Raw genomic sequence first — 57244 nt, 5'->3', positions numbered from 1 at the left:
CCATGAGTCGTAGCCCGCGCCGTCCGTGCCCGCATTGCGCCCGCTCGATCGCCGTCGTCGGTGGCGTGCTCGCCCGCCACGACCCTCCGTCCACGCTCCGGCACGGACTCACTTCGTGCCCGGGGAGCCTGAAGGCACCGGTCGCGCCTCCGCTGCCGGGACAGACGGTCCTCGACGTGGGTGGCGGGGGCGCGTCCCGGACGGCGGGGCAGTTGGGGCTCTTCGACTGCGACCAGGGGTAGCGGGTCCTCGGCGAGCGCCGACCCGTAGCGCGGTGCTCGCGCTCAGCCCCGTTCCGGAAATCCCCGCGTCGTCACCGTGCGATCTCCTTCAGCCTGCGCATTTCTCCTATCTGGAGATCACAGGAGGTGGCTAGTCTCCCGTCGCTTGACATGAGCACGTCGCGGAATCTCCTCCACGCGTGTCCATCGACTTCGAAGGAGACCAGTGCGCGCTACCAGGCCTCGTACCTTGGCTGCCTCGTTCGCCGTGGCGGCAACAGTCCTCATGGCGGGACTCGTCGGCGCTCCCGCAGCGGCGGCGGCCACCGTGAGTCCCGCCGCTGTCCGCTGCACCCTTGAAGACTTCATCGGGTACTACTGTGGCTACCACCTTCAGAACACCTACGCCGACCGCGGGGACACAGGCAACAAGGTGAGGGAGATCCAGGCCCTGCTGATCTTCTCCGGATACTCCGTCGGTTCCTCCGGCGTGGACGGCCAGTTCGGGTCCGGCACGGAGTCGGCGGTCGAGCGCTTCCAGAGGGCGAACAGGCTCCCCGCGGACGGCATCGTCGGCCCCAATACGTGGCGGGCACTGCGCACCCCTTAGGTGCACACCGCCCTGCGGCAGGGCATGGGATGGCGCTCCTCGGTTCTCGGGGCGCCATCCGTCCGTCCCAGGTGGACGCCGTCGGCGCCGCCGCAGGTGCAGGCTTCAAGGCCCCCGGTGAGCCCGCCAACTGTCCCGGTCAGCCCGCCGATTCGCCCGCATGCGGGCTCAGTACACCCATCCCCACCAGCACGAACAGCAGGATGCCGAGGGCGACGCGGTAGTAGACGAAGGGCATGAAGGACTTGGTCGTGATGAACTTCATGAACCATGCGATAACGGCGTATCCCACCACGAAAGCGACGATCGTTGCGAAGATCGTCGGGCCCCAGGAGACATGGCCGCCCTCGCCCGCGTCCTTGAGCTCGAAGAGTCCCGAGGCCAGGACCGCGGGGATCGCGAGGAGGAACGAGTAGCGGGCGGCTGCCTCGCGGGTGTAGCCCATGAGGAGGCCGCCGCTGATCGTGGCGCCCGAGCGGGAGACGCCGGGGATCAGGGCCATGGCCTGGCAGAGGCCGTAGATGAGGCCGTCCTTGACGCCCAGGTCGTTGAGCGTCTTGCGTACCTTGACCGCGCGGTGGCGGGCGCCGGTCTCGTCGCGGGCCGCGAGGCGGGCGGCGATGCCGAGGACGATGCCCATGACGATCAGGGTCGTGGCGATCAGCCGCAGATCGCGGAAGGGGCCCTCGATCTGGTCCTTGAACGTGACGCCGAGGACGCCGATCGGGATCGAACCGACGATCACGAACCAGCCCATCTGGGCGTCATGGTCGCCGCGCAGCTCCTTGTTCGTGAGCGAGCGGAACCAGGCCGAGACGATGCGCGCGATGTCCTTGCGGAAGTAGATCAGGACGGCGGTCTCGGTGCCGATCTGGGTGATCGCCGTGAACGCCGCGCCCGGGTCGTGCCAGCCGGCGAACGCGGCGGTCAGGCGCAGATGGGCGCTGGAGGAGATCGGGAGGAACTCCGTGAGTCCCTGGACGAGTCCGAGGATCAGGGATTCGAACCAAGACATGTACTACGCCGTCCAAGTACTGGTCTCGAGCCGACCGGCATAGGTGCGGGCCAGGCGCTGCGGGGGCTGTGGTCCTGGGCGGCCGATGATCCCCGTACATCGAACGTGAGGGTTCTCGGGTGATCATGCGGTTGCCCCGTGCAGCGTAGCGTCATCGGGCGGGCGCTCCGTGCGCGCCCCGGCCCGGACGCGGTGCTCACCCCGGCCCGCGGTCCGCGCGCACCCGGCCCGGGATCAGTGGCCGCGCAGCCGGTGGCGCTTGCGCCAGGCGACGATCGCCCCGGCGAGGGCCGTCACGGTGATGAAGCCCATCGCGATGAGAAACGCGGGGGAGGTGGGCGTCGACGCCTGGCTGCCGGCGATGACGTAGGCGGCGGTGTTGGGGATCGAGCCGAGCCCGGTGGCCAGGAGGAACGGGGTCCAGCGCATACGGGAGACGGCCGCGCAGTAGTTCGCCGCCCAGAAGGGAACGCCGGGGAAGAGACGTGCCGCGAGCATCGAGCGGAAGCCGTGCCGGCTGAGCTGTCCGTCGACGGCGTGGACGATACGGCCGCGCAGCAGCGGACGCAGGGCGTCCTGCCCGAGCAGGCGGCCGAGGCCGAAAGCGATGCCCGCACCGAGCACCGTTCCGGCGATCGCGCCCACGAGTCCCGCCTGTGCGCCGAAGAGCGCACCGGCGGCGAGATTGAGGAGCGGCCGGGGAACGAAGGCCGCCGTGCACACGCCGTACGCGACGGCGAAGAGCACCACCGCGGCCGCGCCGCCGACCTGCGGCGGCCAGCCCTCGGCGAGCAGCCGCTGGGGTTCCAGGACGAGGACGCCGGCACCCGCGGCCGCGAGCAGCAGCACGAGCAGCCCGAGCCGCGACCACGGCGAGAGCAGCGCTCTGCCGCAGCGGACGGCAAACGCCGCATCGCCGGGGGCAGGCGCCACGAGCGGGGAGCTCGCCGCAGGTCGCGTGACGGAGTCCAACATCCGGGGAGACTAACCGACAAACCGCACTGATCGCCGTAGTCTGCGTCTCATCCCTGTCTCAGGACTGTGCTGTCTCTGTCTCATCACTTCATGAGGTACGTGTCATGGGTGCTCGGCGTGCCGCGGCCTCCGCGTCAGGTTCACTTCCGATTCCGGCCAGTGACCTGGCCGACCTCGTACTGGAACGCCTGGTTCCGGCGTACGGGAAGGGCGCGGATGCGCAGAGCGGTGAGCGGATGGCCGCGTATATGAAAGGGGTCGCTCCCTTTCTCGGGATTCCGTCCCCCGAGCGCAAGGCGCTCTCCAGGACCGTGCTGGAAGGGCTGCCGCGGCCGGACGAGACGGACTGCACGGCCGTCGCGCTGCGCGCCTGGCAGCTTCCCGAGCGGGAGTACCACTACTTCGCCGTCGACTATCTGCGCCGGTACGTGAAGTCCTGCTCGTCGGGCTTCCTGCCGGTCGCCCGGCATCTGGTCTCCACCGTCCCGTGGTGGGACACGGTCGACGCGCTGGCCTCCCATGTCGTCGGCGGGCTCGTGGCGGCGGACGCGCGGCTCAAGAGCGATATGGACGAGTGGATCGAGGACGACGACCTCTGGATCGCGCGTACCGCTCTGCTGCACCAGCTGCGCTCCAAGGCCGCGACCGACACCGACCGCCTCTTCGGCTACTGCCTGCGGCAGGGCGGCCACCCGGACTTCTTCATCCGCAAGGCGATCGGCTGGTGTCTGCGGGAGTACGCGAAGACGGATGCGCAGGCCGTACGGGACTTCGTGACCGAGCATGAGCGGCGTCTCGCGCCGCTGTCCGTGCGGGAGGCCCTCAAGAACATCGGGCGCCGGTAGGGGCTCAGCGGAGGATCGGTAACGGCGCAGGGGATCGGGACCGGCGCAGGGGATCGGCAACGGCTCAGTAGAACTGCGACAGGCAGAACTCGTGACCCTCGGGATCGGCCATGACCAGGACCACACCCTCGTCGTAGTCGTGCCGCTCCCCGGTGAACGTGCCACCGAGAGCGAGGACTTGGGCCACCCCTTCGTCGATATCGTCCACGAGTACGTCCAGATGGAGCCGTACCTTGCCCTGCCGCTGCTCGGTCACCGGCTGGAAGACAAGCCGCGGCTGCGGGTCGTCCACATGGCCGAGATAGATCCAGCCGGGCATCGACGGGCCCTTCGGACGGTCGAGCAGGACGCTCCAGAACGCCGCCACGCGCTCCACGTCCAGACAGTCGACGGTCACTCCGACCCAGCGGTTCGGCATGCCAACTCCCCCTGAAAACACGGCTGACGATAAATCGTTGGACGCGCGTGCGCCGACGGTAGAAGATCACAGCATGTTCCGGCACGCCACCTTCGCAGCTCCGTCCGCAGTCGCGGGCGCCGCTCGGGCTGCCGGTTTCCGGGCCGCTGCACTCGACGCAGCCGGCGCAGCCGCAGGCCTGGCTGCCGATCTTCTGGCCGACGCCTTCGACGGCGTCCGACGCTGACCCTCCTCGGACATTCTCCGGCGGACCCCAGAGGGGGAGGGTCGGTCCGATCCGAGGGGTCCCCGCCTTCCGCCGCCGCATGAGGCAGGCCGGCTGACAACCGGTGCGGAAGGCCGTCAATCCCCCCTGCTCCCAGGGGAGTTCCAGAAGGACAAGCCATGCCCAAGACGGCATACGTGCGCACCAAGCCGCACCTCAACATCGGCACCATGGGCCACGTCGACCACGGCAAGACCACCCTCACCGCCGCGATCACCAAGGTGCTCGCCGCGCGGGGGACCGGCACGTTCGTTCCGTTCGACCGGATCGACAAGGCCCCGGAGGAGGCCGCGCGCGGTATCACCATCAACATCGCGCACGTCGAGTACGAGACCGACACCAGGCACTACGCGCATGTCGACATGCCCGGCCACGCCGACTACATCAAGAACATGGTCACCGGCGCCGCCCAGCTCGACGGGGCCATCCTCGTCGTCTCCGCGGCCGACGGGATCATGCCGCAGACCGCCGAGCACGTCCTGCTCGCGCGGCAGGTCGGGGTGGACCACATCGTGGTGGCCCTCAACAAGGCCGACGCCGGCGACGAGGAGCTGATCGAGCTCGTCGAGCTCGAGGTCCGCGACCTGCTCGCGCGGAACGGGTACGACGGGGACGCGGTACCGGTCGTGCCGGTGTCCGGGCTCAAGGCCCTTGAGGGCGACCCGCGTTGGACCGCGTCGATCGAGGCGCTGCTCGACGCGGTGGACACGTACGTCCCGATGCCGGAGCGGTATGTCGACGCGCCGTTCCTGCTGTCCGTCGAGAACGTGCTGACCATCACCGGTCGCGGCACGGTGGTCACGGGCGCGGTCGAGCGCGGCACCGTCCACGTCGGCGACCGGGTGCAGGTGCTCGGTGCGCAGGTGGAGTCGGTGGTCATCGGCCTGGAGACCTTCGGCAAGCCGATGGACGAGGCGCAGGCCGGCGACAACGTGGCGCTGCTCCTTCGCGGTGTGCCCCGCGACGCGGTGCGACGCGGGCACGTGGTCGCGTCGCCCGGCAGCGTGCAGCCCGCGCGCCGGTTCCGCGCGCAGGTGTACGTGCTGTCCGGCCGCGAGGGCGGTCGTACGACGGCGCTCACGACCGGCTACCGGCCGCAGTTCTACATCCGCACCGCGGACGTGGTCGGCGACATCGACCTCGGGGACGCGGCGGTCGCGCGGCCCGGCGACACCGTCACCATGACGGTCGAGCTGGGACGTGACGTACCGCTGGAGTCCGGCCTCGGCTTCGCGATCCGCGAGGGCGGACGCACGGTCGGCGCCGGGACGGTGATGGAGGTCCTCGGGTAGCCGAGGGGTTCCCTGCCCGGCTCGCGTACCGGAATACCGGCGGCGCCCCCCGCCCGCCGGGGCAACGGAACCCCGGTGCCCCGCCCGGGCCACCCTTCATCACCTGCGCAGACTGTGCGCGAAAATGTAAAAAAGAAAGATCCTTCGAGCATCTCTTGTCATCGAGTGTTTTCAGGCTGCAAGATTCCCATGGTCGCGCAGCCCGGAGACCCCGGCGGCGCAGTGGCCCTGGTTTTCCGCGCACGGCAGGCATGCGTGCATCGGCGTCAGCCGCCCCATGCCCCGAGCGTCACCCCACGCCCCCACTCGACGCAGGAGGTGAATGTGCCGACAGCTGCGTCCGCTTCGACCCGCTCGGACACGTCAACCCCTCAAGTTCCGCCCCCGACGGGGCACTCGGCGCGCAAGCCGGCACCACCCGCCCGCGGCGGGAAGCGGGCGCCGACCGTCCGCAAGCCGCTGCGTGCGCGGCTGAAGCGGGACCGCGCCCTGCTGCTCCTGTGCATCCCCGGCGTTGTGTACTTCGCCGTCTTCTTCTATCTGCCGCTGGCCGGCAACACGATCGCCTTCCAGGACTACCAGCCGTATCTCGGGTTCAAGGAGAGCCCGTTCGTCGGTTGGACGAACTTCACGGCCCTCCTGGAACAGCCCGAGTTCTGGTCCTCCGTCTGGAACACCCTGGAGATCACCGCCGTACAGCTGCTGCTGTTCTTCCCGGCACCGATCGCGCTCGCGCTGCTGCTCAACTCCCTGATCAGCAACCGCACCCGGCGGTTCATGCAGACCATCGTGTATCTGCCGCACTTCCTGTCCTGGGTCGTGGTCGTCGCCATGTTCCAGCAGGTCTTCGGCGGCGCGGGCACCATCAGCGGCTACCTCGCCGAGCACGGCATCGGGGCCGGCAACCTGATGACCAACCCGGACACCTTCACGTTCCTGCTCACCTCGCAGATGATCTGGAAGGACGCCGGCTACGGCGCGATCATCTTCCTCGCGGCGATGGCCTCCATCGACAACGGCCTGTACGAATCGGCCGCGATGGACGGGGCCGGCTGGGTCCGCCGGATGTGGCACGTCACGCTGCCGGGCATCCGCCCCACGATCGTCCTGATGCTCATCCTGCGGCTCGGCGAGATCCTCTCGGTCGGCTTCGAGCAGATCCTGCTGCAGCGCGAGGCGGTCGGCGCCGACGCCGCCGAAGTCCTCGATACGTACGTCTATTACCACGGCGTCGTCGACGGCGACTGGGGCATGTCCACCGCCGCCGGCCTGATGAAGGGCGTCATCGGCTTCGTCCTCATCGTCGTCGCCAACAAGGTGGCCCACCGCCTCGGAGAGCAGGGGGTCTACCGATGACCACGCCCGCCATCAGCCTGTTCAAGCGCCGCACGGACGCGTTCAAGGGCCGCACCGACGGGCGACCGCCCTGGATGGAGCGCCCCACCTGGTACGGGCAGGGCCTCAAGGTCCTCGTGCTCGGTGCGATCGTGGTGGCCGTCGGCTACCCCTTCCTCATCGCGCTCGGCACCAGCCTCGCGGGCAAGGAGGAGATCGCGGCCAACGGCGGGTACGTCATGTTCCCGACGGAGCCGACGCTCCAGGCGTACGAAGCGGTCCTGTCCGGGGGAGTGGTCACCCGGGCCGCCCTCGTCAGCATCGGTGTCACCCTGGTCGGAACCGCGCTGAGCCTGCTGTGCACGATCGCCCTCGCCTACGGCCTGTCCCGGCCCGGGACGGTGGCCGGCAAGCCGATCCTCTTCCTCGTCCTCGGCACGTTCCTGTTCACCCCCGGCATCATCCCCGTCTACCTGGTGGTGGACCAGCTCGGCATGATCGACAGCTATGCCTCGCTGATCGTGCCGATCATGCTCAACGCCTTCAACATCGTGATCGTCCGCGCCTTCTTCCAGGGCATCCCCGACGAACTCCACGAGGCGGCCCGCCTGGACGGCGCCGGTGAGATCACCGTCCTGTGGCGGATCGTGCTGCCCCTGTCCAAGGCCGTGCTCGCGGTGGTCGGCATGTTCTACGCGGTGTCGTACTGGAACAACTTCTTCAACGCGATGCTCTACATCAACGACGGCGCGAAGCTCCCGCTCCAAATGGTGCTCCGCTCCTACGTGTTGCAGGGCGACACCATCAACGAGTCGGCCATGGGCGTCTCCAGCCTGCCGCCGTCCAGCGCCACGCAGATGGCCGTGCTGCTCCTCGCCATCGTGCCGATCATCGCCGTCTATCCCTTCCTGCAGCGGCACTTCACCAAGGGCGTCCTCACCGGCGCGGTCAAGGGCTGAGCCCTCTCGTCGGACCGCCCTTTCCTCGGACGAGCCACCGCATCATCTCCCCGCACCCCACAAGGAGTTCCCACCCATGTCCTCCTCCCTCAACCGCCGCGGCTTCCTCGGCGCCGCCGGCCTCGCGGGCCTCACGGTCGCCGGCGGTTCCCTGCTCACCGCCTGCGGCTCAGGCGCCGCGTCCGGCAAGGGCGGCGCCGCCAAGTCGGCCAAGGTCAAGTTGCCCACGTACATCGCGGCGAACGTGGCCGCACCGGACCTCGCGGGCAACGCCGACGGCCTCGACCCGGCGTATCTGCGCTACCCGAAGAAGCTGGTGAAGTCCGTCGCGAAGACCCCCGGCGACGGCAAGCCGATCACCGCGCTCACCGAGACGTTCACGACAGCGCCGCCGGCCATGGGCCGCAACGCCTACTGGCAGGAGCTCAACAAGCAGCTGGGCTCCGAGTTCAGGATGACCGTCGTCAACGGCCTCGGCGACGACGACGTCTACCGCACCAAGCTCAACGCCCTCACCGCGAGCGACGATCTGCCGGACCTCGTGTGGTTCCCGCCGAACCAGGGTCTGAAGAATGTGCCGCAGCTCCTGGAGGCCCGCTTCCACGACCTCACGTCGTACCTCTCCGGCGATGCGGTGAAGGAGTTCCCGAACCTCGCCAACATCCCCGACTTCGCCTGGAAGACCGCCGTCATCAACGGCAAGATCTGGGGCACGGCTGTGCCGTACGGCCGCTTCGGCCAGGTCTATGTCGCCAACTCGGACTTCTGGAAGCCCGTCGGCGGTGTGCGCTTCGACGACGCCGAGGACTTCCTGGCCAAGGGCAAGGACCTGCTCGACATCAAGCGCAGGAAGTACGTGCTCGAACCGGCCTACGTGAACCATGTGCACATGTTCAGCCAGTGGTACGGCGCCCCGAACGTGTGGTCCCTCAAGGAAGGCAAGCTGACCGCCCGCTACGAGACCGAGGAGTACCTCGCGGCGATCGAGTTCGCTCTCAAGTGCCGGCAGGCGGATCTGTTCTGGCCCGACCCGAACCTGCGCACCACGCTCGAGAAGATGGGCGGCGGCTACCTCGGCGCGCACGTCCAGTCCTTCCCCGGCCTGCTCAGCGACACCAAGATGTACGACTGGCCGATGGAGGTCATCGTGCCCTTCGCCGCCGAGAGCGGCGCGAGCCCGAAGTACAACCTCGGCATCGGCTCCGTCGGTTTCGTCGGCATCAGCAAGAAGGCCGACAAGAGCCGAATCAAGACGCTGCTCGCCGTCATGGACTACCTCAACGCCCCCTTCGGCAGCGAGGAGCGGCTGTTCCTCGGCAACGGCATCGAGGGCACCCACCACACCCGGACCAAGGACGGCGACGTCACGCTCACGCCCAAGGGCGAGGGCGAGGCGCTGACCACGTTCGACCCGCTGCAGTTCCTCGGCAACACCCCGGAGACCCTCTACACCCCGGGCAAGCCTGAGGTCACGCGCTCCATCCACGAGACGCAGACCGAACTCCTGAAGATCGCCCAGGCCGACCCGACCATCGGCTTCTACTCCGACACGTACGCCGCGAAGTGGCAGTCCCTGCGCTCGGATCTCGAGGACGACATCAAGGACATCGTCGCCGGGCGCAAGCCGCTGTCCACCTACAAGGAGTCGCTGAAGAAGTGGCTGCGCGACGGCGGGGACGCCATCCGCGGCGAGTTCGAGGACGCCATCGCGAAGGGCTCGAAGTGATGACCGAAGATCTCCGTATCGGCGTCATAGGCCTCGGCCTGCGCGCCAGCATCGCCGACGCCGCCCACCGGCCGGGCCGCGGCTTTGTGGTGGCCGCGGTCGCGGACACGGATCCGGCCGTACGCGCGGGAGTCCCGGACCGGTACGAGGGCGCCACCGCCGTCGACGACTACCGTCGTCTCCTCGACGACCCCACCCTCGACGCCGTGATCGTCGCCACCCCGGACGACACTCACGAGGCCATCGCCTGCGACGCGTTGAGCGCGGGCAAGGCGGCCTTCGTGGAGAAGCCGCTCGGCATCACCACCGAGCAATGCGACGAGATCCTGCGCACCGCGTACAAGACCGGCACCCGGCTCTACGTCGGCCACAACATGCGGCACATGGGCGTCGTGCGCACCATGCGCGATCTGATCGCGCGGGGCGACATCGGGGAGCCGAAGACGGTCTGGGTACGGCACTTCGTGTCGTACGGCGGCGACTACTACTTCAAGGACTGGCACGCCGACCGTCGCCGTACCACCGGGCTGCTCCTTCAGAAGGCCGCCCACGACATCGACGTGGTGCATTGGCTCGCGGGCGGCTACACCAGCCGGGTCAACGCACTCGGCGACCTGATGGTCTACGGCGACCTGCCCCGCCGCGCCCCCGGCACCCCGCGCCCGGACGGCTGGCTGAAGGAGTTCGACTGGCCGCCGACGGCGCGCAAGGACCTGCACCACGTCGTCGACGTCGAGGACGTGTCGGTGATGAACATGCGCCTCGACAACGGGGTGATCGCCGCGTACCAGCAGTGCCACTTCAGTCCCGACTACTTCCGCAATTACACGGTCATCGGGACCGAGGGCCGTCTGGAGAACTTCGGGGACCGGCCCGGCGACGAGATCCGTGTCTGGAACACCGGGCCGAGCGGCTACCGCGCGGACGCCGACGTGGTGCACCGCGTCCCGACGGCCGACGGCTCGCACGGCGGCGCGGACGGCCGGATCATCGAGGAGTTCTGCCGCTTCGTCCGCGAGGGCGGCGTCACCGACACCTCTCCGGTCGCGGCCCGGATGAGCGTGGCCGCGGGCGAGCTCGCCACCCGTTCGCTCCGCGACGGCGGTACGCCGTACGACGTCCCGCCCCTCGACGCGGACCTCGTCAGGTACTTCGACACCGGTCAGACGAGGGTTTGAGCACCGGAGCGGCCCGGGAGCGTGACTGCTTCCGGGCCGTACACCTCGCGGCAGCCGGCAGGTCGTGGCACGCCTCGCGGCGGCCGTCAGGCCGTGCGGACTTCCACGCCCGCGTCGGAGAACTGTGCGGCAGCTTCCGGGGACAGGCCCGTATCGGTCACCAGGACGTCCACCTGCTGGGTCGTGCAGATACGGGCGAAGGCGCGCTCGCCCAGCTTGGTGGAGTCGGCGGCCACCACGACGCGCGCGGCGTGTTCGCACAGCAGACGGTTGATGCCGGCCTCGCCCTCGTCGTGGGCGCTGGCGCCGTGCCGCACGTGGAAGGCGCCCACGCCGACCACCGCGACGTCGAGCGCGATCTGGTCGAGGACGCCGTCTGCGAGGGGGCCGACCAGCTCGTAGGACTGAGGGCGGGCCACGCCGCCGGTCACCACGATCTTGAACTGGGGGCGGACGGCCAGCTCGCTCGCGATGTTGAGCGCGTTGGTGACCACGGTCAACGCCGGTGCGCCGTCCGCGAGGTCGGGCCGCAGGGTCAGGGCGCGCGCCACCTCGGTCGTGGTGGTGCCGCCGGTCAGGCCGACGACCTCGCCCGGCGTGATGAGACCGGCCACCGCCTTGGCGATGCGCTCCTTCTCCGAGACCTTCCGCGCCGTCTTGTAGCGCAGCGGCAGCTCGTACGAGACGCCGTGGACGAGGGCGCCGCCGCGGGTGCGCACCAGCATCTGCTGCTCGGCGAGCTGGTCGAAGTCGCGGCGGATGGTCGCGGCGGACACGTCGAGTTCCTTCGCCGCGCCTTCGACGTCCAGGCGGCCGCGTTCCACGAGTAGTTCCAGGAGTGCCTGCCAGCGCGCCTCGCGTGACATCCACAGCCTCCCTGTCGGTCCGTCGATGCGTGACACGCACCGTCCGGGATGACCTTAACGCACACCTCGATGCTTGATTATGTTTGAAACAAGGCTTTAACTTGCAGGAACAATCATTCTGATGAGCGGAGTGGGCATGAGCCACATAGAGGCGGAACTGAACAGCCAGCCCGACTGCTGGGAGCGGGCCGCCGAAGCTGCGGCCGGGCACGGCCAGGTGCTGGGCGCGACGGGGGAGCGGGTCGCCCTGGTGGGCTGCGGGACCTCGTACTTCATGGCGCAGTCCGTTGCCGCCCTGCGCGAGAGCGCGGGCCTGGGGGAGACGGACGCCTACGCTGCATCCGAATATCCGGTGGGCCGCACGTACGACCGGGTGATCGCCCTGACCCGGTCCGGCACCACCACCGAGGTGCTCGAACTGCTCGCGCGGCTGCGCGGGAGCACGCGGACGACCGCGATCACCGCCGACCCGCACACGCCCGTGATGACGGCCGCCGACGACGTGGTGGTGCTCGACTTCGCCGACGAGGAGTCGGTGGTGCAGACCCGGTTCGCCACCACCGCGTTCACGCTGCTGCGGGCGCATCTGGGCCTGCACACCCCCCAGGCCGTCGCCGACGCGCGCGCGGCGCTGGCCGAGCCGTTGCCCGAAGGGCTCGTGGAGAGCACCCAGTTCAGCTTCCTGGGCCAGGGCTGGACCAACGGCCTCGCCCAGGAGGCCGCCCTGAAGATGCGCGAGGCGTCACTGTCCTGGACCGAGGCGTACCCGGCCATGGAGTACCGGCACGGTCCGATCTCCATCTCCACCACCGGCACGGCGACCTGGATGTTCGGTGCGGCGCCGGAGGGTCTCGCCGAGCAGGTACGGGCGACCGGGGCCCTGTGGATCGAGGGCACGCTCGACCCGCTGGCCGAACTGGTGCGGGCCCAGCGTCTGGCCGTCGCGGTGGCGGCGGCACGCGGTCTCGACCCGGACCGGCCGCGGCATCTGACCCGGTCCGTCGTGCTCGCCTCCGCCTGACCGGGCGGAAGGGGGACTTCGATGCCACTCGCCACCACCGGCGCACTCGTCGCCGAGGCCGCGGCCAAGCAGCAGGCCGTCGCCGCCTTCAATGTCATCACCCTTGAGCACGTCGAAGCGGTCATCGCGGGCGCGGAGGCCGCCGGATCGCCGGTGATCCTTCAGATCAGCGAGAACGCGGTCGCTTTCCGGCAGGGGCAATTGCTGCCCCTGGCCCGGGCCGCCGTCGCCGCCGCGGAGTGCGCCTCCGTGCCGGTGTCCCTGCACCTCGACCATGTCAAACGCGACGATCTGCTGCGGCAGGCCGCGGCTGCCGGGTTCAGCTCGGTCATGTACGACGCGGCTCATCTGCCGTACGAGCGGAACGTCGCCGCCACGAGGGCCGCCGCGGACTGGGCGCACTCCCAGGGCCTGTGGATCGAGGCCGAGTTGGGCGAGGTGGGCGGCAAGGACGGCAGGCCGCCGCTTGACCCGCACGCGCCCGGTGCGCGCACCGAGCCCAGCGAGGCGCGGGAGTTCGTCGCCGAGACCGGAGTCGACGCGCTGGCTGTCGCCATCGGCAGCTCGCACGCGATGACCGAGGCCACGGCGACGCTCGACCACGCGCTGCTCGCCGCTCTGCGCGAGGCGGTCAAGGTGCCGCTCGTCCTGCACGGTTCGTCCGGCGTCCCGGCCGGCGAACTCGCCCTGGCCGTGACGGGCGGTATCGCCAAGGTGAACGTGGGGACCGCGCTGAACGTCGCCATGACCCGGGCGATACGCGACCATCTCACCGAACACGCCGCGGTGGTGGACCCCCGCAAGTACCTGGCCGCCGGGCGTGAGGCGATGGCCGCGGCGGTGGCACGGACGATCGGGGGGCCGGTACGGGCGGGCACCGGCGAAGGGTGAACTCCTGAGCGGTCCCTCCCGGGTTGGCCGGCCGGCTTGCGGGTCGGCCGGTCAACTCCCCTGCGTCAAACCAGGGTTGCGATCCTTGTATCTCACCCCGGTGTTGCCATCGTCCCGCCCGGATCCTGGTACACGAAGTCCAACGAGGCGTGGGCGCCGCCGCGCGCCGCCGCGGTGAACCCGAGGGTGGAGGCCAGCACCGTGCAGCCGCCCGCGTCGGGGGCCACGACGCGTGCGGTGAGTTCGGTCTCCACCTGCGCGATGAAGTGGTCGCCGAAATAGGCGAAGTAGCCGCCCAGGACGATGGCCCGTGGGTTGAGCACATCGGCCAGTACCGTCAGCCCCAGGCCGAGGCCGTCGGCGATCCTGTTGAGCGCGGCCCGGGTGGCGGGCTCGCCCGCGTCCGCGCGGCGCCTGAGTTCCGCGAGGCGCTGCTCCAGGTCCACGCTCGGGTCGCGTACGAGGTCGTCGGGTGCGGCCGCGTGCTCGAGCAGAGCGTTGAGGCCGACCATGGTCTCCCAACAGCCCTGCCGCCCGCAGGCGCACGGCTTTCCGTCGGGGGCCAGACGCATATGGCCGATCTCGCCGGCGAATCCGGCCGATCCGCGCAGCAGCCGGCCGTCGGAGATGATGCCGCCGCCGACGCCGGTCTCGCCGGTCACATAGATCAGGTCGTGGATGCCGGCCTGCGCGGCGACCAAGTGCTCGGCCACGGCGCCGAGTTTGGCGTCGTTCTCCAGCTGGACGGGCGGACAGCTGCGGCCGAGCCGCTCCCGTAGGCCGCCGACGACATCGACCTCACGCCAGCCGATGTTCGGTGCGTAGGAGACGACTCCGCTGTCGCGCTGGATCACGCCCGGTGCGGCGACCGTCACCGCGACGGCCTGCGCGTTGCGTCCGTGCAGCGTCCGGCGGGTGGCGCGGATCGCCTCCGCCGCCCGGTCGAGGACCGCGTCCGGGCCGGCGGCCCGGGCGTCGAGCGGCAGGCGGTGTTCGGCGGCGACCTCGCCGCGCAGGTCGAGGGCGATCAGATGGACGTAGTCGGCACTGATCTCCAGGCCGATACCGCACACGGAGCGGCCGTCGATCTCGAGGGTGCGGCTCGGGCGGCCGACGGCCCCGTCGCGCGCGGAATCCCCTTCGCGCACGAGACCGCGCTCCACCAGCTCCGCGACCAGGTTGGTGATCGTGGCCTTGGGCAGGCCGGTCTCCGTCGCGATCTGCGTGCGTGGCCGTGGGCCCGCGTCGCGCAACAGACGCAGCACCAGAGCGAGATTGGTCCGGCGCAGCGACGCGCGGTCACGTGCCTTGGACGATCCGTCCCCGCCCACGTTCCGTACGCCTGATCTGGGTCGATCTACGTTCACTTGGCCCCTCTTCGCGCCCTCACCCGTACTCCCGGTCAACGTACGCGAACGGTCGGCCCTCGGCGAGAGGCTCCTGAATGCGGCTATAACTTCCTGCCTCCAGCCTGTTGACGAGGGCGTATTAATTTCAGATTCTAGTCGAACTAAAAGAGCTCGGCGATGGAGACCAGGGATGAAGGTGCGCCGTTGACGCCCCGTGGCCCGAGGGCCCGCTACCACCTGCGCTACCAGCTGCGGCCCGGCGACGACCTGGCCGAGCGGGCCGGGCACCTGGCCAAGGTGTGCCAGGAGAACGAGGTCGCGGAAGTCGTTCTGCTGCTCGGCGCCGAAGAGGCGTACACGGGTCATCTGGCCGGAGCGGAGGAGGACACCTGGTTCGCGGCGGCGGCCCAGGCGCGAGACGTCCTGAGGGGCGCGGGCGTGGAGGTCAGCCTCAACCCGTGGGTGACGGTCGGGCACGCGGACCGCGGCCGCAGGGACCGGCTCGGTTTCGCCCCCATGGTCTCGCCGACCGGTCAAGTGGCCGCCGCCCAGGCCTCGTTCGCCTGCCCGGCATGGCGCTCCTGGCTGTACGCGCACTACGGGCGCTTCGCCCGGCTCGGCTTCCGGGTGCTCTGGGTCGAGGACGACTTCCGCTTCCACAACCACGCGCCGCTGGACTGGGGCGGCGGCTTCGAGCCGCTGATGATGGAGCGCCTGTCCCGGCTGGTGGGGGAGCAGGTCGCGCGCGAGGAGGTGGTCGCCGCCGTGACCGCGCCCGGCCGCCCGCATCCCTGGCGCGCCCTGCTGCAGCAGGTCTGGCGCACCGCGCAGCTCGAAGTCGCGGAAGGCCTCGCGCAGTCCGTACGGGAGAACTCCGCCGGCCGCGGCCGGCTGGGCCTGATGAGTTCGCTGCCGGCCCTGCACTCCGTGGAGGGACGTGACTGGGACGCCCTGTTCACCGCGCTGTCGATCGGGCAACAGGTCACCCAGCGGCCGCACTTCGCGCCCTACTCCGACACTCCGGGCCGGAGCCTGGCCTCGGCCGTGTGGTCCCTCGAGGCACAGCGCGCGCTGCGTCCGCCGTATGTGGCCTGTGAGCCCGAGATCGAGAACTGGCCGCACACCGCCTGGTCCAAGTCGGACACGCAGACCTGGTCCGAAATGGTGACCGCGCAGCTCGCCGGCGCCGAGGCTCTCCTGTTGAACGTGCACCCCAGCTCGGCCGAGCGGGCCGAGCAGTTCCCGCGCATCGACCGGCTTCTGAGCCGCGCACGGCCCGCGCTCGACTGGGCCGCCGGGCTGCGCCCCGAACAGTCCGCCTCCCTCGGCATCGGGCTGCCCTGGAAGCCGGACACCGCCGCTCACCTGCGGACCACCGGCGGGCGCTGGCAGGAGCTGGAGGCCGATCCTGCGCGCACGGCGGACTTCCTGCTCGGCTACGGGGTTCCCGTGACCGCCGGACCGGCCCCCGTCCAGGCGCTGTTCGGCCGGGCCGTCGACGCCTTCGGCGAGGACGAGCTGCGCGCGATGCTGAGCGGCGGGCTGCTCCTGGACGGTGTGGCCGCTCAGCTGCTCACCGAGCGCGGCTTCGCCGACCTGCTCGGGGTGCGGGCCGGACGGCTTTACGCCCGGGAGGAACCGGCACAGCCCGGCCCTTACGCGGCCGAGCGGATCACGGCACTCGCCGGCGCGGATGTGGGCGAATACGTGAGCGTCGACGTCCAGCCGGCGCTCGCCCGGCTCGAACCGGTACCCGGCGCCCAGGTGATCACCGAGATCCTGACGCCGGACGACAGTCACTGGGGCGCCGGCCGCTGCCATTTCGTGAACGCACTCGGCGGACGCGTCGCGGTCCTCGCCGCGACCGTGCCCGACCGACTCGCCCGCAGCGACCGGGGGCAGCGCCTGCTCCACACATCGGTGCGGTTCCTGGAAGGCGATCACCCCGGGCTTCCGCTGATCGACGGCGCTCCCCATCTCATCCCGCGGCTGTCCCGGTCGGGCGACACACTCCGGCTCGCGATTGCCAACGGCAGCGCCGATCCCGCCCATCCGCGCATCGATCTGCCCCACGCCCCGGACGCGGTGCGCGCCACGTTGCTCGCGCCGTTGGCCGACCCGGTCCCGGCCGCCATGACGTCAGCGGCCGGCCCCCTGCACCTCGAGCCGGCTCTGCCGCACCGCGGCTGGCTGGTCCTCGAGTGGCGTACCGCCCTCGGGTGGTCGCCGGTTCGATCCCCCTCCCCTCTCTCCTGAATCGAGGAGTACCTGTGGCAACTCGTATGTCCGCTCGTACGAGAGCACGGACGGCCGGCGCGCTCGCCGCGGTGGCCGCCCTGGTGGCAGGTGCGGCGTTGTCGTCGCCGACGGCAGCCGCCGCCGAAGACGACCCGTCGTATGCGGTGAACGTCGGGCAGATCGGCACGTGGACCAACCCCGACGACACCCCGGCCGGCACGTACATAGACAAGGACGGCACGTTCCACTACCAGTCCGCGCACGCGCTGTACGCGGCGAACGACCCGCGCAAGTGGTCGTTCCACACGGGCCGTGACTTCGACTCGGCGAAGCTGGACACCAAGCTCAGCAGCGCGGTCAACCCGGCCGACGCACGTGACCGCAACGACGACACGACCTGGCGCTGCAACAACAGCCCCACCGGCCGTGAGTCCACCTACGGCCCCGACCTCTCGCACTACTCGCAGAAGAACTACTGCGATCTCATGGGTGTCTGGGTCGACCCGGACACCGGCGACTGGTACGGCCTGGTGCACAACGAGTTCACGCCGAGCCCCTTCGACGACGGACTGCACTACGACGCGATCGACTACGCCGTCTCCAAGGACCAGGGCAGGACCTGGGACATCAAGGACCACGTCCTGACCTCGCCGTACAGCACCAAGCGCGGTGACAACCAGGCCTTCCCGCACGACCTGTACCACTACGGCAACGGTGACGCGCGGCTGTTCGTCGCCACCGCGTCCGGCTCCTCCTCCGGCAACTCCAACTCCCCCCCCATCCCGAAGGGCGGCGTCTCCGGCGGCTGGACCGACGCCAGCCGCGGCCATGTGGCGCGCGCCCCGATGTCCGCGAAGATGGCGCCGGGGTCCTGGCAGAAGTGGTACGACGGCGCCTGGTCGCAGCCCGGGGTCGGCGGCAAGGAAAGCAACATGGAGCCGGTCAGCGCCGAGAACCCCAAGGGCTACACGCCCGTCGGGAACGACTACGACCCGGCGAACGACGGGAACGTCGCCGAGCAGGTGGCTGCCGGTGAACTCCCCGCCAAGTCCGACCTGTTGACGATGAACATCGCCTACAACGCGTACCTCGGCCTGTACATCGGCACGCCCGAGGCGATCGTCCAGGACAGCAGCGAGTCCCAGCGCTTCTACGCGACCGACGACCTGTCCACGCAGAAGTGGAAGCTCATCGGCGACACCGGCGCCTACAAGTCGGGGTCCTGGTACCGCTGGATGCTGGACTCGGTGAACAAGACCGGTTCCACCATCGTCGGCAAGAACTTCCGCAACTACTGCTCCTGGCAGTGCTCGGGCGGCGGCAGCGGCGAGTACTACAACACCACGATCGAGACGGACTCGCCCGCCGCACCGGTCGAGTCGGGTGCGACCTTCACCATCGGCAGTGAAGGCGGTCGCGCACTGGCCCAGGCAACCCGCGGTACCGGGACCACCTCCCTGTCCACCGCCGGCTCCGCCCGCAGCAAGTGGACCTTCACGTCCAACGGTGACGGCTCGTACCGCATCGCCAACGCCGCCACGAAGCAGCTCCTCGGTGTCGACTCGGCCAGGAACGCGGGCCGCGCCTGGGGCGCGGACCCGACCGTGACGGCCGCGCCCAAGGGCGGTCCGAGCGTCGGCCAGCAGTGGTTCGTCATCCGCACCACCACGACGGATGGTGCGCCCACCGCCACGTACCGCCTGGTCAACCGCTACAGCGGCCTGGTCATCGGGATGTCGGCGGCCGCGGACCGCCTGGTGGAGACCACCCCGCCCCGCGCGTGGACCGACACCACGGGCAACGCGGCCGGCGGCGGGCGCACCGCCGCCGAGCAGACACTCACGCTCACGCCCGTGAGCTGAGCCGAGTCGCACTCCCTCACGCGCGTGCCGTGCGGCGGTACGGCACGCGCGTGAGTCATGTACGGGGGAGCCAGGCTGCTCACCCGTACACGGGTGGACCATCAGGGATACGACACCACCGTGGACGGGACCGTCGACGTGCCCGATGTCGGGGCGCCCGTGTCGTTGATGACGTGCTCGTACTGGCCGTTGCCGCCGAGAGAGACCACGAGCAGGCCGTGGAAGCGCACGCCGGGTGTGACCGGAGCCGCGAAACCGTGGTGCTGCACGATGCTCGGGTCGACGTTGTAGTAGCAGTAGCTGCCCAGGCCCCAACCCTCGTGCTCCGTCACGGAGTCGGCCACCTTGTACGCCGCGTAGCCCTTGATCGATCCGTTCTGGATCGCGGCCTGGTTGGGGGCGTCGTACGCCTTCTCGTTCTGGAAGAAGACGGTGCGGCCGCGCTGCCCGTACCACTGGACGTCGTACTTGTTGAAGTGCTCCACGAACAGGCCGGTCGCCAAAACATCGTCGCCGTTGACGATCAACCCGTAGTCGCAGCGGTTGGTCTCCCAGCCGACTCCTTCGCCGTGGTCGGCGCGCCAGATCCAGGTGTGGTCGATGATCGTGTGGCGGGCGTTGACGACCATGCCGGTGGTCGCTTTGCCCGCGCCCGCGCCGCCGACGCGGATGAACACGTCCTGGACGGTGACCGGGTCGGCCGCGTGGTCGGCGGACGCGCCCTGCGGGCCGACCTCGATCAGGGTGGCGGAGTTGACGGGTCCCGCGTCGATCAGGAAACCGGCCAGGCGTACGCCGCTGACGTCGGCGACGGTCAGGGCCGTGGCGCCGCCGTCGGGAATGAGCGTCGCATAGCCGAGACCCAGCACCACCGTGCCCGCGCGCTCCACCCGTATCGGCTGGTCGACGTGGTAGATGCCCGGAGTCAGGAGCAGGTGCAGGCCCTGGGCGAGCGCCTGGTTGAGCGTGGCCGCCGAATCGCCGGGACGCGCGACGTAGAACCGCTCCAGCGGCAGTGAGGTGCCGCGCGGGGTGCCCGAACCCCAGCTGACCCCGCGGGCACCGGTGCGCTTCTCCGGCAGGAACACGCGGTACGCGCTGCCGTCGAGATACAGGAACGGCTTCTCGCGCGAGACCGGGGTGGTGTCGAGCGTGGTGTACGGAGGGTTGGGAAAGCTCTGGGCCGGGGCGCCCTCGACGCCGGAGAACACCATGTTCCAGACCGCGTTGACCCAGCCGCCGACCCAGCTGTCGCGGGTGTACCACTGCTGCTGCGAGTACGGTCCGACCTGGCCGTCGATCCGGCTGTCCGCGATATAGCCGCCGCTGGCCCAGCCGTACCCGTCGGGCGCGAGGTTGAGGCTCCCGCGCACATGCATCCGGCGGAACGGCGCGGCCTGGGACACCGCCCAGCGGTTGGTGCCGTTGACGGGGACGAGGGCCAGGTTCTCCGCCGAGCGCCAGAAGTTCTGGGTGGCGTTGCCGTTGAACCAGCCCGCGTCGACGGTCACATCGCCGTTGATGGTGGTGTCGTCGGGGGAGAGGCCGAGACCCGCTATCGAGGTGTAGAAGCCGAGTTGGGCGTTGAGCCCGTTGTACGTACCGGGCTTGAACAGCAGGGCGTAGCGGCCGGTGCCGAACTGGGCCGACTCCTGCGCGCGGAAGATCTCGTCGAGCCTCGCCTGGATGCCGGGCGTCGACGGGTCGAAGACGATCACGTTCGGTCCGAGGTCACCGCCGCCGGGCAGGTCGCGCCGGGGCTTCGCCGCTCGTGAGGATGCGGATGCGGATGCGGAGGCGGGGGCGTGCGCGGGTGCCGCGGAGGCGCGGCCGGCGGTCGCCGACAGGACCGCGGCCGTGGCGGCGGCGCCCAGGACGGTGCGTCTGCCGAGCGATGAACCATGCGACGGCTCTGGGGAGTTGAGGGGGGTGGTTGAGGACATGGGCGGCTCTCCTGGTTCATGTAATGAACGAGCAGGGGTGGGGGAGCGCTCTCCGAACGTGCATGCTTCAGGTGCGGTGAGCCCGCGTCAAGAGGTGGCGCAGCACGTTCCGGAGCCTCAGCAGGCTCATTCTCAACGCATCAGGCAGTGAAGGCAGTTGCGGTTCGCGCTGATCCTTCCGTCCCATGTCTTGACACCGTACGCGGCCACCTCAACACTCCCGCAGTGGGAGAGCGCTCTCCTGCTTTCCCCTGTGAAGGCGCAACCCGGGTGAGAACCCGACCCCCACCGTCCTTCCATCGACCAGGAGGTCTCCATGCCACGGAGATCGAAAGTCCTCTCAGGGAGTCTGATCGCCGGCGCCCTGCTGCTCACCACGCTCGGCATAGGCGGTGTCGCCGCCAGCGTCGACGGTCCGCCCGCGAGCGGTGCGGCGCCGGCCGCCGCCCCCATCGCCCAGGCCGCCCACACCGGTCACAAGATGGCCGCCTCGACGCGTGCCGCGGCGGACGACCCCGACGGCGACGGCTACATACCGGCCGACCCGCCCGTCACCGGCGTCGAGCCCTCCACCAAGGAGCCGCCGCACCGCTACTTCCACGAGTTCCAGGCCAACTGCTCGGTCAGCCACACCCGTCCGGACGACCCGATCGTCTATCCGCAGCAACCCGGCAAGTCCCACGACCACACCTTCATGGGCAACACCACGACCGACGCGGCCAGCACCACGGCCTCGCTCTCCGCGGCCGGCACCAAGTGCCTGGCGCCCGGCGACAAGTCGGCGTACTGGATGCCCACGCTCCTCGACGGCGACCGGCCCGTCCTGCCGATCGGACCGCAGGTCATCTACTACAAGGCCGGCGTCACCGACTACACCAGCGTGCGGCCCTTCCCCAAGGGGCTGCGCTATGTCGTCGGCAGCCCGCTGCAGAGCCGCGAGGAGTTCCGCGCCCACAAGGGGTTCGTGGAGGGCTGGGAGTGCGGTGACAGCTTCTTCAACACCGACTTCCCGGCCGATTGCCCCGAACGCGAGGACGTCCAGGTCAACATCCGCTTCCAGGCGCCCAGTTGCTGGGACGGCAAGTACCTCGACACCCCGAACCACCAGAGCCACATGGCGTATCCGGTGGTGAACCCCGGCACGAACAACAACATCTGCCCCGCCTCGCACCCGGTCGCGCTGCCGATGATCGAGTTCAAGATGGCCTTCCCCGTCAACGGCGATCTGTCGAACGTTCGGCTCTCGTCCGGTGAGGCCTGGTCGTTCCACTACGACTTCTTCAACGCCTGGGACGACCGCACCCTCAAGGCCCTCGTCGACCACTGCGTCGTCGGCGCCCTGCAGTGCGACGCACGCGGCTACGACCAGACGCACCCCGAAGCCGGGGCCGCCCTGAACGAGAACTACGAGTTGCCCTGAACCGGGCCGGCCCGGGCACCACGCCCCCCCCCCGGGCCCGGGCCGGCTCCCGCGGCACCCCCCAGCACCCGCATCCGTACCGGAGAGGCAACGATGACCCGACCCCGAACCCCCGCGCGCCGCATAGCGGCGCCGCTGACCGCCGGCGTGCTCGCCGCCGGCGCACTCGTCCTGCCCGCCCAGAGCGCCGAGGCCGCCCCGAGCGTGGTGAAGGTGACCGGTGGCCAGGGCAACTGGCAGCTGACCGTCGACGGCAGTCCGTACCAGGTGAAGGGCCTCACCTGGGGGCCTTCGGTCGCCGACGCCGACCGCTATATGCCCGACCTGAGATCGATGGGCGTCAACACCGTCCGCACCTGGGGCACCGACGCCTCCAGCAAGCCCCTGTTCGACTCGGCGGCCGCCCACGGCATCAAGGTGATCGCCGGCTTCTGGCTGCAGCCGGGCGGCGGCCCGGGCAGCGGCGGCTGCGTCAACTACCTGACGGACACCGCGTACAAGAACCAGATGCTCGACGAGTTCCCCAAGTGGGTCCAGGAGTACAAGGACCACCCGGGCGTGCTGATGTGGAACGTCGGGAACGAGTCGGTGCTCGGCCTGCAGAACTGCTACAGCGGCGACGAGCTGGAAGCCCAGCGCAACGCGTACACGGCCTTCGTGAACGACGTCACCAAGAAGATCCACGCCGTGGACCCGAACCACCCCGTGACCTCCACGGACGCCTGGGTCGGCGCCTGGCCCTACTACAAGCGCAACGCACCCGACCTGGACCTGTACGCGGTGAACTCCTACGACGCCGTGTGCGAGGTCAAGTCCGCCTGGGAGCAGGGCGGGTACAGCAAGCCGTACATCGTCACCGAGGGCGGACCCGCGGGCGAATGGGAGGTGCCCGACGACATCAACGGCGTGCCCGAGGAGCCCACCGACCGCGCCAAGGCCGAGGGGTACACCCGCGCCTGGAACTGCATCAAGGACCACCAGGGCGTCGCGCTCGGCGCCACGCTCTTCCACTACGGCCTCGAATACGACTTCGGCGGCATCTGGTTCAACCTGCTGCCCGCCGGGGAGAAGCGGCTGTCGTACTACGCGCTGAAGCGCGCATACGGAGCCGACACGTCCGGCGACAACACCCCGCCCGTCATCGGCCGGTTCACCGTCGAAGGCGATGCCACGAAGGTCGAGGCCGGGCGCGATCTCACCCTCGACACGCAGGTCACCGACCCCGACGGCGACGCGCTGACGTACGAGGTGCAGGTGGGCAGCAACTACATCGACCAGAACAAGTACCTCACCACCTTGCCCCACACCGACCTCGGCGGCGGACGCCTCAAGGTCACCGCGCCCGACAAGCCCGGCGTCTGGAAGGTGTACGTCAAGGTCAAGGACGGCAGGGGCAACGTGGGCGTCGAGACACGGTCGGTCAAGGTCGTGCCGCCCACCCCGGGCGGCACCAATGTGGCGCTCGGCAAGCCGGCCACCGCGTCCTCCTTCCAGCAGAGCTACGGCGACTGCCCGTGCCCGGCCTCGAACGCCGTCGACGGCGGTGCGACGACCCGCTGGGCCAGCGACTGGACCGACCCGCAGTGGCTGAGCGTCGACCTCGGTTCGCGCACGACGTTCCGGCATGTCCAGCTCGTCTGGGAGGCCTCGTACGCGAAGGCCTACACGATCCAGACCTCGGACGACGGGCAGAACTGGCAGACACTGCGCGAGGTCACCGACGGCAACGGCGGCGTCGACTCCTTCGACCTCTCCGGGACCGGCCGCTATGTCCGCGTGCACGGCACCGCTCGAGGGACCGGGTGGGGCTACTCCCTGTACGAGTTCGGCGTCTACAGCTGATCCGTGATCCGCCGACCGGCACACCCCACGAAGGGAGGTCTGAGTGAACGACGAGGAACTCGACCGGTTGCTCGAGAAACTGACCCCGGCCGCCAGGGTCCGGCTGCTCACCGGGGCCACCACCTGGCGCACGCACGCCGAACCTGCCGTGCAGCTGCGGGAGTTGGTGCTCTCCGACGGACCCGCGGGCGTCCGCGGCCAGACCTGGGACGAACGCAGCACCTGCGTGCTGCTGCCCTCGGCCTCGGCGCTCGCGGCGACTTGGGACGACGAGCTGGTCGAGTCCCTCGGCGGGCTGCTCGCCGCCGAAGCCCGGCGCAAGGGCGTGGACGTGGTGCTCGCGCCCAACCTCAATCTGCACCGCAGCCCGCTCGGCGGACGCCACTTCGAGTGCTTCTCAGAGGACCCCGAACTCACCGGGCGGACCGGGGCGGCACTGATCCGCGGGATCCAGGCGCAGGGCGTCGCCGCCGCGGCCAAGCACTACGTGGCGAATGACGCGGAGACCGACCGGCTCACCGTCGACGTCCGCGTCGCCGAGCGGGTGCTGCGCGAGGTGTACCTGGCGCCCTTCGAAGCGGCCGTGACCGCCGGAGCGCGCCTCGTCATGGCGGGCTACAACAGCGTCAACGGCGCCACGATGAGCGCCAACGCGCTTCTGACGGACCCGCTCAAGAGCGAGTGGGGTTTCGACGGGGTCGTGGTGTCGGACTGGGGTGCCGTACGCACCACCGCCGACACCGCGGCCGCCGGCCTGGATCTGGTCATGCCCGGCCCCGAAGGGCCGTGGGGCGAAGCCCTGTCGCGCGCGGTCGAGAACGGCGAGGTGTCGCAGGAGGCCGTGGACGACAAGGTGCGCCGGCTGTTGCGGCTGGCCGCTTGGCTGCAGCGGGGTGAGCAGCCTGCCGCACGGGCCGCAGGGCACCTGGCCGCGTCGCCACGGTCCACCGAGAGCCGGCGGTTGGCGCGGCGCGCGGCCGCCTCGGGGATGGTGCTGCTCACCAATCGGGAGGTGCTGCCGCTGGACCCGCATGCGCTGAAGACGGTCGCCGTCATCGGCGCGCCGGCGGCGCGCACCCGCACCCAGGGCGGCGGCAGCGCGGGTGTCTTCCCGCACGCGGAGATGTCGTTCCTGGCCGGTATCCGGGCCGCACTGCGCGGCCGCGCCCGTGTCGTGCACGTGCCGGGCCCCGCACCGCGGTGTCCCGCGCCGCCGCTGGACCCGGACCTGTGCACGGACCCGGTGACCGGGCAGCCGGGACTGCGGCTGCGCGTCCTCGATGTGAACGGTCGCCCGCTGTACTCCGGACACCGCCGGTCCGGGCGGCAGTTGGAGCCGCCGGTGGACCCCGGTGCGCACACGGTCGAGCTCAGGGCCCGGCTGCAGCCACGTGCGTCCGGGCCTTGGCGGCTGGGCCTCGCGGGATTCGGGCGGATGCGGATCACCGTGGACGAAGTCGTCGTCCTCGACGGGGACTTCCCCCGTACGACGGACGATCCCGCGGTCGTGCATGTGAACCCGCCCGCCGCCGAGGCGGAGGTGGAGCTGACCGCGGGACACGAGGTACTGGTGGTGGCCACCCGGCAGCTCGCCCCGGACACGGGACGCGCGACGGTCCTGAGCGCGGCGCCCCCGGCCGAGGACCTCGACACCGCACTGAGCCAGGCGGTGGCGGCGGCCCACTCCGCGGATGCGGTCATCGTGGCGGTGGGCACCACCGAGCACACCGAGTGCGAAGGCAGCGACCGCACCTCGCTCGCCCTCGGGGAGGAACAGGACGCGCTGGTACGGGCGGTGGCGGCGGCCAACCCGCGGACCGTCGCCGTCGTCAACAGCGGCGGCCCGGTCGAACTGCCCTGGCGCGACGAGGTCGGCGCGCTGCTCCTGTCCTGGTTCCCCGGACAGGAAGCGGGCGGTGCGCTCGCCGACGTGCTCTGCGGGCGCGTGGAGCCGGGCGGCAGGCTGCCCACCACGTGGCCCGTGCGGCTGGCCGACGCCCCGGTCACGCGGACGCGGCCGGCCGCGGGCCGGCTGCACTACGCGGAGGGTCTGCACATCGGTTACCGCGCCTGGGCGCGACGCGGCAGGCGGGCGCCCGCGTACTGGTTCGGGCACGGTCTCGGATACACGACCTGGGCGTACGAGGAGGCCGCCGGGCCGCCCGTCGTCCGCCCCGGCGAGGACGTCACGTTGGCGGTACGCCTGCGCAACACCGGTCCCAGGGAGGGCCGCGAGGTCGTCCAGGTGTATCTGACCCGGCCGGGTGCGGCGGTGGAGTACCCGGAGCTCCGCCTCGTGGGCTATGCCGGGGTGCGCGCCGGACCGGGGCAGGAGGTCACGGTTGAAGTACGCGTACCGGCACGGCTGTTGACGTACTGGTCGGTGGATGAGCGAGGGTGGCGTGTGGAGCCCGGCCGCTGCCGCTTCCTCGTCGGCCGCTCGGCAGGGGATCCACGGCTGGCCGTGGAGGTGCGGCTGGCCGACGACGCGTGAGCAGGGGCGGGGCCTCGGACCTGGGGCCCCGTGCGCGGCGTACGCGGCCTTGTCCTCCAGCGATCATGGGAGAGCGCTCTATTCAGCCGGCCGACCGCACGGTTATGGTGCGGGGCATGAACCGACAGGCCCCGACCCTGGAGGATGTCGCCAGGGAAGCCGGAGTGTCCAGGGCGACCGTGTCCCGGGTCATCAACGGCGTGCGCAACGTGGACCCGAGCATCCAGGATCTGGTCCGGCGGGCGATCGAACGCACCGGCTACACGCCCAACCGGGCCGCGAGATCCCTGGTCACCCGGCGCAGCGGCACGGTCGCGCTGGTGGTCTCCGGCGCGGGCGACGTCACTGCGGGCGGCGTTTCGGCGCAGGACCAGAACGCCTTCACCGCACGGGTCTTCGCCGATCCCTTCTTCGGGCGGGTGGTCAGCGGAGTCATCGGTCATCTGAGGCCGCGCTGCATGCATCCCGTGCTGATGTTCGCGGAGAGCGCGGAGGCGCGTGCCGAGGTCCTGTCGTATCTGCGCCAGGGCAGCGCGGACGGCGCGCTCGTGGTGTCCACGCACCCCGAGGATCCGCTGCCCGCGCAACTCGCCGCCGAGGGGCTGCCCGCGGTGCTCTTCGCGCGTCCGGCCCGCCCGGTCGCCCTGAGCTATGTCGACCTGGACCACCGCGACGGCGGACGGCAGGCGGCCGACCATCTGCTCGCCCGGGGCTGCCGCAGGATCGTCACGGTGGCGGGGCCGCTCGACGTGCGCGCCAGCCAGGACCGGCTCGACGGGTTCCGGGATGCGATGGCCCGCCAGGGCCGTCCGTACGTGCCGATAGCCGAGGGTGGGTTCACGCTGGCCAGCGGCATGGCCGCGATGGCCGGCCTGCTTGCCGAACACCCGGATCTGGACGGGGTGTTCGCCGCGAACGATCTGATGGCCCAGGGCGTGTGCCAGGTGCTCCGTGAGCACGGCCGCCGGATTCCCGAGGATGTGGCGGTGGTCGGCTTCGACGACTCCACCATCGCCGTCACCTGCAGCCCTCAACTCACCACGGTGCGCCAGCCGGTCGAGGACATGGCCGCCGAGATGGCCAGGCTCTTGGAGGAGCACATCCGCGGAAAGCGTGACGAACCCACGTCGGTGGTCTTCGACCCGGAGCTGATCGTGCGGGACTCGGCCTGAGCGGGGCGCTTCGCGGCGGTCAGCCCGCCCGTGTCAGCAGCCGGGCCCCCGCGCACAGTCCGTGCAGCAGGTCCGAGCCCGAGCTGTGGCCGACGGCGAGGAGCGCGGCGAGCGGGCCGGGCGGGACCTCGTCCGAAGCCGCCGTGGCGCCCAGCAGGTCGTGGACCTGGGGGATGCAGTGGCCGCCGGCCGCGTGGGCGAGGAGGGAGGCGGAGACGAGGGTGGTGCGTTCCGGGGCATCGGCGACGGAGCTGATCAGGGGCGCCAGCCAACTCGGCGTACGTGCGGCGGCGTTGGCCGCCAGAAGCAGACCGCAGAGGTAGTCGTCGCCGGACGGGGTGAGGCCGGGGCCTCGGCCCAGGAGAGCGAGGGCGGGTCCGCGGAGGGGGTCGGGCCGAGCCTCGACGCGGGCGGGCCACGCACCCAGCGCCTCAGCCAGCTCCCGGGCGAACGGAGCCACACCCCCCGGGAGTTGGCGCGGTGGACCGAACCGCGCAGGCGCCGGCAGCGCCTGCGCGACCGGTGTGCCCTGGACGCGGGGCGGCGCCCAGGACACCCCGGCCGCCAGGCGCAGCGGCCCCAGCTCGACCCGGCCGCCGCCGATGCGGGCGACGGCGCCCGGGTCGATCCCCGTGAAGGGGTGCTCGCCCGCCGCGCGGGACAGCAGGACCGCCGACGGGACACGTACCCCTGTGGGGGCAACCAGAGCGAACAGCCGGCTGTTCCCGGCCGACTCCTCCTCGTACGGCAGCAGATACACCGCCTTCCCGGTGACACCGACCACGCGAGCCCACCGCCGACGCCCCCGCACCAGAGGCTCGACGAGTGTGGACGCGGCGCACGGGACCGCGGCTGGACTCATGGGGGACTCATAAGGGGAGTCATAGGAGGAGTCATTCGGGGCTCACGGCGAGACGGCCAGGGGTGCGGCGTCGAAGGCAGGCACCCGTATCGCCTCCAGCGCCTTGCGGAAGCACTCGAGCGGCGCGTGGGTGAGGCCCGCGCCGATCTGCCCGATGCCCGGCTCGCGGTGGGAGATCCCGGTCGTCACGACCGGCACGATCCCTGTGTCCAGGACCGCCCGTACATCGATGCCGACCGGCGCGCCCACACCCCCGAGAGCCGGGAGGCGGTAGGCCTCGTGGCGGGCGAGGGAGATACGGGCCATCTCGCGGCTGGTGCGCAGCGCCTCCTCGACCGTGCCGCCCACGAACCCGGTGATCGCGGGCGCCGCGGCTAGCGAGAAGCCGCCGAGCCCGTACGTCTCCGTGATCGCGCTGTCGCCGATGTCGGGGTTGGCGTCCTCGGGCCCGTACCCGGCGAAGTACAGGCCGCGGACCTGGGTGGCGGGCGCGGTGAACCATGTGTCGCCGAGGCCGCTGACCCGGATCCCGACCTCGACCCCGTTGCGGGCGAACGCGGTCACCAAGGTGGAGTGCGGCACCCCGTGCGCGGCGGAGGTCGCCAGTTTCGCCGCGGCCATCGAGAAGTTGAGGAACCAGTAGTGGTTGTCGGACAGGAAGCGCAGGACCTCCCGGGCGTGAGCCGAACCGGAGAGGTCGGCGGCGAGTTCCCGCAGGAGCAGGGCGGAGGCGGCCGTGTTGCGGCTGTGGCACTCGTCGCCCATCTGCAGGGCCTGCGCCGTGATCGCCCGCAGATCGACGCCTTCGCCGCGCGCGTGCAGCGCCGCGCTCAAGGCGGGTGCGAGGACCGACCCCATCCAGCGCAGCCGCTCCATCACGTCCTCGCCCAGCGCTCCGTAGCGCAGACAACGGCCCGCTCCCTCATTGAGGTTGGAGTAGGCGCGGCGGCCGGTGGCCCGGTCCTCGACCTCGATCAGCGGCATGGAGGGCGAGATGATGCCGCCCATCGGGCCGACCGCTTCATGGTGATGGCACGGCGCGAACTCCAGCGCGCCGCTGTCCGCGAGGCGTTCGGCCGCTTCGGGGGAGTCCGCCCAGCCTTCGAGCAGCGCCGCGCCGATCACGCCCGCGCGCATCGGGCCGCACATGTCCGGCCAGGCGAGGGGCGGGCCCGCGTGCAGAAGGAGCCGGCGGCCGGAGTCGTCGAGCGCGGGGATCGCCTCGCGGGCGGGCAGCACCCGGGTCCATACGGGTCGCACGGCGAGCAGGCGTGCGACGGCCTCCTGGTTGGCGGCCTCGACAGCGGAGTGACCGGTGAGTTCGGCGAGCCGCCAGGCCAACTCCGGTTCACCGGACGCAGGCGGCCGCCAGTCGAGCGCGGTGACCTCCGCGCCCGCGCCGCGCGGCACCTCCGCGAAGTCCGGGACGCCGACTGAGGCGATACGGACCGGTGCCGCACCGAGCAAGGGGGCGGCGCGGCCCGGGGTCTCACCAAGCAGGGGCGTCGTACAGCCCGGGTTCTCGCCGGGCGTCCCCTTCATGCGCCCCGGGGCCTCACCGGGCATGCCCTTCATGCGCCCCGGGTTCTCACCGGGCATGCCCTGCATACGGCCCGGCGTCTCACCGGACATCGCCGTCATCCGCTCCGGGGTGTCGCCGGCCGATGCCGTCATACGGTGCCTCCTGCCGTGGTCAGTTCCTGGGCACGCTCATGCCCGGGCGAAGTCACCATCGCCGCGGCCCACTCGATGGCATCGGTGCTGGTCGGTGCGAGCAGCGCCCCGGCCGCGCGCAGCCGGGCCTCCTGAGCCGCCCGGTCCTGCGGGTCGGCGTCCGTGCCGACCACGAACGCCACCACCGGTGGCCGTTCCCCCGACGGCGCCCGCTCCAGTTCTGCCGCGAGCGCCGCGGCGGGGTCGGCTCCCGCGCCATGGCCGAGCACGACGTCGAGCACGACGACGGCGGTACGGGGATCGTCCAGGGCGACCCGCAGATGCCGGGCCCGCACGGTCGGGTCGATCATGGGGTGCGGGCGGCCCGCGGTGTACGCGTCGTCGCCGAGGTCGAGGATCAAGTCCCGGTCGGGGAGCAGGATTTCGCCCCCGGCCGGACCCGTTTCCGTCGCCGCGTCGGGGAGGAGCTGCCGGGCCTCGTACGCGAACGTGCCTCCCGCGTAGAGAGCGCGCAGCAAATGACCGCGCGGTACGGGCAGTCGGGGCCGCTCGGCGCCACGGGGTGCCTTGCCGCCGAACGCCTCGACCGCCGCGTACGCCGCATCCCGCAGCGTGCCCGCCACCGTGACGCGTCCGCCGGCCGAAGACCGGGTGCCTTCGCCGGCGAAGGACCCGCTGCCGTCGAGGAAGCAGGCCACGACCGGTTTACCCGCACGCGCGGCCCGTGCGAGCACCCGCTCGGCGACCTCCGGGGCGGGCGGCTTGGAGACGAGGACGATCAGCTCGCAGCCGGGGTCGGCGTCGAGGAGCTCCAGGGCGTCCAGGGTGGTGATGCCGCCGACGTCGGCGCTCAGATCGCGGCCGCCGGTGCCGATCATCTGCCGGACGCCCTCTCCGTTGGCGTCCAGAAGGCAGGAGACCTGCTGAAGTCCCGTACCGGAGGCGCCGATCAGGCCGGTGCGGCCGGGGCGCAGGACGTTGGCGAAGCCGAGCGGTATCCCGTCGATGACCGCCGTGCCGCAGTCGGGACCCATGGCGAGGAGCCCGGCGCGGTGGGCCTCCTGCTTGACGCGGATCTCCTGGTCGAGCGGCACGTTGTCGCTGAAGACGAAGGCATGCATACCGCGGCGCAGCGCCTTGAGCGCTTCGGCGGCGGCGTACGGGCCGGGCGTGGAGATCAGGGCGAGGGCCGTGGCGGGATCGGCCTCGGTCAGGGCGCGGACCCTGGCCGTCGGTGTCTCGGATGCGACGGGGGAGTCGGACTGTTCCAGCAGGCCGTCCACGGCGTCGAGCGCGTGGGCGAGCGCCTCGTCGTCGCCTCGTACCGCCACGATCAGGTCATTGGGCCTGGCCTCGGCGGCCTCGGCGGTGAGCAGGTGCGCGTCGGCCAGGAGGCGCAGATTCGCCTCGGTGGCCATGACCAGGCTCGCTGCTGTCACGCCCGGCAGGTCGGCGAGCCGGCGGGCGGCTCTCATCAGGGCTACAGAGTCGGCATAGGTGTCGCGGCGCAGGGAGTTGACGGTGCGCACCGTGCCGTCGTCGGGGGCAGTGTCGTCCGTGGCTTGCTCCATGACCCGACCGTACGGTCCGCCCCCGGGGTGTCCGCTTCGGCGTGAAGTGCCAGCAGCGCGGCCACGATCACTGGCACCGCCTGACAGTGTCGCGGGCGCCACGGGCGGCGAGCATTCCGGGACACCCGCATCCGTGCTCCCGTCCCCGCTGCCGAGCAACGAAGAGGTGCCCCCGGATGGACAGCCCCCGAACGGACCGCACACCCACGACGCGAGCCCAACGGGCCGCCGAAGCCACCGAAGACTTCGCCTCCGACCGGCTGCCGCCGGACGAACGCCGTTCCACCCTGTCGATCACCCTGGTCAGGATGGGATTCACGGTGTCGGCGACCGATCTCCTGTACGGGATGTCGCTCGGGCTCTTCTTCCCGTTCTGGACCGGTGTCCTGATCGCCGTCGGCTCGTCCCTCGTCGTCAGCGTGGTGTCGATCCTGTGCGGACTGATCGGCCAGCGCGAACGCATCACCACCGCACTCGGCCTCCAGGCCGCCTTCGGACGCGGCGGCAGCAGGCTGCCGTCCCTGGTGATCGCCCTCCTTTCGGCCGGCTTCGTCGGCTACAGCACCGGCATCACGGCCGGTGTGCTGCCGGGCGGCAAGGACCCATGGCTGGGCCTCGTCTACTGCGTGGTGCTCAGCGCGATGTACACCGCCCTGTCCATCGTCGGCTTCGGCAAGGGGCTCACCTGGGTCGGCCGGATCAGCGTGCCCCTGATGCTGGTCACCGTCGTGATCGCGGTGATCGCCGCGATCGACCACGCGGGCGGGATCGGCGAGATCGTGGGCGCCGAGCCGGCGCGCGCGGGGGAGGCCACGGCGCTCGCCCTGTTCGCGCTCGGGGTGAACAAGTGGATGACCGGTGCCACGGTCACCCCGGACATCACCCGTTTCGGCAAGTCCAGGTCGACCGTCTACACCACCACCGTCGCCGAGTTCATGGTCGGCAACTTCGGCTTCAACATGCTCGGCATCCTGCTCGGACTCGGCGTCCGCGAGGCCGATATGGGCGAGGCCTTCGGCATCGTGGGCGTCGGCGCGCTCGCCACCTTCGCGATCTTCGTCCAGGGCTTCCCGCATGAGGTCAACAACATGTACGCGGCATCGCTCGCCGGACGGACAGCCATCGATCTGCCCCGTATCGCCGTCAACGTGATCGCCGGCGTACTGGCCTGCGGACTCGCGTACTACGGACTGAGCGCGGGCATCCTGGACGCCTTCCTGACCTACCTCGGCTATCTCGGCTACGCCATCCCGCTCATCCCCGGCATCCTCGTCGCCGACTACTTCCTGCTGCGGCGCGGCCGCTACGACCTGTCCGCAGCGGCCGTGGCCGCGGTCAACTGGCGGGCCGTGTCCGCGTACTTCGCCGGGCTCGGCATCAATCTGATCCTCGGTTTCGGCTTCGACGACAAGCTGTGGCACACGCTGCCGCTGACCGGGGCGATCCTCTACCTGCTGTTCTCGCTGCCGCAGTGGCGTGCGGCGCGCCGGGCGTGGGCCGCCGCCGAGCCGGCCGGGCCGTCGCCGCAGGCACCGCTCAGTGAAGGCGTGCGCTGAGCAACCGGTGGGCGTGCAGCGCCAGTTCGGTCTGCAGCCGGCGCATCGGATCCTTGTCCGGTGCGCCGGTGAGCTTCTCGATCTGCTTGAGGCGGTAGCGCAGCGTGTTGTAGTGGACGTGCAGCTCCTCGGCGGCGTCCACGCCGTTGCGGTCGCGCTGCAGATAGACGCTCAGGCTGTGCACCAGGCTGCTGTCGTGCCGGGCGTCGTGCTCGATCAGCGGGCCGAGCGCCTCGGTCACCAGGGAGCGCAGCTCGGCATCCGGCAGCTGGTTGAGCAGCCGGTACACCCCGCACTCCTCGTACAGGCGCGTGAACGAGCCGGCCGTTCCCTCGAGTTCACGTCCGAGGGCGAGCGCGGAGAGCGCTTCGCCGTGGCTGAGATGCAGTTCCACGAAGTCGGCGCGCACCGTCCCCGCGCCCACGGCGACCGTGTGCGCGGGACAGGCGGCGGTGACCGCGCGGTGCAGCGCCGAGCAGGTGCGCCGCAGTGAGGGTCCTGGCTCGGCGAGCACCGTCATTCCGCCCGGCGTCCCCCACGCGGGGGTCCCCGCGCCGAGCGCGGTACGGGCGGCGGAGAGCAGCCGTTCCTCGGTGACCGGTGCGGTCCGTGCGCCCGGCGCCGCGGTGACCTCGACGACCGCGGTGGCGCGTGCGCGCCCCAGGCCCCAGCGGAGCGCGGCGGCGCGCCGGGCCGCCTCGGCGCGGTCGCCGGGCGGGTTCGAGACCAGCGCGGTCAGGAGCAGCGTGCGGTAGCGGCGCTCGCGCTCGGCCAGCGCCCGCTCCTGCACCAGGAGCATCGTGGCGAGGCTGGCCACATGCTCGACCGCCAGGGCGAGTTCGGTGTCCGTCGTACGGCGGCCCTCACCCCACAGCGCCACCTCACCGAGCGCCCGCCCGCCCACGGTGATCGGCCGGGTGACACTCGGCTCCACGCCGTCGGGGACCGTACTCGCGGCGTTCAGGACGGTGCCGTCGACGGCACGCAAGGCGGCGGGACAGCCGGTCTCATGGGCGAGCAGCACGATGAGTTCGTGCTGGGAGCCGCCGTTCAGGACCGCCTGCGAAAGGCGTTCGCGCAGCGCCTGGGAGCGTTCCAGGCTGAGGGCCTGGCGGTTGAGCACGGTTCCGATGACCTCGGAGAGGATGTCGTTCAGCATCACCTCGCCGGGCAACTCCACGATGGGGAAGCCGAGTTCGTCGGCCGCCCGCAGCATGGCGGCGGGGAGTACCGGCAGATACGGGCCGACCTTGACGCCGAGTGCGGCGAGCCCGCGCCGGTCCATCTCCGGGACGAGCGCGGCAAGGGCCCGTTCGTCGTCACGTACCGCATAGGCCGTGGTGAGCAGGAACTCGCCACCGCGCATCCAGCGGACGATGTCCGGCACTTCCATGATGTTGGCGACCCGGATCGGATGCGGCGCCCCGGCATGCCCCGCGACCAGGCGGGCGCCCGCCAGGGCGGGCAGCTCCAGCGCCTGCGCCACGGTCAGGGCAGCGGCGGGGGCGGGGGGTCTGGCGAGCACTGGGGATCCGGCCACGTTGGCCACTATGAGCGCGAGTTCATGGACTGTAAACGCTGCGGACAGAAGACTGTATACGATTCTTCCGGTTCGGCCCTCGACCGGAATCGGCCGTGGGCGCGCACGATCGCGCGCCTGCGGGTGCGCGCCGCGGCCACACTGTCAGCAGACGTCAACAGGCCCCGCCCGCTACTGGCATGGGATGCCCATGACCCCCGGCGCAGGCATTTCTATCGTCCTGGCATGCCCGAAGAACCCGCGGTCCGTACACCTGTACCGCCGCTTCCGCGGCACTCCGCCCGGCCCACCACCGTGCTCGCGATCGGCGGCAACGCGCTGCTGCGCGGCGGCCGGCGGGCCACCATCGACGAACAGTTCGACGCCGCACGGCAGTTGGCCGCCCCCGTGGCCGCCCTGGTGCGGGCCGGCGCCCAAGTGGTTGTGACGCACGGCAACGGTCCGCAGGTCGGTTTCATCAAGCGCCGCTCCGACCTGGTGGCCGAGATCGCCCCCGAACTCCCGCTGCTCGACCTGGACATGTGCGTGGCCGACTCCCAGGGGAGCATCGGCTACATCCTCGCCCGCGGCCTCTCCGGCACCCTGCCCGCCGGCATCCGCCCGGTCGCCGTACTGACCCACACGGTCGTCGACGCGGCCGACCCGGCCTTCACCCGTCCCACCAAGCCGATCGGTACGCACTACACGCGGGCCGAGGCCGAACGGCTCGCCGGCCTGCACGGCTGGTCCATCGGTGAGGACGCGGGCCGCGGCTGGCGTCGTCTCGTACCGTCCCCCGCGCCGCGCCTGGTCGTGGAACAGGACGCGATCGCCGCGCTGCTGGCCGCCGGGCAGGTGGTGATCGCCTGCGGAGGCGGCGGCATCCCGGTGGTGGCAGCACCCGACGGATCACTCCGCGGCGTCGAGGCCGTCATCGACAAGGACGCCACCTCGGCGCTGCTCGCCGGGGCGCTCGGCGCACAGGAACTCATCATCACGACCGGCGTCGAACGGATCGCCCTCGATTACGGCACGCCCCGTCAGCGCTTCGTGGACCGCCTCGACGTCCCTGAGGCCGAACGGCACCTCGCGGACGGCCAGTTCCCCGAGGGCAGCATGGGTCCGAAGGTCCGTGCCGCCCTCGACTTCCTCGCGGGCGGCGGCAGCAGCGTCCTCATCACCTCACCGGCCGAGCTCGGCGAGGCACTCGCAGGCCGCACCGGCACCCGGATCGTGTCCGCTGCCGCCCGAGTTGACCGCAACGCGGCGGCAGCGGAGCCGTAACACGACGGAAGCCCGAGTCCCGCCCCACGAGTCACTTCCCGCGAGTCCTTCCCCCCGGACGCAGAGGACCCCTGATGCCGCTCAGCACCACCACCGTGACCTCGACACCCCTCGGCACCGCCGCACCCCGCATCCCCGCCGACCTCCCGGTCGACGGTGCGCATCATCTCCGTACGACAGCCAAGACGGCGCGCTGGGGCGAACTCCCGCACGCCGGCAGCGCACCCGTCCTCACCGTGGCCGACGGTGAGACCCTCACCGTCGACCTCGTCTCGCACGAAGGGATCCTCCCCGACCAAGGGCGCGATCCGGTCGCGTTCTTCGGCGAGTTCGGCGTACGGGCCCACGAAGTCCTCGCCGACGCCCGCGCGATCGCCGAGTCCGAGCTGGGGCGTGACGGGGGAGCGCTGCCCGGCCCGCACATCGTCACCGGCCCGGTCGCGGTGCGCGGCGCCGCACCGGGCGACCTGCTGCGGGTGGAAACCCTCTCGCTGCACCGCCGCGCCCACTACGGCATCGTCGCCAACCGCCACACCCGAGGCGCCCTGCCCGGGGAACTCCCCGACGACAGTGCCGAATTGACCGGACCCGCCCTGCTGCGCGGCCCGACCGGCACCATCAACGCCTTCTGTACGGTGGACGACTCCGAGCACGGCGTCCTGCGCTGCACCGACACCCTCAGCGCCCGCTTCCCGCTCGGCCCCTTCGTCGGGATCATGGGCGTCGCGAGCGGCACCGAGGGCACCCCGCTCAGCTCCGTCCCACCCGGCGTCCACGGCGGCAACCTGGACGTCAAACACCTGACGTGCGGATCGTCCTTGTACCTTCCCGTACAAGCCGAGGGCGCCGGCTTCTACGCGGGCGATCCGCACTTCGCCCAGGGCAACGGCGAGGTGGCCCTCACGGCGTTCGAGGCGCCGCTGCGAGCCACCTTCCGGCTCTCGCTGATACGGGGAGATGCGGCCCGCCGTGTCCAGGGTCTGGCCGGAGAACCGTTCGCCGAGACCGCCACGCACTGGATCGCGATCGGGCTCGACGCCGATCTCGACGAGGCGATGAGCCACTGCGTACGCGCCGCACTCGCCTTCCTGACCGCCACCACCGGCATGGACCGGCAGACCGCGTACGCCTATCTGAGCGCCGCCGCGGACTTCGAGGTTTCGCAGGTGGTCGACCAGGTCAAAGGCGTGCACTGCCTGATCCGCAAGGCCGACTTCCCCGGCGAGCTGTGAGCACGCCGGAACCTCCCGCAGCCAAGGAGAGACCCGTGACGGACCTGCTGCTCCGCGACGTGCGCGTCGAGAACGCAACGGACCCGACCGATGTACGGATCGGAGCCGGCCGGATCGCGGAGACCGGCCCCGGCCTCACCGCGCCCGAAGGCACCGAGGTGCTCGACGGCGAGGGCCGGGTGCTGCTCCCCGGCCTGGTCGAGACCCATCTGCACCCGGACAAGGCGCTGCTCGACGCCATCCGCCCCAACCCGACCGGCACCCTCGACGGAGCGATCCGTGTCACGGGCGAGCTGAAGCGGCAGTTCACCCACGACGGCGTACGCGCACGGGCCGAACAGGTCCTCGCCATGTGCGTACGCAACGGAACCACGACCGTACGCGCCCACCCGGACGTGGACCCGATCGCCGGCCTGACGGGCCTGGAGGTGATGCTCGAACTGCGCGCCGCCTGGGCCGACTTGGTGAGCATCCAGATCGTCGCCTTCCCGCAGGAGGGCATCTTCAAGGCCCCCGGCACCCACACCCTGCTGCGCAAGTCCCTGGACGCCGGAGCGGATGTGGTCGGCGGCTGCACGTACGCGGAGAAGGACTTGGCGGACTGCAAACGCCACGTCGAACTCGTCCTGGACCTCGCCGTCGACTACGGCGTGCCCGCCGATCTGCACTGCGATTTCTCCGACGACGCCTCCGATCCGCGCTTCGCCCTCGCCGGCTTCATCGCCGAACAGACGGCGGCCCGCGGCCTCGGCGGCCGCGTGGCCCTCGGCCATGTGACCTCGCTCGGCGCGCTGCCGCCCGCCGAACGCCGCGCCGTCGCCGCCGACCTCGCCCAAGCCGGGGTGGCGGTCGTCCCGCTGCCCGCCACCGACCTGTTCCTCGGCGGCAGGGGCGACGAGCAGGCAGTACGCAGGGCCATCACACCGGTCCGCGACCTCTGGGACGCCGGCGTCCTCATGGCCTGCTCCAACAACAACATCCGCAATGCCTTCACCCCGTACGGCACCGGCGACCTGCTCGACACGGCGCTGCTGCTCGCCCGCCTCGCGCACCTTTCCGGACCCGCCGACCTGCACCGCGTCCTGCGGCTCGTCACGCACGACGCGGCCCGCGTCGCCGGCCTCACCGACTACGGCGTCCACGTGGGCGCGCGAGCCGATCTGGTGCTCCTCGACACCCGCGACTACGACGCGGTGCTGCTCGAACGTCCCGTACGCACCGCAGTGATCAAGGCGGGCCGGATCGTGGCCCGCTCCACCTTCAGCTCGGAACTCACCGTCCCCCTGCGCGCCTTGGAGGCCTGAGACATGACCGATACGAAAGCGGGTGCCTTGACCACCGCTCCCGCCCCGGTGCTGCGCGAACGCATACCCCACGAGATCGTGGCCTCCGTGCTCGCCGCGACCACCGCGTTCATCGGCGGCAACGCCCTGCATCTGCCCCCGTGGGCGATCTTCATCGCCTGGGCGGGCACCTTCCTGCTGGGCGGCCCGAACCTCGCCAACGCCAAGCGCCTTTGGTGCGCCATGCCGATGGGCTCCACGTTCGCGCTGATCATCGTGCTTCTGGAGACCAACGCGGGCACCGCCTTCGGCGAGAGCCAGCTGGCCCGCAACTTCTTCGCCGCGCTGTGCATCCTCGTCGTCAACACGACCCTGATGTACACCGGCCGCCTGCCGCTGTTCTCCCTGATCCCCGGCATGTTCTTCGGCTTCGCTTCCTACTTCGCCACCTTCTTCGGCGGCTTCGGCTACGACGCGGGCAACGCCTGGTCGGCCTGGGTCTGCGTGATCGCGATGAACGCGCTCGGCCCGGTCTTCGCCTGGCTCTCGGTACGGCTCGCGTTCCCCGTGCCGGTAGGGCCGGTGGAGCCGGTCGCCTCGGTCGTCCCGGCGTCCAAGCCGCCGGCACCGCGCGGCGAATCCGTCTAAGGGCTGGGGGCCGAGGTGCGGCTACTCGAGGACCGCGGTGGCTTCGACCTCGACCAGAAGGTCCGGTTCCCCGAGCGCCGCGACGCCGAGGAGGGTGATCGGCTTGACCGGATCGACGCCGAGCTTCTCGGCCGCCCGGCTCACGCCCTCGCCGAGCAGCGGCATCTTCTCGGGGCTCCAGTCCACGACGTAGACGGTCAGCTTCGCCACGTCGTCGAAGGAGCCGCCGACCCCGGCCAGCGCGGTGGCGATATTGAGGAAGCACTGCCCGCCCGGGGCGGCGAGGCCCCCGCCCCCGACGGGCCTGCCGACGGCGTCGCGGGCGACCTGCCCGGCCAGGAACACCAGCTTCGATCCGGTGGCGACCGACAGCTGCCGGTAGACCTCGGGCTTCGGCAGTCCCTCGGGGTTGATCAGCGTCACGGACATGAACGGCCTCTTCCTGTGGGAGTCGGTCAGCTTCCTGCGGGCGTCGTTCAGCACCCATGAAAACATAGCGATGCTATGTAATGTGGAGTCATGGCGAGGACGAAGGATCCAGCGGTCCGCTCCCTGCTGCTCGACCGGGCCGCACACATGCTGAGCGCGAGCCAGCCGGTCACCCTCCGCACCCTCGTCGCCGGGACCGGGGTGTCGACCATGGCCGTCTACACGTACTTCGGCGGTATGGACGGCCTGTGGCAGGCCTTGCGGCAAGAAGGCTTCACACGCCTGGCCGCCCGGCTCGCAGGCGTCAAGATGTCGGCGGACCCGGTGCGCGACCTCGCCGCGCTGGGCGCCGCCTACCTGGCCAACGCCCTGGAGAACCCCGATCTCTACCGCGTCATGTTCGACCCGGGCTTCGGCCTCGAGGACGCCGGCGCCGCCGACGAAACCCTCGACCGCCTCGTCCGCGCCATCGACCGGGCCAAGACGCACGGTCGTTTCCGTGCTGAGGTCGAACCCCTGGAACTGGCCACACAGAGCTGGACGATCGGCCACGGACTCGCCTCACTCGTCGCCACGGGCCCCCTGCCGCACCAGGCAGTCACGCACGGAGTGCCCCTGCTGACCGCACTGTTCACCGGTGCGGGAGACGAACCCGCCCGCTGCCGCCGCTCGGTCGAGCGCGGCTGGGGACGGCCGCTTCCCGCCTGAGGCGAACAACAGACCCTGGTGCCATCCCGGTGCCCGCTCTGCATACTCCTCGGTAGGCAGAACGGGCAGCGCAGTCGGCGATACGGAGATGGGGCATCCATGAGCGACACGGCACTCGTACTGGGCGGCGGCGGGCTCACCGGCATCGGCTGGGAGATCGGCATCCTGCACGGACTCGCCCGCGCCGGCGTCGATCCGACCGGAGCCGACCTCGTCGTGGGGACGTCGGCGGGCTCCGTCGTCGGAGCGCAGCTGACCTCCGGTGTGCTGTCGCTCGACGAGCTGTACGAGCGCCAACTCGTCGACCCCAAGGGCGAGATCCCGGCCACCATGGGCCCCGCGATGATCGCCCGGTACGCCTGGGGAGTCGTGCGCTCCCGTGATGCCAAGGCGTACGGTATCCGGATGGGCAAGATGGCCTCCGCCATCCGCACCGCGCCCGCGGAGGACCGGCGCGAGGTGATCGCCCAGCGGCTGCTCTCGCACGACTGGCCCGCCGACCGCCGTCTCGTGGTCACCGCGGTGGACACCACGACCGGTGAACTCGCGCCCTTCGACCGGGACAGCGGGGTCGGCCTGGTCGACGCGGTGTCCGCGAGCTGTGCCGTGCCCGGGGTGTGGCCGCCCATCACCATCGACGGACGGCGCTATATCGACGGCGGTGTGCACTCCTCCGCCAACGCCGCCCTGGCCGCCGGCTATGCCAAGGTCCTGATCGTCGCGCCGATCGCGATGGGCGGCGGCCCGCTGCCCACGCCCCGCGCGCAGGCGGCGAAGCTCACCGCCGCCGGCTCGAAGGTCGTGCTGATCACCCCGACCCGCGAGGCCCGCCGCATCTTCGGCCGCAACGTCCTCGACCCCGCCCGCCGCGCACCGGCCGCCCGCTCGGGACTGGCCCAGGCGGCGGCACACGTGGACGAGGTCAGGAGGCTGTGGCAGAGCTGAGAGACGGAGCCCGTACCCCGACGGTCGGCGGACCCGGACGCCGGGCCCCGGCGCAGGTCCCCGACCGGCACAATGGAGCGGTGGACGAGCCGATACCCGTGATGCGCACCGTGGACCACGGTGTCGCCAAGCTGATGCCCGATGTGGACCGGCCACGGGCCTGGCTCCTGACCGTCGACGGCGCGCCCCAGTCGTATGTCGATCTCGATGATCCGACGCATCTGGAGTTCGAGTACGCGCGCCGTCTCGCCCACGCCATCGACTCCCTCGACGGCGGACCGGTCGACGCCGTCCACCTCGGCGGCGGTGCGCTGACGCTGCCCCGCTATCTCGCGGCGACCCGCCCCGGCTCGCGCCAGCACGTCGTCGAAGCCGACCAAGGGCTGCTCGCGCTGATCGCCGAGCAGCTGCCGGTGGCCGAGGACACGGGGATACGGATGTACGGCGCCGATGCCCGCGGGTGGCTGGAATCCGCGGCGGACACCTGCGCGGATCTGCTCGTGGCCGATGTGTTCGGCGGCTCCCGGGTGCCCGCGCATCTGACGACCATCGGCTATGCCCGCGAGGCCGAGCGTGTGCTGCGCCCCGGCGGCGTCTACCTCGCGAACCTCGCGGACGGGGCGCCCTTCACGTTCCTGCGGTCCCAACTGGCCACGTTCCAGACGGTGTTCGGGCACCTGGCGCTGATCGCCGAGCCCGGTGTCCTGCGCGGCCGCCGCTTCGGCAACGCGGTCCTCGTCGCCGCCCACCATGAACTGGACACCGCCGGGCTGGCCCGCCGCACCGCCGCCGACGCCTTCCCCGCGCGGGTCGTGCAGGGCCAGGCGCTGGTCCGCTTCATCGACGGCGCGAAGCCGGTCCAGGAGGCCGACGCGGTGGCGTCACCCGAACCGCCCGGCGGCACGTTCAGCATCGGCTGACTCCGGGGACGCCGGTGCGGGCCCCTCGGTATCGGCTCGTTCCGGGGACGCCGGTGCGGGCGCCTCGGCACCGGCTGACTCCAGGCCGGCCGACGCGGGTCCCTCCTCATTCGCCGGCGCCAGGCTCGCCGGCGCGGAACCCTGCGCGACGACCGTCCCCGTGCGCCGCGTCAGATTCCGTACGTCGGGGACGAAGAGCACCGCCGCCGTCACCACCACGACGAGCACTGCGCACCCCCACAGCGCGGGAGTCCGCCCGAAAGCCGATTCCGCGGGGCCGGCCAGAGCGGTGGCCAGCGGCACCATCGAGATGGAACCGAACCAGTCGTAGGCGGCCACCCGGGAGAACTTCTCCTCGGGGATCTCCTGGTGCAGGGCCGTCATCCACGAGACGCCGAACACCTCGATCGCGACCCCGCTCACGAACATCACCGCCGCGAGCCCCGCCACCGGCAGCGGCACCGCGAGCGCCGCCGAGGGCAGCGCGAGCGGGAAGACACAGAGCGATCCGGCGAACAGCAGCCGCCGCGGTTTCCAGCGCATCATCAGCACCGCACCGCCCACCGTGCCGGCGCCGAACGCCGCAAGCGCCAGGCCCCAAGGGCCGGGACCGCCCAGCTCGTCGCGGGCGACCAGCGGTCCGTACACCGCCTCCGCGGCGCCGACCACCGCGACCACCACGGAGAACTGGGCGACGATCGTCCACAGCCAGGTCCGCCCGATGAACTCCTCCCAGCCCTCCCGCAGATCGGCCAGCATGCCGCCGCCCTCGCCGCGGTCCGCGACAGGGCCGACATCGAGGAACGCCCGCAGCGCACCCGCCACCGCGAACGCCGCCGCGTCCACCGCGAGCACCCAGCCGGGACCCATGGCGGCGATCATCGCGCCCCCGAGCGCCGCGCCGCCGATCGCGGCGCCGTGCATCGCCATACGGAACATCGCGAAGGCCCGGCTGGCCTGTTCGCCCTTGACGCTGGACAGGAGCATGCCCTCGGCGGCCGGGTTGAAGAAGGCCTGTCCGGTGCCGCCGAGGGCGGTGAGCAGCATCATCTGCCACAACTGCGGTTCGCCCGCGAGCACGAGGGCCGCGAAGGCGGCCTGCGAGACACAGTTGAGCGCGTTGGCCGCGACCATCACCCGGTGCCGCGGCAGCCGGTCCGCGACCGCGCCGCCTATCAGCAGGAACAGCACGAGCGGCAGGGTGCGCGCCATGGCGACGAGGCCGACGTCACCGCCGTCGCCGCCGTTGTCGAGCACGGCGAACGCCGCGGCGATCAGCGCGCCGTGGCTGCCCAGGTTGGTGACGACCGCGGACGCGGTCAGCAGCGAATAGTTGCGCCCGGCCCAGGAAGGCAGAGAGAAGCGGGCGGACGGGGCCGGGGTGTGATTCACCCCGGAACTATCCCTGTCCGCCCGCTCGGTGGCCAAATGCTTTTCCGCACGCCGGGGCGAGGGGCATGCGCGGACGCGGTGGCGTGGATCAGTCGGTCTCGGTGGGGTCGCCCGCGAGGCGGACCGTCCCCAGGATCTTCATGATCGTCTCGTCGGGCAGTTCGCCGTCCACGCCCGTGGGCGCGTGCAGGCTCCAGGAGACGAAGTCATCCGCCGAGTTCTTGAACCCGAAGGTGATCGCCTTGCCGTCCGAGGCGCACTTGCCCTTGTCCGGCGTGTTCTTCGAACGGGCCCAGCCGTAGGCGCCCTTGACGCCGGAGGTGGTGGTGAACGGCGTGCCCTTCTTGTCCCACGTCATGCTCTTCTTGTCCGGCTGCGTGTAGCCGCCGTACACCCACCGGGGCGCGTCGCTGAGGATGATGTCGTCGAAGTTCTTGGCGCCGTTGGAGCCCTTGGTGCCGGCCGTGGCAAGCGGCGTGGAGTCCTTCTTGCCGTCCTTGTCGTCATCCGCCTCGCACCAGGTCTTCTTGAAGTACGCGGGTGCGGACATGATGATCAGCGGCGCGATCTCGTCGGGCTTCTTCACGTCCTCGAAGCCCACCATCATCGAGGGAGAGTCGACCTCCCAATCCGCCGGTACGTCGAAGGCCGTGCCCCGCTTGGGGTTGACGACGACCTTCCAGCCGGGGATCACCGGGTCGATGGTGGAGCCGGTGCCGCGCGGATTCTCCTCCTCGGATGCCGAGGGGGACGGGCTCTTCGGTGCGGAGGAGGTCTTCTCCCCGCCCTTGGCGGTGTCCGACTTCTTGTCGTCGTCCTTGCCGAGCACGAGGTAGCCGGTGACACCTGCCGCGACCACCACGGCCGTCGCCGCGATGATCGCGACGAGCTTGGTGCGGTCACCGCCACCGCTGCCACCGCCCTGCGGCGGCTGAGGGCCGCCGGCCAGGCTCGGGGCGTTCCACGCCTCCGGTCCCGGCTGCTGGTAGCCCTGCTGCTCACCGGTCTGCGGATAGCCCGGCTGCTGGTAGGGGTTCGGCTGCTGGAACCCCGGCTGCTGATAGGGATTCGGCTGCTGGTACCCCGGCTGCTGGTACGGATTCTGGTTGGCGTCCTGCGGGTTCTGCTCGCCCCCGGGCGGCTGCTGTCCTGGCCACATGGCGCCTAACGATAGAGGGGTGGTCCAGGGGTGGCCACGGCCGCCCCCGATTGTGACGAGCTCGGCACACAGCACACCGTTACGCCCGACTGTGCGGAAGAAGGGTATGGTCAAGCACGCTTACCGGTCGGTAACATCCGGTTCATGAGCACAGAGCAGATGTCGATCGGCGAGATGCTCGCCGCGACCGTCCCGATGGCACGCACCCTGAACCTCGAGTTCGGCGAGACAAGCCCCGAGCGGGCCGTGGTCTCGCTGCCGGACCAGGGCGACTTCCACAACCACGTCGGCGGTCCGCACGCCGGCGCGATGTTCACGCTGGGGGAGTCCGCCAGCGGGGCGATCGTGCTCGCCGCCTTCGGCGACCAGCTCTCGCGTGCGGTGCCGCTCGCCGTGCGCGCCGACATCGCGTACAAGAAGCTCGCCATGGGGCCGGTCAAGGCCACCGCGACGCTGGGCCGCCCGGTGGCGGACGTCATCGCCGAGCTCGACGAGGGCAAGCGCCCCGAGTTCCCCGTCGCGATCGAGATCCAGCGCGAAGACGGCGCCGTCACGGGCGAGATGACCGTGGTCTGGACTCTGCGCCCCAACAGCTGAAGCGGCTGAAACTCTTCAACACCTGAACACAGGCTCCCTCCAGGTGGCCTCTCCGCACCAACGCGCCCGCTGCATTCCACCCCGCAGCGGGCGCGTTTTCGGTTTTCCGTTCATCTCATTGACACGAGTCAGTGACGGTCATACGTTTCCCGGCGTAACCCGTGGTGTCTGACGGCTCGTCAACTCTCCCTTGTCGCATAGTGCGTCTATTGCGTTCAAAGAGCGAACGCCGAATGCCCGTTGGCACGTGTACATGCACCGCCTTTTCGCGTACAGAAGGAGTGACGGCTCATGCCCGCAAGTGCCTCGACCGCCGGTGGACCGACGGACGCCGCGCTCACCGAAGGCCCTGCCCGCCCGCCTGTCTCGCGCCGCCGTGCCCTGCGCCTGTTCGGTACCGCGGTCGCCGTGGCCACCGCCGCGACCGCCGGTGTCGCGGTGCCCCCCCACGCGGCGGGCGCCGCCCGCGGCCCCGGCCGCCCCGCGGGCCCGCGGGTGGAAGCCCTGATCGCCCGGCTCACCCTCGACGAGAAGATCTCGCTGCTGCACGGCGCCGAAGACCCCAGAGCCCTCGGTCAGGCCGGCTACATCCCGGGTGTGCCCCGCCTCGGCATCCCCGAGCTGCGCCTGGCCGACGGTCCCGCGGGTGTCCGCGTCAAGGAACCGGCCACCGCGCTGCCCGCCCCGGTGCTGCTCGCCTCCACCTTCGACCCCTCCCTTGCCCGCGCCTACGGCAAGGTCATCGGCCGCGAGGGCCGTGCGCTCGGCCAGGATGTGCTGCTCTCGCCGATGTGCAACCTGATCCGCACCCCGTACGCGGGCCGGAATTTCGAGACCTTCGGTGAGGACCCGCTGCTCAGTGCGGACATGGTCTCCGAGGAGATCCGGGGCATCCAGGGCGAGGGTCTCGTCGCGACGGTGAAGCACTTCGCGATGAACAATCAGGAGAAGGACCGCAACACGATCGACGTGTACGCGGACGAACAGACCATGCACGAGACCGAGCTGCGCGCCTTCGAGGCCGCCATCGCCGCCGGGGCGGGCTCCGTCATGGGTGCGTACAACAAGGTCAACGGCACCTTCGCCTGTGAGAGCAAGGAACTGCTCGCCGACATCCTGCGCGAGCGGTGGGGCTTCGACGGGTGGGTGATGACCGACTGGTTCGCCGCGCACAGCACCGTCGCGTCGATCACCGCCGGTCTCGACATGGAGATGCCCGGCGGGATCTACTTCGGCGACGCCCTGAAGAAGGCCGTCCGGGGCGGCAGCGTGCCCGAGTCCGCCGTCGACCGTTCCGTGCGCCGGTTGCTCTCCGTGATGGACCGCTTCGGGCTCCTCGACGGCTCCATCGGCCCGCGTCCGGCCCGCGACGCCAAGGCGGGCGCCCGTACCGCCCTGGAGATCGCCAAGGCCGGAGCCACCCTGCTGCACAACCGCCGCGGCACCCTTCCGCTGCAGGGCCACGCGGCCCGCAGCATCGCGGTCATCGGCCCGACCGGCAAGCAGCCCTTCGTCAGCGGTGGCGGCAGCGCCCATGTCATTCCCGACCACGCCGACACCCCGCTCGACGCGATCCGCGCCCGGGCCGGACGCGGCGCGCGGATCTCGTACGCCATGGGCGAGGACCTGTACGGCAAGGCGCTCCCCGAGGGCGCGCTCACCCCGGGGTTCGACTCCGAGGGGCAGGGGGTCGCGGCCGGTGCGACATGGACGTACGACGGGACGCTCGACGTCGACGAGGCCGGGGAGTGGACCTTCGTGATCCACTACTCCGGCGCCGAGCGGCCCAAGGTGCATCTGGACGGCGAGGAGCTGTTCCCGCTCGCTCCGGGCGTCGGGGAGTTCTTCTCCGGCGGACTGATCAACGCCGCGCCCGACGGACTCTCCGTGCGCCGCAGGACCCTGGACGTCGCCGAGGGCGGACGCCGTCTGACGATCACCGCCAAGGGCGGCGACAAGGGCCAGATCTTCCGTATCCGCAGAGTGACCGCCGCGACCCGGGCGCAGGACGTCGCCGAGGCGGTACGGGCCGCGCGCCGGGCGCACAGTGTGGTGCTCTTCGCGTACGAGGACGCCACCGAGGGCATGGACCGCACGACCATCGCGCTGCCCGGGCACCAGGAGGCGCTGATCAAGGCCGTCGCGGCGGTCAATCCGCGTACGGCAGTCGTTCTGAACACGTCCTCGGCGACCTCGATGCCGTGGCTGGCGCGGACCGGTGCGGTGCTGCAGATGTACTACCCGGGCCAGGAGGGCGCCGCCGCCACCACCGCGGTCCTCTTCGGGGACTGCGACCCGGGCGGCCGGCTCACCCAGACCTTCCCGCTCGACGACGCCACCCACCCGACGGCCGGCGACCCGGTTCGCTACCCGGGTGTGAACGGGCGCCAGGAGTACACCGAGGGCGTGCACATCGGATACCGGTGGTACGCGGCCGAGGAGAAGCGGTCCCTGTTCCCCTTCGGGCACGGACTCTCGTACACGTCGTTCCACTACAGCGAGCTCGATGTGCGCGAGGAGGACGGGGGGCTCGACGTGAGCTTCACCGTGCGCAACACGGGGCGGCGCGCCGGAGTCGATGTCGCCCAGGTGTATGTCGGGCCCTCGCGCGAACTCTCCGTCGAGCAGGCGGAGTTGGCGCTCGCCGGCTACCGCAGGCTCACGCTGCGGGCGGGGGAGCGGCGCCGGGTCACCGTCAAGGTGGCGCGGCGGTCGCTGTCCTCGTGGGACAGCAAGCGGCACGACTGGGTGCTCGGTACCGGGCGGCGCGCGGTGCAGGTCGGCGCCTCGGCCGGCGATCTGCGGCTGCGGACCGTGGCGAAGGTGGGGCGATGACGATGGGGATGTCCGCGATACGCAGGCGAGTCGGCCTCTTCGTCGCGGCGGTGCTCGCGGCGGGCACCCCGGTGCTCGCCGCCGGTCCCGCCCAGGCCCGCGCGGACCACGACACGGTGGTGCACACCACCGGCGGCCTGATCCGCGGCGAACGCACAGAAGCGGGACGGCAGTTCCTCGGCATCACCTACGCCGAGCCGCCCGTCGGCCGGCTGCGGTGGAAGGAACCGCAGCCGGTGCGCCCGTGGCTCGGTGTCCGTGACGCGACCTCGTTCGGCAACCGTTGTGTGCAGGGCGCGAGTTGGGACCCGGGCTACGAGCGGCCGAGCCTCACCGAGAACTGTCTCGACGTCAATGTGTACGTGCCCGAGGTGCCCAAGTCGTCCGAGTCCAAGCGCCCGCTGCCCGTGATGGTCTGGCTGCACGGCGGCGGACTCACCGCGGGCGCCGGCGCGGACATCGTGCCCGACGAGTTCGCCGAGCGGACCGGAACGGTCGTCGTGACGGTCAACTACCGCCTCGGAGCGCTGGGTTTCCTCGCCACCCAAGGTCTCGACGGCGAGGCGGGCGACGGGGTCTCCGGCAACTTCGGGATGCAGGACCAGCAGCTGGCGCTGCGCTGGGTGCAGTCCAACATCGTCCGCTTCGGCGGCGATCCGGGCCGGGTGACCATCGCGGGCGAATCCGCCGGCGGCGGTTCGGTGTGCAATCAGCTCGCCTCGCCGACCGCGAAGGGTCTCTACCGGGCGGCCATCATCCAGAGCGGCGCGTACAACGACTGCGCGGCCCGCACGCGGGACAAGGCCGTGGAGGAAGGTGCGGCGTTCGCCAGGAAGGCGGGCTGCCCGGACCCGGCGACCGCACTCGCCTGTCTGCGCGGGAAGTCGGCGCAGGAGATCTTCACCGCGCAGGCCGGCTTCGGCTGGGCCGCCGTCGTGGGCGGGACGTTCCTGCCGCGGCAGCCCACCCAGGCCTTCGCCTCGGGTGCCGCGGCCGGGATCCCGGTGATGAACGGCGCCAATCAGGACGAGGGCCGGATGTTCGCCTTCGCCCAGTACGACGTCACCGGCAACCCGCTGACCGCCGAGCGGTACCCGAAGGCACTGGAGCAGCTCTTCGGCCCGAAGCTCGCCCCCGAGGTCGAACGCCGCTATCCGCTCGGCGACTTCCCCTCGCCGACGATCGCGTACGGCACCGCGCTCGGCGATCAGCTGATGGCCTGTACGGCGCTGCGGCTCGACCGGACGCTCGCCGGACGCGGCAAGGTCTACGCGTACGAGTTCGCGGACCGCACCTCGCCGCCGTTCGCCTCCCTGCGCAAGCTCGGGACGGACTTCCCCTTCGGCGCGACCCACGTCAACGAAGTGCAGTACCTGTTCAAGCACTTCGGGCTGACCACTCCGCTGGACGATCAACAGCGGGTCCTTGCGCGGCAGATGGTGCAGTACTGGGGCTCCTTCATCCACGGATCCCCGCCGCGCGCCCAGGGCGGGCCGGTCATGCCGCACACCGAGGGCCGGGTCCTGAGCCTGCGCACCGCGTCGGCCGGCGGGCTCGCGGTGAGTGCGTCGGTCGACGAGGACCATCTGTGTGACCTCTGGGACGCGGCCCCCACCGCGTGATCCAGTAGCCTGCCCGGCGGCCCACCCGGGTCCGATATGACCGGACCGGGGGGGAGTGTGCCGCCGGGCAGATGCACATGGACCGGAGGGAACGGGCTTGCAGGAGTGGCTCGCGTCCGTCCCCGCGATCGCCGTCTACCTCCTGGTCGGGACGATCCTGCTGGTGGAGAGCATCGGCATCCCGCTGCCCGGCGGAGTCATCCTCGTCTCCGCGGCACTGCTCGCTTCGCAGTACGGCGAGATCGACCCGTGGCTGCTCGCCGCAGGAGCGGCCGTGGGCGCGGCATCGGGCGCGTTCTGCGGATTCGCGCTCGGGCGGCGCGGTGGGCGTCCGCTCCTGGAGCGGCTCGGCCGGCGCTTTCCCCGTCGCTTCGGACCGGCCCAAGTCGCCGCCGCCGAGCGGTCGTTGCGTACGTGGGGCGTGTGGGCCGTTCTGTTCGGGCGCTTCGTCGCCGTGCTGCGGATCTTCACCGGGCCGGTGGCGGGCGTCCTGCGCATGCCGTACTGGCAGTTCGCCCCGGCGAACGCGTGCGGCGCGGTGCTCTGGGCGGGCGTGACGACCGGGGTGGTCTACCACCTGGGCCTGGCCGCAGGGAGCTGGCTCACGCGCTTCTCGCTGGCGGGCCTCGCGCTCGGGGCGCTGCTCGCCTGCTGCGCGGTGTGGAGCGTACGGAGAAGGCGACGCCCTCCGGCGCCGGACGCCGCCTCCGCCGACTGAGGCCGATCCTGCCGGCTGACGCGGCCCCCACCAACTCGCGCCGCCCCGCGGGCTGACGCCGCTCCCACCCGCTAACGCACCACGGTCTCCTGCGACTTGAACGCCCCGCCGTGCCCGGGCACGATCACGTCGGCCGCGGCCAGCACGCGCTCACGAGAGGCGCTGAGCAGCTCGCGGTCCGGGGCCACGGGGTCGTCCGCCGGGCCGTCCACGTGCCACCACAGGTCGCCGGCGAAGGCCACCACTCCCGTATCCGTGCCCGCGAGGAGCGTGATGTCCTCGGCGCTGTGCCCGGGGGTGCGGATCAGCCGGAGCGACGCGGTGAGTTCATGGCCTTCCGCGTCACGGTTGCGCCACTGGTCGCCGCGGTACTCCACCTTGTGGTCGTGCACGAGGGCCCGGCCGAACAGGCCGACGTTCATGGTGTTGTCCGGGTGGTGGTGGCTGAGGACCACATCGGTGATGTCCTCGGGACCCAGGCCCAGTTCGGCGAGCGGACCGAGTATGTCGTTCCGGTCCGCGACCATCCCGGGGTCGAAGATCACATGCCGGTCCCCGTCGTTCACGTAGGAGACGGTCGCGGCGACTCCGGGCCCGGTGGAGCCCACATAGCCGGTGGTCAGGATCGTGTACGAGGCGCTGCGGCCACGCGGTGCGTCTGTCATGGCCCCAACTCTGCCGGGCCGTGAGGCCGTGCACGAGTGGCATCAATGCCAGCGATCGCAGGAAACGTGCCACACTGCGGCATGCCTGCCTTCCGTACCGTCGCCGCCTATGTCCCGCCCGGCGCGGGCCTGCTCGCCGTCGGCATCGTCGGTGAGGTGTTCGGCCCGCACGGCCCGGAGTTGCCGGGCTTCGACTTCGTCCTGTGTGCGGACCGGCCTGGTCAGGTCCGTACCGATGTCGGCGTGCCGATCGCGGTCGAGCACGGTCTCGAGCGGCTGGCCGGCGCCGACTTGGTGCTCGCCCTGCCCGGCGCCGAGTTCCGCACACCCCCCGATCCCGCCGTACGGGAGGCCCTGCGCGCCGCGTACGGACGGGGCGCCGTGGTGGCCGCGCACTGTGTCGGCGCGTTCACGCTGGCCGCGGCCGGGTTGCTCAACGGCCTTCGGGTGACCACGCATTGGCGGTTCGCCGGGCTGCTCGCCGAGCGCCACCCGGAGGTCGACGTCGACGCCGCGGCGCTCTACGTGGACGAAGGGCAGGTCATCACCGGCGCGGGAGCCGCCGCCGGGTTCGATCTGTGTCTGCATCTGCTGCGGCGGGAGTTCGGCGCCACGCTGGCGAACGCGGTCGCCCGGGACATGGTGCTGCCCTCGCACCGGGACGGCGGACAGGCCCAGTACCTGGCCGCTCCCGTTCCCGAGGACGGTGAGGACGAGCGGCTCGCCGAAGTGCTCGGCTGGGCGCGGGCGCATCTTCATCAGCCGCTCCCCGTGGCCGAGTTGGCGCGCCGCGCGGTGATGAGCCGGCGCACCTTCGCCCGCCGTTTCACCGCCGCGACCGGCAGCACTCCGCACGCCTGGCTGCGGGACCTGCGGCTCGGGCGCGCGGAGGAGCTCCTGGAGTCGACGGACCTTCCCGTCGAGCAGATCGCCCACCAGGTGGGCTACTCGAGCGCGGCGGTCCTGCGTGAACAGTTCGTCCGACGGCGTGGAGTGCCGCCGCGCTCGTATCGCCGCTCCTTCGGCACCACTTGAAGCGGGAAGGGGCCGGGTCGCGGCGCGAAGGAAGGCCGCCGGGCGTTACGCCTCGCGCTCCTCGTGCGCGGCGCGGTGCGCCTTCGCCAGCTCGGTGTACATCGCCGCGTTGAGCTTGATGCCCTCGCGCTCCTCCTCGGTCAGCGGCCGGCGCACCTTCGCCGGTACGCCCGCGACCAGCGAACCCGGCGGCACCTGCATGCCCTGCGGTACGAGGGCCTGGGCCGCGACCAGGGAACCGGCGCCGATCACCGCGCCGTTGAGCACCGTCGCGCCCATGCCGATGAGGCAGTCGTCCTCGACCGTGCAGCCGTGCACCGTCGCGTTGTGGCCCACCGAGACCCGGTCGCCGATGGTGACGGGGAAGCCGGGGTCGACATGGACCGTGCAGTTGTCCTGGATGTTGCTGTCCGTGCCGAGCACGATCGGTCCGCAGTCCGCGCGGAGCACCGCGTGGTACCAGATGCTGGAACCCGCCTTGAGAGTCACCTCACCCATGGCGACGGACGTCGGGGCGGCGAAGGCCTCCGGATCCACCTCGGGGTTCTTGCCGCCGACCCCTGCGATCAACGCGCGCTCTGCCATGCCGTGCTCCTTGTTGCTCAAGTCGTGATGCGCCCAGGGGAACGGTAAGCGAAGGCCGCGCTTCGGCCTCGGGGTGGGGTGAAGATCACAGGTCGCGCCTCTCATGCCCGGGGGCGCGCATGAGTACGGTGTGCGGGTGCCGAACAGGAACACGTTCTCATCGCTGGCCGCGGCCCGCCGTCGCCTGGTCACGCGTACCGTGCACGCCGGCTGGCGCTGGGTGCAGCGGTCGGGAGCCGTCACGGCCGAACGGCCCGGCAAGCTGAAGTTCCGCAGCATCGGGACCGACACCAAGCTGGCCTTCCCGCAGGGCACCGTGTTCGGCGAGCCCTGGATCGAACTCGGCAACCACTGCATCGTCGGTGAACAGGTCACCCTGACGGCCGGTCTGATGCCCGATCTCGACCTCGGCCCGGACCCGATCCTGCGTATCGGCGACGGTGTCGTCCTGGGCCGCGGCAGCCATGTCATCGCCGATACGACGGTGACGATCGGCGCCGACTGCTATTTCGGCCCGTATGTCTACGTCACGTCCACGAACCACAGTTACGACGATCCGCAGGAACCCGTCGGCAAGCAGTGGCCGCGGATGGAGCCCGTCGAGATCGGGCCCGGCTGCTGGATCGGCACCGGCGCGGTGATCCTGCCGGGCGCACGGCTCGGCCGCAATGTCGTCGTGGCGGCGGGTGCGGTCGTCCGCGGAGACGTACCGGACGCGGGGGGGGGGGCCGGCGCGGCGCCCCGTGTCGTGCGGCGGGGGGACGCCGCGGCCGGCCGGCAGCCGCCGCTGCGCACGCCCCCGCCGGTGCCGATTCCGGCGGGGATGACCTCCGAGGAGCTTCTTGCGCTCGCGGAGTGGGTCGACGAGGAGCCCGACGCCGGGGTCCGTTGACCGACCGCTCGTCACCGGAGCCGGTCAACCGCTCGCCAGCATCACCGTGCCGACCAGCGCGAGCCCCGCACCCGCGGCCTGCACCGCACGCAGCCGCTCCTTGAGCACACCCCGCGCGGCGAGCGCCGTGATCACCGGGTAGAGCGAGGCGAGCACGGCCGCGACCGTCACCGGACCGTTCTGCGCGGCGATCGAGTACGTACCGTTGGCGGCCACATCGGCCAGACCCACGAAGGCCAGTGCCGGGAACGCGGACCACAGCATCCGGATGCCTGCGCCGCGCGGCAGGACCTCCATGCCCCGCCGGTGTGCGACGTACAGAGCGGCGCCTCCGGCCAGGACGTTGGACACCCGCTGGATGAACAGGGCGAGGAACAGGCCGGTGAGTGTCGTGGAGGCCTCGGCGATGAGAGCCATCACCGCACCGAAACCGAACGCCGCGAGCAGGGTCAGGAAGAGGGCCTGCCGCTGCACGGGAGCGCCTCGGAACTGCGGTCCGCCCGCGAGCACGATCCCGACGACGGCCACCGCGATCCCTCCGTACTGGAGCAGCCCGGGCCGCTCGCCGAGCACGAGCCCGACGCCGACCGGCACCGCGACCCCCACCGAACCGAGCGGGGAGACCACACCCATCGGGCCGAGCGCGAGGGCCTTGTAGAAGGAGAGCATCGCCACCGGTCCGACCAGTCCGGCCGCGACCGCGAACCACAGCTGCGGGCCCCACTCGCTCCAGCCGCCGGTCGCGATCACGACCGCGCCGAGCACCACGACCGCGATCGTCTGCGAGGCGACCACCACCGTGAGGGCGGGGATCCGTCGGGTCAGCAGTCCGCCGCCGAAGTCGGCGAGACCCCAGAGCACGCTGGTGGCCAGGGCGAACAGTGCTGTCATGACGGACCTCGCAGTACAGTGTGTTGAACGATTCGGTGCACCACACCGTAGTTCAATGAACTGGACCATGTCATCCAAAATATTGGACTCCGGGGGCATGGTGGTGGCCGCGACCGCGGATTAGGGACGGGAATGTCGGATCTCGATCAGCTCACCCAGTCGCTCGCGCGCAATCTCAAGCGCTGGCGCGGCGAGCGGGGTTACACGCTCGACGCGCTCGCCGCCCGCGCGGGCGTCAGCCGCGGCATGATCATCCAGATCGAGCAGGCCCGTACGAACCCGAGCGTCGGCACCACGGTCAAGCTGGCCGACGCGCTCGGCGTCTCCATCACCACCCTGCTCGACTATGAGCAGGGCCCGCAGGTGCGCGTCGTGTCCGAGGACCAAGTCGTACGGATGTGGTCGACGGACGCGGGCAGTCACACCAAGCTCCTGGTCGGCACGGAGGTGCGCGGTCCGTTCGAGTTGTGGGACTGGCTGCTCATGCCCGGCGACGAGAGCGCGTCGGACCCGCACCCGTCCGGCACCGTCGAACTCATCCATGTCACCGCCGGTGAGCTCACCCTCGTCGTCGACGGCGCCCCGCACGCCGTACCGGCCGGATCCTCCGCCTCCTTCGAGGCCAACGTCGCGCACGTGTACCGCAACGCAGGGGACGTACCGGTGGAGATGACCATGGCCGTCCAGATCCCGCCGGCCAACTGACCTTGTCCGCGGACGGCTGTTAACTTGCCGTCATGCGTGCACCGATCGGCAACTTCGACAACGCCCGTCCCGTCCCCGACTGCCTCGACGAACTGACCGCCCCGGTCGCCGACGCCGTACGGCACTGGCGCGGCACCGTGCCCACCGAGCAGTTCCTGTACGTGGACACCGATCCGGCGATCGCCGACACCGCCGTATTCGTGGAGCACTACGGGGCGAGCCTGCTCGACCAGTCCGCGAACTGCGTGGTGGTCACGAGCAAGCGCGGCGGCGAGAGCTCGCCGGCCGCGTGCGTGGTCCTCTCGCGGACGCGGGTCGATGTCAACGGTGTGGTGCGGCGTCAACTCGGGGCCCGCAAAGCCTCGTTCGCACCGATGGACCTCGCGACCGGCGAGACCGGGATGGAGTACGGCGGGATCACCCCGGTCGGACTCCCGGCCGACTGGCCGCTGTTGGTCGACGCGGCCGTCGTCGACACCCCGTACGTGCTGATCGGCAGCGGGCGGCGGCGCGGCAAGCTGATCGTGCCGGGCAAGGCCTTCGCCGAGCTGCCCGGCGCGGTCGTCGTGGACGGCCTGGGGGTCGAACAGCCGTCATGAGCCAGTGGCCGCCCCCCGAGGAGATGCTGGAGTGGCTCCGTACGATCGTGCCGCGCGGCGCCAGGCGCCCCGGGTATCCGGCGGACGCCTGGACCGAGCAGTGGGCGGCGCGCAAGCTGCGCGCCTACGGCCTCGATGTCGCGCTCGAACCGGTGCGGGTGCCCCGCTGGGTGCCGCGCTCGGCCGAACTCACCGTCCGCCGCGACGGCCAGGAGGCCTCGGAGCACGGTGAGTTGAGGGTCGAGGGATTCCCGCTGCCGTTCACCGCACCCAGCCGCGGCACCACCGCGCCCCTGGTGCGCCTCGCCGACGCTCCCGCTCATCCCGGCGCCCTCGCCGTCGACGAGCTGCGGCTCACCGAACTGCCCCAGGCGTACGTCCGCTCGCTCGCGACCTCCTCGTACGACCCGGAAGGCGTCTTCGACACCCTGGTGCAGACGCTGCCGTTCGGGCCCCGGCTCAACCAGGTGGTGGAGCCGGCGCTCGCCGCCAAGTCGGCCGGATATGTGGGGGCGTTGGACTTCCCCTGGGAGACACGCGACTACTACGTCCCCTACGACGCCGTCGAGCGGCCCATCCCCGGTCTGTGGCTGCGGCCCTCGGACACCCGCCGGGTGCTCGACCTCATGGACAAGGGCCCCTGCACCGGCACGCTCACCAGCGGCTCCCGGCTCACGGACGCGCTGAGCCACAACGTCGTGGCCACTTTGCCGGGTGCTTCCGACCACTGGGTGATCATCGCCTCGCACCACGACGCCCCGTGGGCCTCCGCCGTCGAGGACGGCACCGGGATCGCGCTGGTGCTCGCCGCCGCGCGCCACTGGGCCGGCGTTCCACGCGAACAGCGGCCGCACAACCTGCTGTTCCTGCTCACCGCCGGGCATATGGCCCACGCCGCCGGCACCCGGGCGTTCATCGACAGCCACCGGGACCTGCTGCCGGACGTCGCGGTCCCCCTGGGACTCGGGGGCGCGGCCCCCT

The 57244-nt window shown here is 71.2% G+C and carries 49 protein-coding genes; 33 read left to right on the top strand and 16 right to left on the bottom strand.

What is annotated here, in order from left to right; genetic code table 11:
• The first annotated feature begins 2 nt into the window (after positions 1 to 2).
• Together JAO81_RS11840 and JAO81_RS11835 are read left to right on the top strand one after the other, a co-directional pair.
• A complete protein-coding gene (locus JAO81_RS11840) occupies positions 3 to 242 on the top strand; it encodes a hypothetical protein (RefSeq protein WP_199547757.1) in 240 nt (79 codons plus the stop codon).
• 205 nt (positions 243 to 447) lie between these two features.
• On the top strand, positions 448 to 831 hold the full coding sequence (locus JAO81_RS11835) for a peptidoglycan-binding domain-containing protein (RefSeq protein WP_307813310.1): 384 nt from the start codon (positions 448 to 450) through the stop codon (positions 829 to 831).
• Between the two features lie 139 nt (positions 832 to 970).
• Here JAO81_RS11835 and JAO81_RS11830 read toward each other — a convergent pair whose 3' ends face one another.
• Entirely contained in the window at positions 971 to 1846 is an 876-nt protein-coding gene (locus JAO81_RS11830) for an undecaprenyl-diphosphate phosphatase (RefSeq protein WP_199547756.1), read from the bottom strand.
• 234 nt (positions 1847 to 2080) lie between these two features.
• The gene (locus JAO81_RS11825) at positions 2081 to 2821 is read right to left on the bottom strand and encodes a TVP38/TMEM64 family protein (RefSeq protein WP_199547755.1); all 741 of its coding nucleotides are present in this window, start codon (positions 2819 to 2821) and stop codon (positions 2081 to 2083) included.
• Positions 2822 to 2925: 104 nt separating this feature from the next.
• Here JAO81_RS11825 and JAO81_RS11820 point away from each other — a divergent pair, with 104 nt between their 5' ends.
• Positions 2926 to 3666 (top strand): DNA alkylation repair protein, encoded by a 741-nt coding sequence (locus JAO81_RS11820; RefSeq protein WP_199547754.1) that lies wholly within the window; start codon positions 2926 to 2928, stop codon positions 3664 to 3666.
• Between the two features lie 64 nt (positions 3667 to 3730).
• Here the strand turns inward: JAO81_RS11820 and JAO81_RS11815 are convergent, their stop codons facing one another.
• Positions 3731 to 4084 carry a VOC family protein gene (locus tag JAO81_RS11815; protein ID WP_199547753.1) on the bottom strand — a complete coding sequence of 118 codons (354 nt, stop codon included), beginning with the start codon at positions 4082 to 4084 and terminating at the stop codon, positions 3731 to 3733.
• A gap of 384 nt (positions 4085 to 4468) precedes the next feature.
• Here JAO81_RS11815 and tuf point away from each other — a divergent pair, with 384 nt between their 5' ends.
• The 5 genes from tuf (at position 4469) to JAO81_RS11790 (ending at position 10839) form a co-directional block, all read left to right on the top strand.
• Positions 4469 to 5641: an elongation factor Tu gene (tuf, locus tag JAO81_RS11810; protein WP_199547752.1), complete on the top strand. Its 1173-nt coding sequence runs from the start codon at positions 4469 to 4471 to the stop codon at positions 5639 to 5641.
• A gap of 324 nt (positions 5642 to 5965) precedes the next feature.
• Entirely contained in the window at positions 5966 to 6997 is a 1032-nt protein-coding gene (locus JAO81_RS11805) for an ABC transporter permease (RefSeq protein WP_374194285.1), read from the top strand.
• On the top strand, positions 6994 to 7935 hold the full coding sequence (locus tag JAO81_RS11800) for a carbohydrate ABC transporter permease (protein WP_199547750.1): 942 nt from the start codon (positions 6994 to 6996) through the stop codon (positions 7933 to 7935). Before JAO81_RS11805 ends, JAO81_RS11800 begins: the two co-directional genes overlap by 4 nt.
• A gap of 76 nt (positions 7936 to 8011) precedes the next feature.
• Positions 8012 to 9661, top strand: a complete 1650-nt coding sequence (locus JAO81_RS11795) for a hypothetical protein (RefSeq protein WP_199547749.1) — start codon at positions 8012 to 8014, stop codon at positions 9659 to 9661.
• Entirely contained in the window at positions 9661 to 10839 is a 1179-nt protein-coding gene (locus JAO81_RS11790; RefSeq protein ID WP_199547748.1) for a Gfo/Idh/MocA family protein, read from the top strand. Before JAO81_RS11795 ends, JAO81_RS11790 begins: the two co-directional genes overlap by 1 nt.
• Positions 10840 to 10925: 86 nt before the next feature.
• Here the strand turns inward: JAO81_RS11790 and JAO81_RS11785 are convergent, their stop codons facing one another.
• Positions 10926 to 11705, bottom strand: a complete 780-nt coding sequence (locus JAO81_RS11785; protein ID WP_199547747.1) for a DeoR/GlpR family DNA-binding transcription regulator — start codon at positions 11703 to 11705, stop codon at positions 10926 to 10928.
• A gap of 136 nt (positions 11706 to 11841) precedes the next feature.
• Between JAO81_RS11785 and JAO81_RS11780 the strand changes: the two genes are divergently transcribed.
• Together JAO81_RS11780 and JAO81_RS11775 are read left to right on the top strand one after the other, a co-directional pair.
• The gene (locus tag JAO81_RS11780) at positions 11842 to 12726 is read left to right on the top strand and encodes an SIS domain-containing protein (protein ID WP_199547746.1); all 885 of its coding nucleotides are present in this window, start codon (positions 11842 to 11844) and stop codon (positions 12724 to 12726) included.
• Between the two features lie 21 nt (positions 12727 to 12747).
• Entirely contained in the window at positions 12748 to 13617 is an 870-nt protein-coding gene (locus JAO81_RS11775; RefSeq protein WP_199547745.1) for a class II fructose-bisphosphate aldolase, read from the top strand.
• Between the two features lie 92 nt (positions 13618 to 13709).
• Here JAO81_RS11775 and JAO81_RS11770 read toward each other — a convergent pair whose 3' ends face one another.
• Entirely contained in the window at positions 13710 to 14984 is a 1275-nt protein-coding gene (locus JAO81_RS11770; RefSeq protein ID WP_199547744.1) for an ROK family transcriptional regulator, read from the bottom strand.
• Positions 14985 to 15143: 159 nt separating this feature from the next.
• Between JAO81_RS11770 and JAO81_RS11765 the strand changes: the two genes are divergently transcribed.
• Both JAO81_RS11765 and JAO81_RS11760 read left to right on the top strand, forming a co-directional pair.
• Entirely contained in the window at positions 15144 to 17222 is a 2079-nt protein-coding gene (locus JAO81_RS11765; RefSeq protein WP_199547743.1) for a hypothetical protein, read from the top strand.
• Positions 17223 to 17236: 14 nt separating this feature from the next.
• Positions 17237 to 19066 (top strand): RICIN domain-containing protein, encoded by a 1830-nt coding sequence (locus tag JAO81_RS11760; RefSeq protein WP_307813309.1) that lies wholly within the window; start codon positions 17237 to 17239, stop codon positions 19064 to 19066.
• Positions 19067 to 19167: 101 nt separating this feature from the next.
• Here the strand turns inward: JAO81_RS11760 and JAO81_RS11755 are convergent, their stop codons facing one another.
• Positions 19168 to 21009: a coagulation factor 5/8 type domain-containing protein gene (locus JAO81_RS11755; protein ID WP_199547742.1), complete on the bottom strand. Its 1842-nt coding sequence runs from the start codon at positions 21007 to 21009 to the stop codon at positions 19168 to 19170.
• 316 nt (positions 21010 to 21325) lie between these two features.
• Here JAO81_RS11755 and JAO81_RS11750 point away from each other — a divergent pair, with 316 nt between their 5' ends.
• From JAO81_RS11750 to JAO81_RS11735, 4 genes are all read left to right on the top strand, one after another.
• Positions 21326 to 22429 (top strand): DUF1996 domain-containing protein, encoded by a 1104-nt coding sequence (locus tag JAO81_RS11750; protein WP_199547741.1) that lies wholly within the window; start codon positions 21326 to 21328, stop codon positions 22427 to 22429.
• A gap of 93 nt (positions 22430 to 22522) precedes the next feature.
• Entirely contained in the window at positions 22523 to 24271 is a 1749-nt protein-coding gene (locus JAO81_RS11745; protein ID WP_199547740.1) for a discoidin domain-containing protein, read from the top strand.
• A 43-nt stretch (positions 24272 to 24314) separates the two neighbouring features.
• Positions 24315 to 26765 (top strand): glycoside hydrolase family 3 C-terminal domain-containing protein, encoded by a 2451-nt coding sequence (locus JAO81_RS11740; protein ID WP_199547739.1) that lies wholly within the window; start codon positions 24315 to 24317, stop codon positions 26763 to 26765.
• Positions 26766 to 26881: 116 nt separating this feature from the next.
• On the top strand, positions 26882 to 27937 hold the full coding sequence (locus tag JAO81_RS11735; RefSeq protein WP_199547738.1) for a LacI family DNA-binding transcriptional regulator: 1056 nt from the start codon (positions 26882 to 26884) through the stop codon (positions 27935 to 27937).
• A 19-nt stretch (positions 27938 to 27956) separates the two neighbouring features.
• On the opposite strand, the gene JAO81_RS11730 is transcribed toward JAO81_RS11735, so the two are convergent.
• Genes JAO81_RS11730 through fdrA form a run of 3 tightly spaced genes read right to left on the bottom strand, consistent with a single transcriptional unit; the run spans position 27957 to position 32044 of the window.
• Positions 27957 to 28799, bottom strand: a complete 843-nt coding sequence (locus JAO81_RS11730; RefSeq protein WP_199547737.1) for a DUF2877 domain-containing protein — start codon at positions 28797 to 28799, stop codon at positions 27957 to 27959.
• Positions 28800 to 28841: 42 nt separating this feature from the next.
• Complete coding sequence (locus JAO81_RS11725) at positions 28842 to 30473, bottom strand: DUF1116 domain-containing protein (RefSeq protein ID WP_233415237.1); 1632 nt, start codon at positions 30471 to 30473, stop codon at positions 28842 to 28844.
• Entirely contained in the window at positions 30470 to 32044 is a 1575-nt protein-coding gene (gene fdrA / locus JAO81_RS11720) for an acyl-CoA synthetase FdrA (RefSeq protein ID WP_233415236.1), read from the bottom strand. Before fdrA ends, JAO81_RS11725 begins: the two co-directional genes overlap by 4 nt.
• 176 nt (positions 32045 to 32220) lie before the next feature.
• Here fdrA and JAO81_RS11715 point away from each other — a divergent pair, with 176 nt between their 5' ends.
• Complete coding sequence (locus tag JAO81_RS11715; RefSeq protein ID WP_199547736.1) at positions 32221 to 33600, top strand: cytosine permease; 1380 nt, start codon at positions 32221 to 32223, stop codon at positions 33598 to 33600.
• Here JAO81_RS11715 and JAO81_RS11710 read toward each other — a convergent pair.
• Entirely contained in the window at positions 33581 to 35140 is a 1560-nt protein-coding gene (locus JAO81_RS11710; RefSeq protein WP_307813307.1) for a PucR family transcriptional regulator, read from the bottom strand. The genes JAO81_RS11715 and JAO81_RS11710 overlap by 20 nt on opposite strands.
• Positions 35141 to 35365: 225 nt before the next feature.
• Between JAO81_RS11710 and JAO81_RS11705 the strand changes: the two genes are divergently transcribed.
• The 4 genes from JAO81_RS11705 to JAO81_RS11690 all read left to right on the top strand — a co-directional run bounded on the left by JAO81_RS11705 (position 35366) and on the right by JAO81_RS11690 (position 39566).
• Positions 35366 to 36403, top strand: coding sequence for a carbamate kinase (locus JAO81_RS11705; RefSeq protein WP_199547734.1), 1038 nt, complete (start codon positions 35366 to 35368; stop codon positions 36401 to 36403).
• Positions 36404 to 36477: 74 nt separating this feature from the next.
• Positions 36478 to 37635, top strand: coding sequence for an acetamidase/formamidase family protein (locus JAO81_RS11700; RefSeq protein WP_199547733.1), 1158 nt, complete (start codon positions 36478 to 36480; stop codon positions 37633 to 37635).
• A gap of 35 nt (positions 37636 to 37670) precedes the next feature.
• Entirely contained in the window at positions 37671 to 38939 is a 1269-nt protein-coding gene (locus tag JAO81_RS11695; RefSeq protein ID WP_199547732.1) for an amidohydrolase family protein, read from the top strand.
• 3 nt (positions 38940 to 38942) lie between these two features.
• The gene (locus tag JAO81_RS11690) at positions 38943 to 39566 is read left to right on the top strand and encodes a DUF1097 domain-containing protein (protein ID WP_233415235.1); all 624 of its coding nucleotides are present in this window, start codon (positions 38943 to 38945) and stop codon (positions 39564 to 39566) included.
• A gap of 21 nt (positions 39567 to 39587) precedes the next feature.
• On the opposite strand, the gene JAO81_RS11685 is transcribed toward JAO81_RS11690, so the two are convergent.
• On the bottom strand, positions 39588 to 39995 hold the full coding sequence (locus JAO81_RS11685; RefSeq protein ID WP_199547796.1) for a RidA family protein: 408 nt from the start codon (positions 39993 to 39995) through the stop codon (positions 39588 to 39590).
• 90 nt (positions 39996 to 40085) lie between these two features.
• Here JAO81_RS11685 and JAO81_RS11680 point away from each other — a divergent pair, with 90 nt between their 5' ends.
• The 3 genes from JAO81_RS11680 (at position 40086) to JAO81_RS11670 (ending at position 42568) form a co-directional block, all read left to right on the top strand.
• Entirely contained in the window at positions 40086 to 40703 is a 618-nt protein-coding gene (locus JAO81_RS11680) for a TetR/AcrR family transcriptional regulator (RefSeq protein WP_199547731.1), read from the top strand.
• 99 nt (positions 40704 to 40802) lie between these two features.
• Positions 40803 to 41648, top strand: coding sequence for a patatin-like phospholipase family protein (locus JAO81_RS11675; RefSeq protein ID WP_199547730.1), 846 nt, complete (start codon positions 40803 to 40805; stop codon positions 41646 to 41648).
• 80 nt (positions 41649 to 41728) lie between these two features.
• Positions 41729 to 42568: a spermidine synthase gene (locus JAO81_RS11670; RefSeq protein WP_199547729.1), complete on the top strand. Its 840-nt coding sequence runs from the start codon at positions 41729 to 41731 to the stop codon at positions 42566 to 42568.
• Here JAO81_RS11670 and JAO81_RS11665 read toward each other — a convergent pair.
• Together JAO81_RS11665 and JAO81_RS11660 are read right to left on the bottom strand one after the other, a co-directional pair.
• Entirely contained in the window at positions 42530 to 43960 is a 1431-nt protein-coding gene (locus JAO81_RS11665) for an MFS transporter (RefSeq protein WP_199547728.1), read from the bottom strand. The two genes, JAO81_RS11670 and JAO81_RS11665, sit on opposite strands and share 39 nt — an antisense overlap.
• Before the next feature lie 88 nt (positions 43961 to 44048).
• Complete coding sequence (locus JAO81_RS11660; protein ID WP_199547727.1) at positions 44049 to 45119, bottom strand: hypothetical protein; 1071 nt, start codon at positions 45117 to 45119, stop codon at positions 44049 to 44051.
• Positions 45120 to 45263: 144 nt separating this feature from the next.
• Between JAO81_RS11660 and JAO81_RS11655 the strand changes: the two genes are divergently transcribed.
• From JAO81_RS11655 to JAO81_RS11640, 4 genes are all read left to right on the top strand, one after another.
• Positions 45264 to 45716, top strand: coding sequence for a DUF4442 domain-containing protein (locus JAO81_RS11655; protein WP_199547726.1), 453 nt, complete (start codon positions 45264 to 45266; stop codon positions 45714 to 45716).
• Between the two features lie 291 nt (positions 45717 to 46007).
• Entirely contained in the window at positions 46008 to 48551 is a 2544-nt protein-coding gene (locus JAO81_RS11650) for a beta-glucosidase (RefSeq protein WP_199547725.1), read from the top strand.
• Positions 48548 to 50173, top strand: a complete 1626-nt coding sequence (locus JAO81_RS11645) for a carboxylesterase/lipase family protein (protein ID WP_233415234.1) — start codon at positions 48548 to 48550, stop codon at positions 50171 to 50173. The genes JAO81_RS11650 and JAO81_RS11645 overlap by 4 nt, the downstream gene beginning before the upstream one ends.
• 97 nt (positions 50174 to 50270) lie before the next feature.
• Positions 50271 to 50891, top strand: a complete 621-nt coding sequence (locus JAO81_RS11640; protein WP_199547724.1) for a DedA family protein — start codon at positions 50271 to 50273, stop codon at positions 50889 to 50891.
• 71 nt (positions 50892 to 50962) lie between these two features.
• On the opposite strand, the gene JAO81_RS11635 is transcribed toward JAO81_RS11640, so the two are convergent.
• Positions 50963 to 51556 (bottom strand): MBL fold metallo-hydrolase, encoded by a 594-nt coding sequence (locus JAO81_RS11635; RefSeq protein WP_199547723.1) that lies wholly within the window; start codon positions 51554 to 51556, stop codon positions 50963 to 50965.
• An 81-nt stretch (positions 51557 to 51637) separates the two neighbouring features.
• On the opposite strand from JAO81_RS11635, the gene JAO81_RS11630 reads away from it, so the two are divergent.
• Positions 51638 to 52591: a GlxA family transcriptional regulator gene (locus tag JAO81_RS11630; protein ID WP_199547722.1), complete on the top strand. Its 954-nt coding sequence runs from the start codon at positions 51638 to 51640 to the stop codon at positions 52589 to 52591.
• A gap of 45 nt (positions 52592 to 52636) precedes the next feature.
• On the opposite strand, the gene JAO81_RS11625 is transcribed toward JAO81_RS11630, so the two are convergent.
• Positions 52637 to 53176 (bottom strand): gamma carbonic anhydrase family protein, encoded by a 540-nt coding sequence (locus JAO81_RS11625; protein ID WP_199547721.1) that lies wholly within the window; start codon positions 53174 to 53176, stop codon positions 52637 to 52639.
• 103 nt (positions 53177 to 53279) lie between these two features.
• On the opposite strand from JAO81_RS11625, the gene JAO81_RS11620 reads away from it, so the two are divergent.
• Complete coding sequence (locus tag JAO81_RS11620; protein WP_199547720.1) at positions 53280 to 54068, top strand: acyltransferase; 789 nt, start codon at positions 53280 to 53282, stop codon at positions 54066 to 54068.
• 24 nt (positions 54069 to 54092) lie between these two features.
• Here JAO81_RS11620 and JAO81_RS11615 read toward each other — a convergent pair whose 3' ends face one another.
• Positions 54093 to 54959 (bottom strand): DMT family transporter, encoded by an 867-nt coding sequence (locus JAO81_RS11615; protein WP_199547719.1) that lies wholly within the window; start codon positions 54957 to 54959, stop codon positions 54093 to 54095.
• A 132-nt stretch (positions 54960 to 55091) separates the two neighbouring features.
• Here JAO81_RS11615 and JAO81_RS11610 point away from each other — a divergent pair, with 132 nt between their 5' ends.
• The 3 genes from JAO81_RS11610 to JAO81_RS11600 all read left to right on the top strand — a co-directional run.
• Complete coding sequence (locus tag JAO81_RS11610; protein WP_199547718.1) at positions 55092 to 55664, top strand: helix-turn-helix domain-containing protein; 573 nt, start codon at positions 55092 to 55094, stop codon at positions 55662 to 55664.
• Positions 55665 to 55696: 32 nt separating this feature from the next.
• Positions 55697 to 56263, top strand: coding sequence for a YbaK/EbsC family protein (locus JAO81_RS11605; RefSeq protein WP_199547717.1), 567 nt, complete (start codon positions 55697 to 55699; stop codon positions 56261 to 56263).
• On the top strand, positions 56260 to 57244 hold a 985-nt coding region (locus JAO81_RS11600), incomplete at its 3' end, for a M28 family peptidase (protein ID WP_199547716.1). The genes JAO81_RS11605 and JAO81_RS11600, both read left to right, overlap by 4 nt.

Origin of the sequence: Streptomyces sp. N35, from assembly GCF_016464295.1 — a bacterium.
Classification (GTDB): Bacteria; Actinomycetota; Actinomycetes; order Streptomycetales; family Streptomycetaceae; genus Streptomyces.
This window is presented reverse-complemented; position numbering and strand designations above follow the sequence as displayed.

Coding starts and splice junctions, on each gene's coding strand:
- JAO81_RS11840 (WP_199547757.1), top strand. CDS start 3: ATGAGTCGTAGCCCGCGCCGTCCGTGCCCGCATTGCGCCCGCTCGATC.
- JAO81_RS11830 (WP_199547756.1), bottom strand. CDS start 1,846: ATGTCTTGGTTCGAATCCCTGATCCTCGGACTCGTCCAGGGACTCACG.
- JAO81_RS11825 (WP_199547755.1), bottom strand. CDS start 2,821: ATGTTGGACTCCGTCACGCGACCTGCGGCGAGCTCCCCGCTCGTGGCG.
- JAO81_RS11820 (WP_199547754.1), top strand. CDS start 2,926: ATGGGTGCTCGGCGTGCCGCGGCCTCCGCGTCAGGTTCACTTCCGATT.
- JAO81_RS11815 (WP_199547753.1), bottom strand. CDS start 4,084: ATGCCGAACCGCTGGGTCGGAGTGACCGTCGACTGTCTGGACGTGGAG.
- tuf (WP_199547752.1), top strand. CDS start 4,469: ATGCCCAAGACGGCATACGTGCGCACCAAGCCGCACCTCAACATCGGC.
- JAO81_RS11800 (WP_199547750.1), top strand. CDS start 6,994: ATGACCACGCCCGCCATCAGCCTGTTCAAGCGCCGCACGGACGCGTTC.
- JAO81_RS11795 (WP_199547749.1), top strand. CDS start 8,012: ATGTCCTCCTCCCTCAACCGCCGCGGCTTCCTCGGCGCCGCCGGCCTC.
- JAO81_RS11790 (WP_199547748.1), top strand. CDS start 9,661: ATGACCGAAGATCTCCGTATCGGCGTCATAGGCCTCGGCCTGCGCGCC.
- JAO81_RS11785 (WP_199547747.1), bottom strand. CDS start 11,705: ATGTCACGCGAGGCGCGCTGGCAGGCACTCCTGGAACTACTCGTGGAA.
- JAO81_RS11780 (WP_199547746.1), top strand. CDS start 11,842: ATGAGCCACATAGAGGCGGAACTGAACAGCCAGCCCGACTGCTGGGAG.
- JAO81_RS11775 (WP_199547745.1), top strand. CDS start 12,748: ATGCCACTCGCCACCACCGGCGCACTCGTCGCCGAGGCCGCGGCCAAG.
- JAO81_RS11765 (WP_199547743.1), top strand. CDS start 15,144: ATGGAGACCAGGGATGAAGGTGCGCCGTTGACGCCCCGTGGCCCGAGG.
- JAO81_RS11755 (WP_199547742.1), bottom strand. CDS start 21,009: ATGTCCTCAACCACCCCCCTCAACTCCCCAGAGCCGTCGCATGGTTCA.
- JAO81_RS11750 (WP_199547741.1), top strand. CDS start 21,326: ATGCCACGGAGATCGAAAGTCCTCTCAGGGAGTCTGATCGCCGGCGCC.
- JAO81_RS11745 (WP_199547740.1), top strand. CDS start 22,523: ATGACCCGACCCCGAACCCCCGCGCGCCGCATAGCGGCGCCGCTGACC.
- JAO81_RS11735 (WP_199547738.1), top strand. CDS start 26,882: ATGAACCGACAGGCCCCGACCCTGGAGGATGTCGCCAGGGAAGCCGGA.
- JAO81_RS11730 (WP_199547737.1), bottom strand. CDS start 28,799: ATGAGTCCAGCCGCGGTCCCGTGCGCCGCGTCCACACTCGTCGAGCCT.
- JAO81_RS11725 (WP_233415237.1), bottom strand. CDS start 30,473: ATGACGGCATCGGCCGGCGACACCCCGGAGCGGATGACGGCGATGTCC.
- fdrA (WP_233415236.1), bottom strand. CDS start 32,044: ATGGAGCAAGCCACGGACGACACTGCCCCCGACGACGGCACGGTGCGC.
- JAO81_RS11715 (WP_199547736.1), top strand. CDS start 32,221: ATGGACAGCCCCCGAACGGACCGCACACCCACGACGCGAGCCCAACGG.
- JAO81_RS11705 (WP_199547734.1), top strand. CDS start 35,366: ATGCCCGAAGAACCCGCGGTCCGTACACCTGTACCGCCGCTTCCGCGG.
- JAO81_RS11700 (WP_199547733.1), top strand. CDS start 36,478: ATGCCGCTCAGCACCACCACCGTGACCTCGACACCCCTCGGCACCGCC.
- JAO81_RS11690 (WP_233415235.1), top strand. CDS start 38,943: ATGACCGATACGAAAGCGGGTGCCTTGACCACCGCTCCCGCCCCGGTG.
- JAO81_RS11685 (WP_199547796.1), bottom strand. CDS start 39,995: ATGTCCGTGACGCTGATCAACCCCGAGGGACTGCCGAAGCCCGAGGTC.
- JAO81_RS11680 (WP_199547731.1), top strand. CDS start 40,086: ATGGCGAGGACGAAGGATCCAGCGGTCCGCTCCCTGCTGCTCGACCGG.
- JAO81_RS11675 (WP_199547730.1), top strand. CDS start 40,803: ATGAGCGACACGGCACTCGTACTGGGCGGCGGCGGGCTCACCGGCATC.
- JAO81_RS11660 (WP_199547727.1), bottom strand. CDS start 45,119: ATGTGGCCAGGACAGCAGCCGCCCGGGGGCGAGCAGAACCCGCAGGAC.
- JAO81_RS11655 (WP_199547726.1), top strand. CDS start 45,264: ATGAGCACAGAGCAGATGTCGATCGGCGAGATGCTCGCCGCGACCGTC.
- JAO81_RS11650 (WP_199547725.1), top strand. CDS start 46,008: ATGCCCGCAAGTGCCTCGACCGCCGGTGGACCGACGGACGCCGCGCTC.
- JAO81_RS11645 (WP_233415234.1), top strand. CDS start 48,548: ATGACGATGGGGATGTCCGCGATACGCAGGCGAGTCGGCCTCTTCGTC.
- JAO81_RS11635 (WP_199547723.1), bottom strand. CDS start 51,556: ATGACAGACGCACCGCGTGGCCGCAGCGCCTCGTACACGATCCTGACC.
- JAO81_RS11630 (WP_199547722.1), top strand. CDS start 51,638: ATGCCTGCCTTCCGTACCGTCGCCGCCTATGTCCCGCCCGGCGCGGGC.
- JAO81_RS11625 (WP_199547721.1), bottom strand. CDS start 53,176: ATGGCAGAGCGCGCGTTGATCGCAGGGGTCGGCGGCAAGAACCCCGAG.
- JAO81_RS11620 (WP_199547720.1), top strand. CDS start 53,280: ATGCCCGGGGGCGCGCATGAGTACGGTGTGCGGGTGCCGAACAGGAAC.
- JAO81_RS11615 (WP_199547719.1), bottom strand. CDS start 54,959: ATGACAGCACTGTTCGCCCTGGCCACCAGCGTGCTCTGGGGTCTCGCC.
- JAO81_RS11610 (WP_199547718.1), top strand. CDS start 55,092: ATGTCGGATCTCGATCAGCTCACCCAGTCGCTCGCGCGCAATCTCAAG.
- JAO81_RS11605 (WP_199547717.1), top strand. CDS start 55,697: ATGCGTGCACCGATCGGCAACTTCGACAACGCCCGTCCCGTCCCCGAC.